Annotated in this window: 39 protein-coding genes and 8 pseudogenes; 16 read left to right on the plus strand and 31 right to left on the minus strand. The window is 37.7% G+C overall.

The window, feature by feature from the left end; translation table 11 throughout:
- Window positions 1–368 (plus strand): annotated as a pseudogene (locus AC2JBO_RS14060) (TetR/AcrR family transcriptional regulator); the annotation flags it as partial.
- Between the two features lie 74 nt (window positions 369–442).
- Here AC2JBO_RS14060 and AC2JBO_RS14065 read toward each other — a convergent pair.
- The 5 genes from AC2JBO_RS14065 to AC2JBO_RS14085 all read right to left on the minus strand — a co-directional run bounded on the left by AC2JBO_RS14065 (window position 443) and on the right by AC2JBO_RS14085 (window position 2928).
- Window positions 443–1024 carry a hypothetical protein gene (locus AC2JBO_RS14065; RefSeq protein WP_496954277.1) on the minus strand — a complete coding sequence of 194 codons (582 nt, stop codon included), beginning with the start codon at window positions 1022–1024 and terminating at the stop codon, window positions 443–445.
- A gap of 12 nt (window positions 1025–1036) precedes the next feature.
- Window positions 1037–1732 (minus strand): hypothetical protein, encoded by a 696-nt coding sequence (locus AC2JBO_RS14070; protein ID WP_496954278.1) that lies wholly within the window; start codon window positions 1730–1732, stop codon window positions 1037–1039.
- A 189-nt stretch (window positions 1733–1921) separates the two neighbouring features.
- Window positions 1922–2167 carry a ribbon-helix-helix domain-containing protein gene (locus AC2JBO_RS14075; protein WP_496954279.1) on the minus strand — a complete coding sequence of 82 codons (246 nt, stop codon included), beginning with the start codon at window positions 2165–2167 and terminating at the stop codon, window positions 1922–1924.
- A 260-nt stretch (window positions 2168–2427) separates the two neighbouring features.
- Window positions 2428–2637 (minus strand): hypothetical protein, encoded by a 210-nt coding sequence (locus tag AC2JBO_RS14080; RefSeq protein ID WP_496954280.1) that lies wholly within the window; start codon window positions 2635–2637, stop codon window positions 2428–2430.
- 6 nt (window positions 2638–2643) lie between these two features.
- A complete protein-coding gene (locus tag AC2JBO_RS14085; RefSeq protein ID WP_496954281.1) occupies window positions 2644–2928 on the minus strand; it encodes a hypothetical protein in 285 nt (94 codons plus the stop codon).
- A gap of 55 nt (window positions 2929–2983) precedes the next feature.
- Here AC2JBO_RS14085 and AC2JBO_RS14090 point away from each other — a divergent pair, with 55 nt between their 5' ends.
- Window positions 2984–3277, plus strand: coding sequence for an antitoxin family protein (locus AC2JBO_RS14090; RefSeq protein ID WP_496954282.1), 294 nt, complete (start codon window positions 2984–2986; stop codon window positions 3275–3277).
- Entirely contained in the window at window positions 3274–3738 is a 465-nt protein-coding gene (locus AC2JBO_RS14095) for a type II toxin-antitoxin system VapC family toxin (RefSeq protein ID WP_496954283.1), read from the plus strand. The genes AC2JBO_RS14090 and AC2JBO_RS14095 overlap by 4 nt, the downstream gene beginning before the upstream one ends.
- 23 nt (window positions 3739–3761) lie before the next feature.
- Here the strand turns inward: AC2JBO_RS14095 and AC2JBO_RS14100 are convergent, their stop codons facing one another.
- From AC2JBO_RS14100 to AC2JBO_RS14120, 5 genes are all read right to left on the minus strand, one after another.
- Entirely contained in the window at window positions 3762–4247 is a 486-nt protein-coding gene (locus tag AC2JBO_RS14100) for a GmrSD restriction endonuclease domain-containing protein (RefSeq protein WP_496954284.1), read from the minus strand.
- 132 nt (window positions 4248–4379) lie between these two features.
- The gene (locus tag AC2JBO_RS14105; protein ID WP_496954313.1) at window positions 4380–5321 is read right to left on the minus strand and encodes a GmrSD restriction endonuclease domain-containing protein; all 942 of its coding nucleotides are present in this window, start codon (window positions 5319–5321) and stop codon (window positions 4380–4382) included.
- A gap of 358 nt (window positions 5322–5679) precedes the next feature.
- Window positions 5680–6327, minus strand: coding sequence for an Imm5 family immunity protein (locus tag AC2JBO_RS14110; RefSeq protein WP_496954285.1), 648 nt, complete (start codon window positions 6325–6327; stop codon window positions 5680–5682).
- 23 nt (window positions 6328–6350) lie between these two features.
- The gene (locus AC2JBO_RS14115) at window positions 6351–6587 is read right to left on the minus strand and encodes a hypothetical protein (RefSeq protein ID WP_496954286.1); all 237 of its coding nucleotides are present in this window, start codon (window positions 6585–6587) and stop codon (window positions 6351–6353) included.
- Window positions 6588–6626: 39 nt separating this feature from the next.
- Complete coding sequence (locus AC2JBO_RS14120; RefSeq protein WP_496954287.1) at window positions 6627–6953, minus strand: hypothetical protein; 327 nt, start codon at window positions 6951–6953, stop codon at window positions 6627–6629.
- A gap of 663 nt (window positions 6954–7616) precedes the next feature.
- On the opposite strand from AC2JBO_RS14120, the pseudogene AC2JBO_RS14125 reads away from it, so the two are divergent.
- Both AC2JBO_RS14125 and AC2JBO_RS14130 read left to right on the plus strand, forming a co-directional pair.
- A pseudogene (locus AC2JBO_RS14125) lies at window positions 7617–8370 on the plus strand (IS1634 family transposase); the annotation flags it as partial.
- A gap of 181 nt (window positions 8371–8551) precedes the next feature.
- A pseudogene (locus AC2JBO_RS14130) lies at window positions 8552–8893 on the plus strand (IS1634 family transposase); the annotation flags it as partial.
- Between the two features lie 561 nt (window positions 8894–9454).
- Here the strand turns inward: AC2JBO_RS14130 and ileS are convergent.
- Window positions 9455–12322 (minus strand): isoleucine--tRNA ligase, encoded by a 2868-nt coding sequence (gene ileS / locus AC2JBO_RS14135; protein ID WP_496954288.1) that lies wholly within the window; start codon window positions 12320–12322, stop codon window positions 9455–9457.
- Between the two features lie 344 nt (window positions 12323–12666).
- Between ileS and AC2JBO_RS14140 the strand changes: the two genes are divergently transcribed.
- Entirely contained in the window at window positions 12667–12801 is a 135-nt protein-coding gene (locus AC2JBO_RS14140) for a hypothetical protein (protein WP_496954289.1), read from the plus strand.
- Window positions 12802–12831: 30 nt separating this feature from the next.
- Here the strand turns inward: AC2JBO_RS14140 and AC2JBO_RS14145 are convergent, their stop codons facing one another.
- The 7 genes and pseudogenes from AC2JBO_RS14145 to AC2JBO_RS14175 form a co-directional block, all read right to left on the minus strand.
- Entirely contained in the window at window positions 12832–13056 is a 225-nt protein-coding gene (locus tag AC2JBO_RS14145) for a DUF4926 domain-containing protein (RefSeq protein ID WP_019494681.1), read from the minus strand.
- A 5-nt stretch (window positions 13057–13061) separates the two neighbouring features.
- Window positions 13062–13400 carry a DUF6883 domain-containing protein gene (locus tag AC2JBO_RS14150; RefSeq protein ID WP_496954290.1) on the minus strand — a complete coding sequence of 113 codons (339 nt, stop codon included), beginning with the start codon at window positions 13398–13400 and terminating at the stop codon, window positions 13062–13064.
- Window positions 13401–13539: 139 nt separating this feature from the next.
- A complete protein-coding gene (locus AC2JBO_RS14155) occupies window positions 13540–13740 on the minus strand; it encodes a DUF2283 domain-containing protein (protein WP_496954291.1) in 201 nt (66 codons plus the stop codon).
- 200 nt (window positions 13741–13940) lie between these two features.
- On the minus strand, window positions 13941–14159 hold the full coding sequence (locus AC2JBO_RS14160) for a toxin-antitoxin system HicB family antitoxin (RefSeq protein ID WP_496954292.1): 219 nt from the start codon (window positions 14157–14159) through the stop codon (window positions 13941–13943).
- 7 nt (window positions 14160–14166) lie between these two features.
- Window positions 14167–14589, minus strand: a complete 423-nt coding sequence (locus AC2JBO_RS14165) for a putative toxin-antitoxin system toxin component, PIN family (protein ID WP_496954293.1) — start codon at window positions 14587–14589, stop codon at window positions 14167–14169.
- 304 nt (window positions 14590–14893) lie between these two features.
- A pseudogene (locus AC2JBO_RS14170) lies at window positions 14894–15039 on the minus strand (HNH endonuclease); the annotation flags it as partial.
- Between the two features lie 782 nt (window positions 15040–15821).
- A pseudogene (locus AC2JBO_RS14175) lies at window positions 15822–16385 on the minus strand (dynamin family protein); the annotation flags it as partial.
- 354 nt (window positions 16386–16739) lie between these two features.
- Between AC2JBO_RS14175 and AC2JBO_RS14180 the strand changes: the two are divergent.
- A pseudogene (locus tag AC2JBO_RS14180) lies at window positions 16740–17593 on the plus strand (transposase); the annotation flags it as partial.
- A 56-nt stretch (window positions 17594–17649) separates the two neighbouring features.
- On the opposite strand, the gene ltrA reads toward AC2JBO_RS14180, so the two are convergent.
- Window positions 17650–19377, minus strand: a complete 1728-nt coding sequence (ltrA, locus tag AC2JBO_RS14185; RefSeq protein ID WP_496954314.1) for a group II intron reverse transcriptase/maturase — start codon at window positions 19375–19377, stop codon at window positions 17650–17652.
- 542 nt (window positions 19378–19919) lie between these two features.
- On the opposite strand from ltrA, the gene AC2JBO_RS14190 reads away from it, so the two are divergent.
- Window positions 19920–20294, plus strand: coding sequence for a hypothetical protein (locus AC2JBO_RS14190; protein ID WP_496954294.1), 375 nt, complete (start codon window positions 19920–19922; stop codon window positions 20292–20294).
- 114 nt (window positions 20295–20408) lie between these two features.
- Here the strand turns inward: AC2JBO_RS14190 and AC2JBO_RS14195 are convergent, their stop codons facing one another.
- The 5 genes from AC2JBO_RS14195 to AC2JBO_RS14215 form a co-directional block, all read right to left on the minus strand.
- A complete protein-coding gene (locus AC2JBO_RS14195) occupies window positions 20409–21860 on the minus strand; it encodes an EH signature domain-containing protein (RefSeq protein WP_496954295.1) in 1452 nt (483 codons plus the stop codon).
- Between the two features lie 2 nt (window positions 21861–21862).
- Window positions 21863–22531 (minus strand): OmpA/MotB family protein, encoded by a 669-nt coding sequence (locus tag AC2JBO_RS14200; protein ID WP_496954296.1) that lies wholly within the window; start codon window positions 22529–22531, stop codon window positions 21863–21865.
- Window positions 22532–22533: 2 nt separating this feature from the next.
- Complete coding sequence (locus AC2JBO_RS14205; RefSeq protein ID WP_496954297.1) at window positions 22534–24498, minus strand: hypothetical protein; 1965 nt, start codon at window positions 24496–24498, stop codon at window positions 22534–22536.
- Window positions 24499–24507: 9 nt separating this feature from the next.
- Entirely contained in the window at window positions 24508–24843 is a 336-nt protein-coding gene (locus AC2JBO_RS14210) for a hypothetical protein (RefSeq protein WP_496954298.1), read from the minus strand.
- Window positions 24844–25025: 182 nt separating this feature from the next.
- Window positions 25026–25445, minus strand: coding sequence for a hypothetical protein (locus tag AC2JBO_RS14215; RefSeq protein WP_496954299.1), 420 nt, complete (start codon window positions 25443–25445; stop codon window positions 25026–25028).
- Window positions 25446–25877: 432 nt separating this feature from the next.
- Between AC2JBO_RS14215 and AC2JBO_RS14220 the strand changes: the two are divergent.
- From AC2JBO_RS14220 to AC2JBO_RS14250, 7 genes and pseudogenes are all read left to right on the plus strand, one after another.
- Window positions 25878–26051: pseudogene (locus AC2JBO_RS14220) on the plus strand (peptidoglycan-binding domain-containing protein); the annotation flags it as partial.
- A 112-nt stretch (window positions 26052–26163) separates the two neighbouring features.
- On the plus strand, window positions 26164–26718 hold the full coding sequence (locus AC2JBO_RS14225; protein WP_496954300.1) for a hypothetical protein: 555 nt from the start codon (window positions 26164–26166) through the stop codon (window positions 26716–26718).
- A 219-nt stretch (window positions 26719–26937) separates the two neighbouring features.
- Entirely contained in the window at window positions 26938–27477 is a 540-nt protein-coding gene (locus AC2JBO_RS14230; protein ID WP_496954301.1) for a hypothetical protein, read from the plus strand.
- A 210-nt stretch (window positions 27478–27687) separates the two neighbouring features.
- Window positions 27688–28116 carry a hypothetical protein gene (locus AC2JBO_RS14235; RefSeq protein WP_496954302.1) on the plus strand — a complete coding sequence of 143 codons (429 nt, stop codon included), beginning with the start codon at window positions 27688–27690 and terminating at the stop codon, window positions 28114–28116.
- Window positions 28117–28814: 698 nt separating this feature from the next.
- Window positions 28815–30083 (plus strand): MBOAT family O-acyltransferase, encoded by a 1269-nt coding sequence (locus AC2JBO_RS14240; protein ID WP_496954303.1) that lies wholly within the window; start codon window positions 28815–28817, stop codon window positions 30081–30083.
- A gap of 98 nt (window positions 30084–30181) precedes the next feature.
- Window positions 30182–31159, plus strand: coding sequence for a DUF459 domain-containing protein (locus tag AC2JBO_RS14245; RefSeq protein WP_496954304.1), 978 nt, complete (start codon window positions 30182–30184; stop codon window positions 31157–31159).
- Between the two features lie 58 nt (window positions 31160–31217).
- Window positions 31218–32138, plus strand: a complete 921-nt coding sequence (locus AC2JBO_RS14250; RefSeq protein WP_496954305.1) for an alpha/beta hydrolase fold domain-containing protein — start codon at window positions 31218–31220, stop codon at window positions 32136–32138.
- Here AC2JBO_RS14250 and AC2JBO_RS14255 read toward each other — a convergent pair whose 3' ends face one another.
- From AC2JBO_RS14255 to AC2JBO_RS14280, 6 genes are all read right to left on the minus strand, one after another.
- A complete protein-coding gene (locus AC2JBO_RS14255; RefSeq protein ID WP_496954306.1) occupies window positions 32139–34946 on the minus strand; it encodes an NB-ARC domain-containing protein in 2808 nt (935 codons plus the stop codon). It lies immediately after the preceding gene.
- Between the two features lie 84 nt (window positions 34947–35030).
- Window positions 35031–35243, minus strand: a complete 213-nt coding sequence (locus tag AC2JBO_RS14260; protein ID WP_496954307.1) for a hypothetical protein — start codon at window positions 35241–35243, stop codon at window positions 35031–35033.
- 165 nt (window positions 35244–35408) lie between these two features.
- Complete coding sequence (locus AC2JBO_RS14265; protein ID WP_496954308.1) at window positions 35409–37256, minus strand: hypothetical protein; 1848 nt, start codon at window positions 37254–37256, stop codon at window positions 35409–35411.
- A 68-nt stretch (window positions 37257–37324) separates the two neighbouring features.
- Window positions 37325–38335: an endonuclease/exonuclease/phosphatase family protein gene (locus tag AC2JBO_RS14270; RefSeq protein WP_496954309.1), complete on the minus strand. Its 1011-nt coding sequence runs from the start codon at window positions 38333–38335 to the stop codon at window positions 37325–37327.
- Window positions 38336–38438: 103 nt separating this feature from the next.
- Window positions 38439–39053: a hypothetical protein gene (locus AC2JBO_RS14275; RefSeq protein ID WP_496954310.1), complete on the minus strand. Its 615-nt coding sequence runs from the start codon at window positions 39051–39053 to the stop codon at window positions 38439–38441.
- Window positions 39054–39277: 224 nt separating this feature from the next.
- Window positions 39278–39961, minus strand: coding sequence for a Ycf66 family protein (locus AC2JBO_RS14280; protein WP_496954311.1), 684 nt, complete (start codon window positions 39959–39961; stop codon window positions 39278–39280).
- Window positions 39962–40353: 392 nt separating this feature from the next.
- On the opposite strand from AC2JBO_RS14280, the gene gnd reads away from it, so the two are divergent.
- Complete coding sequence (gene gnd / locus AC2JBO_RS14285) at window positions 40354–41784, plus strand: NADP-dependent phosphogluconate dehydrogenase (RefSeq protein ID WP_496954312.1); 1431 nt, start codon at window positions 40354–40356, stop codon at window positions 41782–41784.
- Between the two features lie 144 nt (window positions 41785–41928).
- On the opposite strand, the pseudogene AC2JBO_RS14290 reads toward gnd, so the two are convergent.
- Window positions 41929–42141: pseudogene (locus AC2JBO_RS14290) on the minus strand (hypothetical protein); the annotation flags it as partial.

A 42141-nucleotide genomic window follows, 5' to 3' on the forward strand; every position in this document is an offset into this window, starting at 1 on the left:
ACCCTGCTGAACGTTTAGCAATTGCCATTCGTCAATTTCTGCATCAAGCGATTCGGGATTCGACTTGGGGATGGGTGATTGTGAGAATTGGATTAGTCGCGGCGCCATTAAGTGAGACAATGGAAAGAGGAATGATGACAGACTTAGAGGCTGGTATAAGACTGAACCGTTTTCAAGTTGATAGTTTACAGGCAGTTTCTGATTTAGTTTTGGGAACTGGACTAATGGCAATCCACAGCATTCTCGAAGGACGTGCAGAGCCAGATTACCCGGAACAGATTGCTAAAATTATTCTCAAGACATTAGGGATCAACGATGCTGATGCTCATGCGATTGCTTTCAAATTTCTAGAACCACTGGATTTGTGACGGCATTGAGCGTACCTTATACGTATATGAATTATAAAAATATATCACCGTAGAGACGCGATTCAATCGCGTCTCTACAACGCGCGTAAATCGGAGGTTTTCCCGCAGGGATTTTTATTTGTGACTCTAATCAGAAAACGCAAGGCTTCGTTTACTGCTTGAGAGTTGGGAAACATTTCTGCAACATCTGCTTCTAAATGAACTGTCAATCCTTTAATATTACTTGGTTCACATTCAGCTTTTTGTATGTTATTTATTTCCAAAACTTGATGTAGCTGAAGTTTACCCTCACTTATAAGCTTTTGAGAAAATATTTCATTTACTTTATTAGCAAGAGATTCCCAACTAGTGGCTTTTAGTTTAAAGTTGTCTTTTGCTTCGCCTAATGTTTTAAACTGTTGCTTGAGAATCTCAACTGTATAAATATGACTTTTAGATGCTTGGGTTTGTTGTTCAAGGTCTTCTCTTACCATCTCAACTACCTCATCTATAAGTTGCTCGTGATTTGCGGATATTTGGGCAGCGGCGCCTAAAATACGCGAGGTTGCTTTTTTCTGTATCTCAGTCTCTTGTTTCAGTCTATCGGCAATATTACGGATTTGCTCTCCCAACTTCGGTTTGCCTTGAGTTCTTGTCGATGCGGATTTTTTGCTCATAAAAGTGCTTGTTTACTCCGAAAGTATTTCTTTAATAGCAAACCAAATACGTTGAAATTTTTGTACTAACCCGACAGGATTGCTTGTTGTGTCCTCTTCCACCGAATCAACCAAAGATTGAATTTTATCCATACGCTCTGCAACAACATAAAGATTATTTATTGCTTCATCCTTACTTGTTAAAGATTCGCGTAACAGAACAACCATCTCGGCAATTTCCCGTTTTAGCTTTTCGTTCTCAGCTTTACGACGAGTTTCCCATCCCTTAATACTAGCCTTAGAACGTCGCTCGAATTTTAGTTGTGTTTGTGCCTCATTATATAAAGTCAAATAATTATCTCGCTCAGAACTTACTTCTTCATATTTGGCAAGTAATTCATTTGCTCTAGCTTTTTCTTCATTGTAACGAGCTAAAGCTTCTTGATAATTTTTTTGCTCATCAAGATATATTTGATAATTTTTTGCCGCGCTTTCTTCTAATTCATTAACCTTAACTTGGTAAGTTTGCAAATCTAGCTGAACTTGAATAAGCTCATATGCGGCTTTTTGATTTTCTTCGGCGCGTTTTTGCAATTCATCACGTTGGGCAATTAACTCAGTTGCTTTTGCTTTTGCTTCATGGTAATCATGTAAAGCCTTCTGAGAATTTTTCTGTTCATCAAGATATTTTTGGTAATTTACTGCTGCGCGTTGTTTTAGCTCATTCATCTCAACTTGATAAGTTTCGACATCTTGCTTAACATGAACAAGTTGAGATTCATTTGTAACCGCGCGTTGTTGCCATTCATCACGCTGGACAACTAATTGAGTTGCTCTAGTTTTTTCTTCATTGTAGAGAACTAAAGTATGCTGATAATTTTTTTGTTCATTAAGATATATCTGATCGTCAATTTATAATTAGCCATTACTGTTCAGCTCTTTCTTAAATTCTGAAAGAATGGACTGGCGGTCAGGAGTGACAAAGCCGCTTTGCTCTGCATGAATTAGCCTTTTTTGGATTTCTTCAACTTCCTCTTGTTTGGCACGAGCCTTGCGTATCAGGTCATTTATCACATCGCTTTTGCTAGCGTACTCCTGACTCTCCACCTGTGCTTTTAACCAAGCATCATTTGGGGGTGTAAGTGAAATGCTTTGGCGGGTCATAATCTTTCTTTTAAACATCTGGTGCAATTATACACCATATTTACACCATATTTTTAGAAACGAAAATTTTGAAGCTAGAGGCGCGAAATTGATAATCACTGCTAATGTAACAGCTACGAAAATATACTGAGGCCTCGGTATGCAACTATCATCAATGATCATACTAGCGGGTTAATTGCTGGACGACATACCTATCGCCACTTGTGGGGCGAATAATTTCACCGCATTTTCCGTAAAGACCAAAATACACGTCGTAGAAACTAGTAACATGTACATAAATCTTGGTAGCAACGAGCAGTGTTTTGAGGACTACGCTGCATTAAATCTTCCCATTCCTTATTAACCCTTTTGTTTTTAGCAACAACTTTCCAGATTTTGTTTATATTAGATGATTTAGGCACCGTCAGTTCAATTTCTGATGGCTCTAAATTCTCTTCACTTATTTCTTTTTCATCGGGAATTTCAGACATAAAAATTTATTTCTCATTATCAACAGATGGTGGAGTTAATGGTACTTCATCAGTTTCATCATTAAAAGCAGTTAGCAGTTCAGGACTCGATATTGCAATAGCGCTTTCGTGCCATTCGTAAATAATAGATTCAATTAAATCCCATGCATTAACAGTTGAGCTTTCTATCATATTCAAAGCTCTATTTAATTCATCAATCAATACTTTGAATTTTTGGGGTAGTAAAGTTAAGTTTGAGGGTAGGGACATGCGTCTTCTGAGGCGCCGCTCCAGTTGGGTGACTTGCAGCAACTTTTCCCAAGGTACGCTAATTTAAATACAGGCAAAGTCTAAAAGTACGCCAACTATGTCAGAAATTATTACTGCTGTCTACTCTAACGGGATGCTGCACCCCCAAAATCCTTTGTCACTAACTGATGGGCAAACTGTGCGACTCTTCGTTTTAACAGAAGAAGCATCTTCATGTGCCGAAAAAATAATTCAGTCACTAGTGGCAGAGGGACTGGTAACACCTCCACAAAGAAGCAACGATGTTGAGCCAGTTTCAGAAGAAGCGTGGCGTGAACTAACCCAAAGACTGGAAGCGTCAGGAGGCAAACCGCTTTCCGAAATCATTATTGAAGAACGAGGTTTAATGTGACCGCTTACTTCGTAGATAGCAGCGCCCTTGTAAAACTGTATGTGCCGGAAACTGGTAGTGCCTGGATACAATCGCTCTGCGCTCCCCAAGAGAGCAACTTATTATTTATTGCTCGAATTACTTGGGTAGAAGTTTTGAGTGCGCTGGCGAGAAGAGAACGGGAAGGTACTTTGACCCCCACCGATAGAGCCTTGATTATTCAGAGGTTTCGCTTTGACCTAAATAATCAGTACCAAGTTATTGAACTCGATGCCAAACTAGTAGAAACTGCGGGTCAACTGGTTGGGCAGTATCCTTTGCGCGCTTATGATGCTGTACAGTTGGCATCAGTACTAAAAATTCAACCTGTTTTCTCGAAACAGCAATCCATCTCTTTGATTTTTCTCACATCTGATGACCGCCTTAGTAATATTGCTCAAGCTCTTGGGTTACTAACCGATAATCCAAATCATCATCCTTAAATGTCAATATTTTATTGTAGAATTTAGGTTACAGCTTGAATCATATCGCTAAATTTCTCTATGATTAGTTTTTGCCTAGCTTCAATAAATTTTGCATAGTTTTCTAACTTCCATAAATCGGGGTTGTTAGGAATAAGATGCAAATTTAAATAACTAACGTCTTTACTACTAAACCAATCTTCTGGGGGAATATCTCTCTTCGCTCCTGCACCATTTTCTTTGGCGGTTAACAACATACAGTTAGCAATCTGGTCACGGTCAAATTGTTTATATCTAAGAATATTTTTGTGACCATTAGATGGATTAATATCTTTGACTGTCCGCAGTAAAGATTGAGGAAATATATGGTCTATCTGCGGTAAATTAGCTTCGTAACTTGGATGATAACTAAAATCTTTATACCATAAATTAAAAAACAAATGAATTAACTTAGAAGTATAATCTTGACACAAAATAGTTTCTTGTGTAATTTCTAAGCTGCGTCCATCTGCTCGAATTACACCAAACATCTGTTGAACATCAAAAACTTCAATCTCTTTGATTTTCCTAGTTAATTTATCAATTAAATTATCTGGATTTCCACTAAAAGCTCCTGTAATAAATGTTTTTAATATATAGCTATCTAATTGCTTAATATTAGATCATTTTTTTGGATAGTGATAGCGAAAATAAATAATTGGAATTAAAGCTAAGTAAGAGGGAACAGCTTTATCATTGCGGAGAAAGGTTTGACCGAACAAAAAGTCTTTAACGTCTTTTATAGCGTTAGATATATTACCCCAGTTATTAATAATTTCTTCCCTGGTAACTCCGTCTCTAAACTTGTTAACTTCATAACGGGCGCCTTTATCCAGCAAAGTGATGCAGGTTTTTAAAATAAAGTCTCTGGTAAAATTATAACCACTTTTATTAAGTTCGTCTAGTAAGTCCTCAAGCCTTGCATCTGCATCTTCCCAACTCGTACTTAATAAAGAAAATAGTAAATCAGATTTACCTAATTGAGTACCACCAGAATTAGCTCTAATAAAAATTTCAACTACATCATCCTCTTTATATATTTCAGGATTATCAACACTGTCTAATTCCTGATACATTAAAAGCTCATTGGTACAAAAATGTCGGATAACACCATCAATATTTTTATGAATACGTCTTTTCTCATCCTTTGTTAACTCGACAAAACTATTTTCAATAATCCCTTCTGCAATATCCAAAATACTTTCATTTTTAAAAACAATATCTTTAAACTTAATCCAAGGAAATTTAGCATCAGTAGGCTTAAAAAAATTAAACTGATAACGAATATCTTCTGGCGCCGCTAAATCTCCACTAAGGACATGAAAAAATAATTCTTTTTGCTCGTAACTTCCTTTTAAACCTATAAAGAAACTCTGTAAACGCTGTTGTCCGTCAAGAACTAATAACTTGGCTTTCTCGTTTTCAGGAACGTAAAAGGTCGATAATTTCAGATTTTTTTGATAGTTGTCAATAAATTTGCGACATTTAATTTGAGCTTTAGTACGCCAAACTAAAAGTGTACTGATGGGATATTCGCGCATAATCGAATCAAATAAGCGCTCGATTTGTTCTTCTGTTCAAACAAAGGGACGTTGAATATTAGGCAACCAAAAACCACCGTCTTTGTCTTCATTATTTAGATAACTAACCATTTTACGAATAGTTTCTGTTTTACTTTTCATTGTTCCTGTTCCTTAATACACTTAAATCAAAGATTCAACCACACAGTTATAGCTGAGAAAGGTTGTGACACTTTTTCGCAGTTCTACTAACCGTTGTAAACTTTCTAACACATTAAAATCTTTAATGGAAAAGCGCAACTTACCCAAGAAACAACCAAAGCATAGTTAACGCAGAACAGGGTCAGATACAAATGATGATTTTCAGTCGTCCGAAATAAAACTTGCCAAAAAGGCAGGCGTGCTATGATGCCTCTTTTACTAAAACCAAATTAACATTTGAGTCATCTTCTACAGCAGACCAAGCAGCTTCCACAGCTTGTGTTAACCACCAGTCCCAAAATTCTAACCGTTTAGCAGGGTTTTGCTCTCCAGATACAGTTTTCCACACTGCTCCATCCGCATATGCACAAGCAGCAAAGAAGCTACTATCGTTACCTTCAGTATCTTCGTTATCTGTTAAATTCAAGTCAATGTCGAAGTAGTCAAAGTTCTCATCATCAATAGCTTTATCAAGGGCAGCGACCGCAGCGCATCCAACAGTAAAAGCCATACCATGACCACCATATCCCAACTGTTGCATTTCCCTCCATAGACGCTCGCTCTCAGTATTCGCAACTTCTGCACTAATAGTCCCAGCAAGCACCTTTTCTGCAAGATTAAGAATATATTCGGGTCTATCATCGTAAGGAAATTTTTTTTTCCAGATAGGAAGTACATGACGGACTGTTGTTAAAGCTAGCATGGCACGGCGCCTGTAACCATACTCATCATCCCCAAAAGCAGCCCAGATGGCATGACGATAACCAAGATTTAAATCGTGTGATGGGTGTGAGTGTACATTGGAAAGCGCATCTACAATTAATTTTTTTAACGTTGAAGGAATAGCCATATAGATTATACCTCTATTTACTTTTACATTTTATGATAAACAAATTTTACTTGGCCGTTACTGTAAAATAGATAGACACCGTTTGGGTCAGCAACGGCAATATATTGTTGTCTAATAATAGCTAAAGCACAAAGGTAAGGATAACAATCCTCTTCACATATACCCTTAGAAACACCAATAGAATTACAAGGTTTAATTACTGATATTTGTTTTTCTGCATGTGAACGATAGTGACGACCAGGTTCTAACTCTGAATCCAAATCCCATTTTTTTGTTTCATAACCATATCTCTTAAATTCTTATATATTATTTTGATAAAATTCTTTAATTAATGTTTCGTTTTGTAATAATAATATACCATTATTTTCAGCTATCAACACTGTCCATTTAGGGTTTAATGAATTCCAGCCACTAACTACACCAATGTTCTCGCTTACAGCAATTGTTTTTTTCTTGTCCATTTTGGGCTTTACTAATTGACCCTTTATAAGGATAGAATATATCGATAATGCTTTTTGTCGATAGTCAAGAGCATTTTCAATACACCCCATTATCAAAGCTGCGACTTCTGTTTGTAAGTTTAATATTAATTCTTCAAAATTTGCTACAACTTGTAAATCTGTCATAAAATATTAAGCGCTGACAGCAGAGTTTAAAGCCCAAGTTAATCAGTCTCTTTGTAACTTTACAGTTCGACTTCTTGAACAAACAAAAAACTAGTGAGTTTAGCATAACATACAGTTGACTTCACAGTTCTTACCCATTCACGAGTGGAATTTTTGGGGTAGTAAAGAGGCACGGCACCATCTGACGACCGCCTGAATAGTATTGCTCAGGTCAAGTGTGGGAGCGGGTTTCAAGTCTACACAGGCGCCTACACAGGCAAAAAACTAGATGTAGTGCAATTCGCGTTGGCGCCATCTCAAAATGTTATAACAGATATTATAACGTAATAGTAATATTGGGTATGACAAGTAAAAATTACCGAGTAACTCATGCAAAAGTTGGCAATCAGCATGGATTTCGCGGCTCTTCCGTACTTAGCGTGCTAAATTAATTAAAAATAAGCTTGAAATTATTACTAGGCTTTTATTACAGCCATTTTTGACTACAATACTGCGTTTTAAATAAAATGCACGACTATAAGCGCCTGTGAGCCTTGATTTTAAAGAAAAGTTACCGACTAAAATTAAAATTTAGCACGCTAATTCCGGAAGAACCATTTTTTCAAGATAAAGCTTCTCTTGCAAAGTTGGGCGGGACGGAAGCCGACACCGCCCACTTTGCGCTGTGAATATCTAATAGGAGAAGGAGTAAAACCTGAATATTTGAATGATGATAAATTAGGTAGAGTCATGGATAAATTGTTTATTAAAGGTTTGACAGAGGTGTTTTTCGCTATTAGTATAAGTGTGATGAAACAATTTAATATTACTTTAAAATCGTCACACTTAGATTCGACTTCAATGCATTTACATGGTGAGTATAGCACTAATTTACCAGACGTAATTTTTGAACATTCATCAGGTATTAAAATCAAGGCGCCACAAGCGATTGAGATAACCTATGGCTACTCTCGCGACCACAGACCTGATTTAAAGCAATTTATTATAGAATTAATATCGTCAGGAGATGGAGATATACCAATATTTTTAAAACCTGCATCTGGAAATCAAGCAGATTCTTCAAGCTTTGCTCAAATATTTTTAGAATATAGAGAACATCTGAAAAAAGAAAAAATAGAGCAAGCTTTATATGAGAATAATTTAATGGTAGCAGATGGAGCTATATATAACGCAAAAAATATTAATTTGTTATCTGAAGTAAGATGGTTATCTAGAGTACCAATGACTATAGGGCTGGCAAAATAACTAGTTTCAACATTATTATCAACTGATTTTATTAGTAGTTCTTTAACAGGATATTATTATTCTGTTGTTAAAAGTAATTATGGTGAGGTTGAACAGAGATGGCTAGTTGTAGAAAGTATTGAAAGACGAAAATCAGATTTACGTCAATTAGAGAAAAGAATATCTGGCTCTTCCGTACTTAACGTGCTAAATTTTAATTAAAATTGACAAATCTCCTTTATAACCAAGGCTTACAAGCACTTATAGTTGAAATTTAATGAATTTGATATTTATAAAGGTAATAATGGCTGTAAAATAAGCACAGCAAGAATTTAAACCTAATTTTTTAGCAGATTTAGCACGCTAAGTACGGAAGAGCCGGATTTCTTAAAGATGCTTTATTTTTCGCAGATAGTATTTTTCTAAAATCTCCGGAAAGGATTGAGGCTATGGCTATGATAATGGGATTATGCTTATTAGTATATACTTTGGCTCAAAGACAAATGAGAAAAGCTTTATCAGCAACTAAATCTACTATCAAAAATCAGCTTGGTAAATCTATAAATAATCCAACCATGAGATGGATATTTCAATGTTTTCAATCTATACACTTAGTTATATTTGATAGCGAAATATCTATATCAAATATAACTCCAGAAAGAAAATACATATTGAGTTTCCTGCCAGAAAACTGTCGTTATTATTATAATTGTTAATCTGATACCAAAAAATATTTTTTATAGAGACTATTAATTAAAATTTATAGTCACAGATTCTAGTAACTTCTAATTAATTTGGCATAAATTAAGTACAGGTTTTATATCAATAAGCATAAACTTTTATCTATTCAGTAAATATGAATATTTATTGAGAATCATTGAGAATATAAATATTATCTAGGTTAGGTAAAAAATACGGCTATACAGATGATAAAAGTATTATTTTACTCTTTATTTAGAGAAAATACTCAGTAAAAACACTTTTGTGACAATTAGAGGCGCCTGGGGGTGCGGAATGTGGGTTGTAATGATTCTTCTGTGAACTCTGTGCCTCTGTGGTAATAATATTTACTATTCAAGCAATTATATAGAACATTAGTGCTGTAAAGTATTAATTTTTATGACGTAGTTCTGTATTAGATAATTGATGCACCTAAGATAATTCATCCGTTACATCCGTTATATCCGTTGCCAGTTAACCCAGGCGCCTCAATATAAAAGGGCGAGCAAGGATGCCCACCCCACAAGATGTTTCATTCAATTTTTGGGAGTGTTTTGTTAAAAGTCTCCAGCTAATGCGCTAACACAGCGTTCACACAATAACGGGTCTTCTTTTGACTCTCCAACATGGGTAGAGTAATTCCAACAGCGGTCACATTTTTCCCCTTCTGCATCAACTACTCCAATACCCCAATTTTCAGATATTGAGTTATATTTCAACCCTTCAAGTTGTTGTGCTGAATCTAACACTGTTGCTTGCGAGGTGATAAACAAATATCTTAATTCATCGATGCCATTTGTATCTATTTCCAGTGCTTTTACTGCCGAACGTAGTTGTTCATCTGCTACGTACAGTAACACCTTTGCTTCCAAGGATGAACCGATTTGTTTATCAACGCGCGCTTGTTCCAGCACTTTATTAACATCATTGCGGATGTCGCGCATTTTTTCCCAGAATGTTGCTAGTTCTGGGTTTTCCCATTTACTATCTAATTTCACCCAACCAGCTTCAAATACTGATTTATAAGCTGTTTTGTAAGGGAGGAATTGCCAGATGTCTTCGGCAAGGTGACATAATACAGGTGCTATCGCGCGCGTCAAGTTATCCAATGCATAATACAATACTGTTTGACAGCTACGGCGCCTAAAACCATCGGGTGTACTGATATATAGTCTATCTTTGGCGATATCTATATAAAAGCTCGATAAATCAACAACGCAGAAGTTTTGCACTGTTTGGAAGAAACGGAAAAACTGGAAAGTATCAAATGCATCGGTTATTTCTTTGAATACTTCCGTCATGCGGTGCAACATGTAACGGTCAACTGCGGGTAGTTTGTCTAGGGGAACTAGATGTTTCTCTGGGTCAAAGTCATGCAAGTTACCCAATAATACCCGCGCGGTGTTACGGATTTTTCCGCGTATATCTCCCAATTGCTTGATGATATTTTTACCGTATCGTTGGTCAGAAGTGTAATCAACCGAGGATACCCATAATCTTAAAACATCGGCGCCATATGGTGGTTCTTCTTTCTGATTTTTTCCACCCTCAATAACAACACTTGGATCAAGCACGTTACCAAGCGATTTACTCATTTTGAAACCTTTTTCATCAAGAGTAAATCCGTGAGTTAACACTATTTTATATGGCGCCTGGTTATGTACGGCAACGCTGGTTAATAAACTCGACTGGAACCATCCTCGGTGTTGGTCGGAACCTTCTAAATACATTTCTACAGGATAATGTAACTCACTTCGCTGTTCGGCAACTGCTGCCCACGATGAACCAGAGTCGAACCATACATCCATCGTATCGGTTCCTTTGCGGTATCGGCGCCCGTTGTTGCGGTATTTTTCAGGTAATAATTCTTCAACCGACAACTCCCACCATACATCTGAACCTTTTTCTGCGATGATTTTTTGAACGTAGTTGATGGTTTCCTCGTTCAATAAAGGTTCGTTTGTCTCCTCATCGTAGAATACAGGGATAGGTACACCCCAATTACGCTGACGTGATATACACCAGTCCGAACGGTCGGCTACCATTGGTGTGATACGATTCTCACCTTGTGCAGGTATCCATCGTACTTCAGAGATAGCTTTGAGTGCTTCGTCACGAAACCCTTCTACCGATGCAAACCATTGTTCAGTTGCGCGGAATATTGTGGGTTTTTTAGTTCTCCAGTCGTAAGGGTATTTATGTTGATATGGTTCTTCTTTTAATAAAGAACCTGCTTGTGTTAAAGCATCGATAACTGCTTGGTTGCCATCACCAAGTACATTCAAACCAGCAAATTGTCCAGCCTCAGCAGTAAAATTACCACCATCATCGACTGGCGCCAAGATAGGTAAACCATAACGTTGCCCAACTATATAGTCTTCTTGACCATGGCCAGGCGCCGTATGTACTAATCCTGTACCAGATTCTGTAGTGATATAATCTCCTCCTATGATTACCGGACTCTCGCGGTCATATAAAGGATGTTTGTAAGTAGAATGTTCTAATTCTTTCCCTTTAACAGTGGTTTTTACTGTTAATTGTGTGCTGAGAGTCGTAGATAAACGTTCTACTAAATCATTTGCAACGATTATATATTTAAAATTGATACCTTCGACTGGCGCCTCAACTACTGCATAATCCAAATCTGGGTTTACAGCAACAGCCAAATTAGCAGGTATTGTCCAAGGTGTGGTCGTCCAGACAGCAACACCCAAATCAGGTAGATACTCGTTAAACTTATCTTTGACTGCATCCGATAAACTTGTCATTGGGAAAGCAGCATACAAAGACCGGGAAGTATGTCCCTCTGGATATTCCAACTCAGCTTCAGCCAAAGCAGTCCTCGAACTGGGACTCCAGTTTACAGGCTTTAACCCTCTATATATATATCCCTTTAATACCATCTGCCCAAATACACCGATTTGTGCAGCTTCGTATTCAGGCGCCATTGTCAAATACGGGTGTTCCCAATCACCCCATACACCGTAGCGCTTAAAACCTTCACGCTGCTCATTAACAGCTTGCATGGCAAAGTCTTTAGCCTTTTGCCGTAACTTTAAAGGTGTTAATTCCTGCCGTTCTGCTTGTTTCATATTTTGCAGAACCTTTAGTTCGATAGGCAACCCGTGGCAGTCCCAACCCGGTACATAACGAACTTTACGACCTTGCAATAGCTGATAGCGATTTATGATATCTTTGAGAATTTTATTTAAAGCGTGACCTATATGCAGCGAACCGTTTGCGTAGGGTGGTCCATCGTGCAGTATAAATAATTCGCCTGGGTTCTCTTCTGAGAGGCGCCCGTATATGTTGTTGTCTTCCCAAAACTTCTGGATTTCAGGCTCTCGCTTCACCGCATTCGCGCGCATGTCAAATTTCGTTTGCGGAAGATTTACTGTGTCTTTGTAACTTTTTGCTTCTGTCACTGTACTAATTGCTTGGATTTATATAGGGTCAGATTTTCACTATTATCGTTGGAAATGTGGGGTGTGGGTGATATTGTAATGGGAATAATAATGTCCATATGTTTGTACCTGTTTGCGAGTGTAGTATTATTGTAGCATAGTTTGGCAACGGATGCAACGGATGTAACGGATGGGTTATTCATGCTTGGGTTGTAGGTTGGGTGGAGGTGCCGAGGTTCCCAATGTTTTAAATATCATTTAACACGTAACAGACAGTTTATTTGTTTTAGGTTACGGCGCCTGATACCGTGTGTTAAATTGGGCAAACCTCCTAGCATTGGAACAAAATTGGTTAGTAATTATAAATGTTTCGATTGCATTCCAACTCGGATGATGTTGAAGAAATGCAGAGAATTATGGTGGCAACTATTAATAAGCTCAAAATTGGAATTGAAGTTTGGCGCCAACAGTTTTATTATCAGTTGAGGCGCCTCTGCTGAAAGTGTAAACTTAAGACTAGATTGCTCTGGTTACACCAATACCCGTGCGTGTGCAATTTCCCTGCTGCTTAGAGAACGTACTTGCTCTGCAAATAACGAAACTACTACTATAGTTTCTCCACTTAAAGTCACAAACTCGACCTCATAGCCTTTGCCACCTTGATGCACTAAAACTACTGTACCTATATCACCAGTTTCCAAACCGTAATCGGGTATGTTAGTTGTGAGGATAACTCTATCAAGTTCTGTAATCATTGTAATTATACCTTGAGCGGATAAGCAGTAACAAATTTAGGAATATCTTCGCCTGTTCCAATAAACCATACAGAGCGCAGAAAAGGATTCCTACCATCTGGGGAAATAATAGTTCCCTCTACAACATATCTGGTTCCGAACGGCGAATCTTCTACCTTTGTAACATCATTGTCTGCAACATGGCTGACTAATGCTGCTGCAAGTCTTTCCCATTCTTCTAAGGAAAAACCAAATGCTGTGAAAAATTTCTCCTTACCGCTTCCGTCGGGATGGGTAGGTGACAACAAATACGCTGTGATTTTCCTCTCAGGTACGACCGCCTGATAATAATTTGGCAGCTTCAAGTAAATCTCCTCAAGATACTCTTTATAAATAAAAATCTGTTTATTTTACTATAACTGCTAATAGCAATGGCCATTGTGGTTAGGCTTGTTACTTGTCAAGTTGGCACCGGAGGGCGTTACGGTCTAACGAATCAAATAATTAATGTGTGGGAATAAAATATTCTACAGAACGTGGATTATTCATTCTTTGGAAAGCATCTAATATTTCTAAGCCAACAATATTTCCATTTATGTCATAATCAAATATCACACCTTGTTTTTCTTCGTCACTTTCTTCTATTGGCGCCTGACTAAACACGATTCTCAAAACATCGACTTCTGGCGAGTAGGTAATTTTCATTCTTGCCTCTAGTTTTTTACTTTACCAGTTTTATAGACAGTAATGATAACTGCTGTGTCAATATCACTTGCGACCATAACTTGATTGAACTCAAGGCACAGAAATGTTTATTCGCTCCATTTCTTTTTGTACATGGAAAAAATTATGTATTTTCTTTAATTATTTATTTTTTATCACATAAACTACAAGTTCTCTTATCCTTATTCCATGAGAGTATCAAGTTTAGCCAATATTCTTAAGCCTTCTTCTGGATTGCCAGTTGCAGCCATTGCTTTAAATCTGGTGTGGGCATCAAATTCTGCTAAAGCGATGGTGGACAATTCTTCAATCAGCTTATTAACGCTTATGCCTTTAGATTGGGCAAGTTCTTTTAATCTATTATGTTTTTCGTCTGGTAAACGAATAGTTAAAGTAGCCATTACGTGTTTAACTCTTAATAATTTCTTCAGGTTTTAAGATGGATAGGTTAGGGAATAACAATTCGGGATTATGAAAATCTTTAGTATTATGAGTGGCAATAATTTGAGCATTACCAGCAACTGCTAATTCAATTAGGTGATTATCAGCTTCATCTTTTAAATTAGGTCTCCATAAGTAGTAAATAAACACACATTCACTAACGCTCATAAACGATGCGAGTAAGACAGAAATTTCTGCATTAGTCAAAGGACATTTGGTGAGAATTTCTTCTCGCGTCATGACTGACTCATATTCAGAAAATAGAGCGTTTCCCATTAGAGGCTGATATTCGCCTTTTAAGCAGCGTCGAATTAGTTCTCTACTGGAACCCGTAGAGCTAATAAGCGCACTTATAAAAACACTAGTATCAACCACAATTTTAATTGACATCTAGTTATGATAGCACATGTGCTGTCATTAGTTGCATTCTTCAATATAATTTTGCCAGTGCATAAGCCGTAAGTTGGCAACGCTTGTGGAAACCCAACATTCGCGAATACAGATTGAGCAAGGGATTGGACTAATAATTTATCGTAGATTGGATGCTCTCGGCGCCTAAATTAACTGTATAGGAACCAAGAGTTGATGCTGTACTTGTAGAAAGTGTTTATACGCAAAACTACTGTATAAATTATTTATTTAAAATAAAGAATAGGGAGTAAACTAGTAAACTGATATTGACCTATAGTTGTAGTTATTTGGTAAAGCGACGCTTAAATCGGTTATCAAGTTTGTCTTTTTTTTGTTGTTGCAAATGCGACATAGAGTTTGCAAGTTACTAATATCGTTTGAGCCGCCACGAGCAAGAGGGTTAATGTGGTCAATGGTTAGTTTAGCTTCTTGTTTTATATTTTCTAATTCATACTGTGTAACTTCTTCAACATTGGCAGGTAATTTTTTTTGTAGGCAGTATTCTTCTCGATAATTTTGGTAAATATCTTCACAAAGGTCATTAATGTCTTGAGCTAAAGCCATAAAGAGTTCTGGTCGCTTTTCTTCGGTCAGATAGCGCGTAATAGCATTTCTAAAATCTTGAATTCCGCTATCTTGATATAACTGGTCAATTATATCAGTACGATAAAGAACAAGAATTTTAACATATTGTTGATTTTTAGTTTCTTTTTTAGACCTTGCAATGTCTGAAAATTTATCAGAAGGTAATTTATCTGAGTCACAGTAGTCTAAAAACTCCAAGACAAATGGATGCGTATTTTCATTATGACTCGAATTTTTGGAAAGCTCTTCCTGAAAAATAGAATCAATTCCCCAACAGTCGCCTTCATTTGTGTTTTTGATTAGGCTTGCCCAGTAGCCTAGTAAAGCACTTGTCTCATATATCCCTCTTGAAGCATAACTAAAATTATTGCTAATCAGTTCATCTAATTTTTGTTTTAAAATTGAGCTACGCCAAGTTTTATCAATGCGGTTAAAGACGTAAAAAACGCGATCACGTATGCCTGAATTATCCCGCATTGCTTTTATCAACTTCTTTTCTGCGGTTTCTGTTTCTCCTTCCTGATCTGCTTTCATTACGCAAATAACAGCAGAAGTGTTTGCAATACTGCTCGGTTAAGAAAATTCGATAAACCCAAAACCTCGTAGAGACGCGATTAATCGCGTCTCTACATGCCCAAAATCACGAAAAAAATCGTTAACCGAGCAGTATTGGAAGTGTTTGTATCTGCAACCTTCCGATCTGTTAATTCTGCATCTCTTTGTACAGGAGCATCAATTCCTGGTAGATCAACTAAGACGTTACCATCCTCTAATAATGTGTGATGACAATAATATGTAATGCGCTGAAGAACAGCACTATTACTACCTCGACGCGCGTATTTATGTGCATCTTGTGGCGTAAGACCTAGCTCTTCCATTGCAAAAGTTTTATTATAATGCTCATCAATATATTTACGATTCTCTTTGAATCCATTTAATAACTCTTGTAATCCATTTGCTTCTTCTGCCCTTTCGGTGCTTTTTGAACCTCCCTCCTCTTCTATAATTTGCTGACATCTTTGGGATAGCTCTTCAATTTCTTTATCTTTATTAATGTCATATTTTTTCTTGATTTTAAGTGTTTGTGTTTGGCATCTATCATTAACCTCTTCCTGAATTTCTTTTGCACTTAGAAAAGTAAAATCGCATCGTTCTTCCTCTTGCGACTTGGCAAAGTCAATATAACACTCTAAACCCGTTGCATGACCAGTAGCGCTATAAAGTAAATCTTTTCCTAATAAAGCATTTACTCATATCTTGCACCTAACGTGAAAACCCGTATAAAGCCAATTAGAGACCGTAAAAGTATAACAACAATATAATTTTTTTATTTAAGTATTTAAAATACATTTTTTACAACTTAAGTCCATATTAATACGTAATTCACCTCTAAAATTTTGATTTGATAGTGGCACCGCTGATTTGGAAAAATAACATACAAATATACTGCTAGTAGTAAGTAGGAATGAATTTTATTTGCATTGTGGCACCAAAACATGAGAAAAAGGGCGTTGAAATATTACGTAAAAATTCAGCAAGAAAATATGGTTTCAATTCTTAGGCGCGGGACAAATCTAGTTTACACTTTGCTGTCATTGATGCCTTCTATCTACCAACAAGAAAATCTCGAAGCAATGTTGGGGATGTTCTTAGAAGCACAGGGTTATCCTTTACCTCAACACAGCAAAAGTAAATCAGCTAGCGCCTTAAGCAGATTTCTCAATATATACAATTGGTCAACTAGAGGCGTAATTCGCACTTCTCGTTACCGTATTATAAAGGAGATTTTATCTGAGCGTTCGCGCTTGGCGCCAACCATTTTTACAAGTTATTATTGACCTGACAACTTTGGAGAAATTCGGAAAATTTAAGGCGCTTGAAAACTTAATCAGTGTATACCACGGAAAACGAGGCTTACATTTGGTTGTAGTGTATCTGGTTGTTGGTCGCTGGCGAATACCTTGGAATTTCCGCGTTTGGAGAGGAAAAGGCGCCACTTCCCCGGCAAGGCTGGGATTAAAAATGGTTAAATCTTTACCAAAAAAATTAACCAAGCATTTTAAGGAGGTAATGGTTCTAGTAGATACAGGCTTCGGCAGTATCCAATTTATACATGGTGTTAGAGAGAAAAAATATCACATAATTGCGGGCATCGCTTGTACTCGCAAGGCGCGTTGATGGCCGCAGTGTCGCTCAATTACACAAGCGTGGACAACAGCTTTACCTTCAGGGTTTGAAGTTTCCTGTTTATATATCCTGGTATTATTTTAAACGCCATGATGGCAAGTATGAGAAACGATTTGTTATTTCAACAAAAGCTCTCAAAGCTAGCACTATTTCTTGGTGGGGAAAACGGAGATGGCAGATAGAGGGCTGGTTTAAAACTGCAAAACACCGTCGGGTAAGGGAGCTTGCATCGCTGCATCTCCCTCCCCTAAGAACCGGACAAGACTCTTACGAATCATCCGGCTCAAGCCTCGGCTTACCAGAACGTTTGCCGCTGTGTACGGCTAGGTGGCAGGCTTTATGGAGGTGTACGAGATTTTTGATATTATCGTTTCCTCCATCTTGAACCTTTGTAATATGGTGCGTATCGATTTCTTCTCCGTTGAACAAGTGTTCACCGCAGATTGGGCAAGTCCAGTTTTGTTGCTCGGCTACTTTATAAAGTTTTGAATCTTTAATCCAACGAGTTTTTCCGTACCGAGTGCCTCTGTCTTTCCAATATTCATGCAGTGTGGGGTCATCTGGCGACGCAAAGTTTTTTACTTTGACGTGGCGTTGAATGGGAATTTCGGACAGTTTAACGATTGAAATCGTTTTTGTTTTTCCTCTTCTGTCCTTGGTTTTAGCAAAGAATTTCCAACCATTCTTTTTGTTGAAATATTTCTTTGTTACCCATTTCTTTCTTCTTTTAGAATGTCTCCTTAGTGCCCATCTATAGAGCGCTTTCCATACTTGATGGTCGAAGTATGAGAAGACTTCTTTACTAACCCCAAATCTGTAGTAATTACCCCATCCTCTAATGATTGGGTTAAGTTTGGCTATTACGGCTTCAGGTGGCACATCTGGATTTCGCTTTAGCCATTCTCTAATTTCTTTGAGTTTGGCTAGAACTTTTTCCTTTTGGGGCTTAGTTAGACATTTACCTTTATTTTGTCTGATATTGAATCCGAGGAAATTAAACCCATCTTCAATATTGACAATTCTAGTTTTATCTTGATTAAGCTCCAGTCCCCTGTCTTTAAGCCAACCAGAGATGTAGGGTTTAATGTAGTCAATATCCTCTTTATTCCGGGCGGTAATTATGAAATCGTCGGCAAAACGGACGAAACCATATCTTTCCTTTGTTTGCGTTTTTATCACTTTTCCACGTTCATTGAATCTTCTTATCTTTACGACAAATTGTGATAAGAATTCTTCCATACCGTGTAGGGCGATATTTGCTAACAAAGGGCTAATAATGCCGCCTTGTGGCGTACCGCTTTCGGTTTGATGTAATTGACCCATTTCTACGTATCCTGCTTTTAGCCACTGTTTAATTAACTCTCTACCCGGTACAAGACCGATTGTTTTGAGCAAATATTCGTGGCTAATATTGTCAAATGCCCCTTTCACATCGGCATCGAGTATCCACTTATCGTGACCTACACCGAGTCTGTTGAAGACTTGTTCTATAGCGTCTAGGGTACTTCTGCCGGGGCGGAACCCATACGAGTTTGCCTCGAACCGGGCTTCCCAACTAGGTTCCAGGGCGGTTTTGACGATTGCCTGGGCTACTCTGTTGCGGATTGTGGGTATTCCTAATGGTCTCTTTTTTCCGTTGTTCTTAGGTATATATACCCTTAAGGTCGGGCGAACCTGCCATAAGGAATATTCTCCCATTTCTTTAACCAGTTCTACCCTTTGTTCGGGTGTAAGTACAACTTGTTTATCTACACCAGCCGTCTTCTTGCCCGCATTTTCCAGGGTAACTCTTCGCACAGACAGTAGCAGGTTAGAGAAGCTACGCAGCATCAATTTCATTAGGCTACGCACCTTGTTCCATTGTCCGTTCTGGGTTGCACGGTAAATTCTTTGTCTTAGGTTTCTAACACGCTTTTTTACTGCCTTCCAATCAATGGAAGACCAATCTTCAAGGTGTCCGTTGACTCCGATTCCTTTGTTGGCTCTATCTTTCATCAAAGTTTGAAACTTTTACTCAGTATTACCGTTTGAGACCAGTCAGAAGTCAGCCGTATTTTCAACGTAGAGTGATGTTTCAACTCTTATCCCCTGCATTACCAAGGGCATTCGCTTTTTCTAACCTCCTTTACCCCCCTAGTAGTTCCGTCTTCCTTGCGGTTGACCTACTTATGATTTCGACCTTACCATAAGAACCATTGGGGCTTACCGTGTTTCGTGCGTGTGACGTGCGTTTGGGTGGATTCCGTCAGTACCCCGATAGGAGCGTTGTCCTTCGCTGTCAAAGCCAAAACAATCTTTGACCCGTCCTATTTACCGTTTTGGTTAGAGTGTGGTCAGTACCTGTGTAGCAGGGTGCTACTTTCACTCATCTGCAAATGACGAGGCTTGTAACGGTTCGCTTATCGCTAATCCCTTACCAAACTTCCCTTTGCCCGACTTGTCAAGCGGTACTCTCTTAGAAGGGCTTCTGTGCCTTGCATTCTATCAGTTTCATTGGCTACAATCGTAGGTTCTTACTACTGATATAGGCGGGGTCGATGACCCTTTTACATAGGGACTGGAGGGAAGGAACCCCAGGAGAAGAAGGCTTCTCAGTCAAATGCGCTACTGCGCCTACGCACAACTTTCACGTCGCGCGTTTCGGGTTGCACCGCTTTGGGCAAGGAACCCTCTTAGGGGTTTATCGTTGGTTGGTATTATCGCTCATATCTTATGTTTTGGCACACTGGGCTTATTTATCGGCCAATGGCACCAACTTAGACTTACCTGACTGGGGTGAAGCTGCAGAAATTGCTTTTCAAGCTATATTTCCACATTTAGCAGTGTTACTTCTTTTACAAGATATTGAGCGACTTAGAGAACTTGCACTTAGTCAAGGAATTAACATTCAAATTTCCAGGTGCAAGATATGAGGTAAGGCGAAGTCGGCAGTAGTTAATCCTCTGGAGGGCGCCAGTCGCTTGCACGTAAGAACTGTGAATGCACTTCGGCATCCGGGTCATGGCTCAAATGTAAAGCTATAACTGTTACTCTACGCTTTTGTTACAATAGTCTCTAGCTTCCTGCTCTAGCTGAGAAATTATTTTACGCCATCCTTGTAGTTGAAAATCTCGCTCTCGCTGTTTGTCGAGTGAAGGTGTGACAAGTCCAGTAGTTGGGTTATACTTACCGTAATTTTCAGGTAAGCCTTTGAAGTAGCTTATACCTTCATTGGGTAAGATACTATTTTGTCTTAGCCATCTTTCACAATCCCATTGCCAACAAATTACATGGTCATGTGCCTCGCCAGGAATACTACGAATACGTTTAATAGAGATAGGTAAGGAACCAAAAAGTTTTCTTTCAACTTCATCACTTTTTTTGAGAAGCCTGGTTTCGCTACCTCGCCCGTGAAAAAATTCTATTAGCACAAAATTACCAAAATCAAAAACACAAACTTCCGTGCCATCACTGCCATCTTTTTGCAGAACGTGAACATCTTCATCTTGTCTAAATTTACTACCGATATCTATGAAATAATCTTCTGGTATAAGAATGCGAATACGCTCAAAACTGTTAGTATAGTTTGCCCAAAACTCTTTTCGCTTTTGTAGTTGCTCTTTTGCTCTACCCTCTAATCGGTGCCTTTCTAAAATCAAACTGACTAAATTTTGAAAATCATTATAGTTAATGGAACCAATCCATTCTCTAAGTCTATGCTTTGCCGTATCAGAAAGTAAATTCCATCCGGCGCCGTTACGGTAATTTCGTCGTAACCAGTCTACTAATTCTGGATGTTGACTTGCCAACTCTTTGGAAACATGAGTTAGTAAATGCTTGACTGCTTCTAGTTGCTGTTGTGCTGACATTTCATCCAAACAGTTTAACAGCCAGTTTGCTTGTTGTTGAGTTGGAGAAACAAGTGTACAAAAATAAGGCGAAACATATTTTAGAAAGTTAAGTTTTTCTATCCAAGTAGGTATGTGATACTGAATTTGATTTTGCAAACTAGTGTAATTCAAATTTTTTTGACAAGCTATTTTTGCCAATTCTAAACCTGGCTGTTGGTTACGGAGTGCTAAAATGACCTGTACTGGTAGTAGTTTATTAACCAAGGAAGAATTAACAAAGGTATCAAAGGCATCAGCAAAAGACTTAGCTAATACTTTTTCTCCTTGTTCGTTGTAATATAAAGCTAAACGCCACAAAAGTATTTTTTGTAACCATAAGTTGTTGATAGCTATTTGCCAGATAATCTTGGATGTCTGATAACGACTTAGAGAATTTTGTTTATCCCATTTTGCCTTGGCATAAATACAATAAATCCATTCTAAATTTGTAATTTTATCAATATGACCTGTTTGAATAGCTTGTAATATCTTGTCAACAGTTGGTAACGAGATTTGCGAAGCTGCTAGTTTGCTAGCAACTTCGATCAATTGGCTAGGAGTATAAGTTTTTAAGCTTTGTGATTCAGGTTTAGGAAAATAAAAATTCATTTTTAAGATGCTTGATTATTTGTGGAAGTATTTTTGCGAAGTTTATTTCCAATCTCTTCGCTACGAAATTGAAAACGAAAAACAACTTTACGGTCGGATGGTTTATCGTAGCGTTCTTCTGCTTCTATTTCGCCACGCCCTGCGGCTAAAATCTTTTTACTAAAAAGTTTTTGTTTAGGAAATTGCATTTCATAAAATATAAACCGAGTTACTGATGCAGAACGTTGTAAGCTCAGTTGCATATTATCTTTATAATCTCCTGCTGAACTTGTATGACCTTCAATAACAACACGACTAACTTCTTTATCAAATTCGGGTTTTGATAAAATTACCTCGCTGTATACAGGAATAAAGCTGCGGAGAAACGCTTTACCCTGCGGCTTTAATTCAGCACTACCTTTATCAAACAATATTGATTCTCTAATACTTATATCGCCATTCTCTTGGTTGACTTTTACGTCAATATTTTTGCTTTGCATCGCTTCCACTACGTTACCAATAACTATTCTCTTTGGTTTATCTCTTTCGGCAAGTTGAAGTAATGCAGTAATAAATAACAAAGCAAAAAACATTAGTAAACCAGACATTAAGTCACCGATAGAAAGATAAACACTACTATCATCTTCTTCGCTAGTATCTATGTCTAACCCACTAGTAGTAAAATCAGACATTCTTAATTACTCCCGTTAGTAATATTGTGGTTATCTTTAACAGCAACCAAGACCTCAACAGTTCCTACCAATCTGTCACAAACCTCAGCCATTGCATTGTCAGCTTTACTAAAAAATGTTTCTCGTGAAGTTGCAAAGTGGTTTTTCCAATCTTGTAGAGTTTCTCGAAAAGTGTAAGATAATTTATTATATGAATCATTAACGTTTTGTACTTGTGTACTTATATCTCTAGTTAGAAGTTTCATCTCTTCCCAGCGCTGTATATTAGTAAGTCCTGTCGCAATTGCTAGTTTACTAACCTCTTTCGCTGCTTCATGTACCTTTGTAAAAGATTGGTCTACTTCTTTTGTTAACTCACTGCGTCTGCTTGCTTCTTCTCTAAATGTTCTATCTAAATTTACTACAACTTCAGCTAATCCAGTGCGCTGCTTACCCAAAGTATTCTCAAGTAAATTATTTTGCTCTTCAAAGAAATTCTTAAGGTTTGTTTGATATTCCTCTCGAAATTTAGTTAAATCATCTTGTACTACTTTACGTGTAGCGGTTAATGTTGCTACTAAGTTATCTTTAGCGCCATTCATAAATTGGCTAGCTTCATTACCGACTTTTGTTAAAGTATTTGTCTGCTCGCGAAAAGCTGCATTTGCTTGTGCAAGAATCTCATTGATTTTTGTATGAGTTTCTTCCAGCATTGTTCTTTCAATTTCTGCTCTTTGTTGTAATGCGGTTTTAAGCTCTTCTCGAATACCTCTGAAAGTATTTGCAGCTTGTTTTGCGCTTGCTTCAAAGGCTGTACGTTGTAACTCCATTCCCTGAATGCTTTTTTCAACCGCGCGATTGATTTCTATCCCTGTTTGTTCTAAAACACCTTTTGTCTCGCTTTGAAACTTATTTAAAGTATTTTTTAAACCCTCAGCAAAGCTTTTCAACTCACCTAATGTTGTTTTTTGGAAATCCTGTATTGTATTAATAGAGCTTGCTAAACTTTGAGTAATACCCCCTAATTCTTGATGCAGTTTTTGTACTGCTTGAGAAGCTTCTTTTGTAAGATTTGCACTATCATCTAATTTTTGAGCTAGTGGTTCAATTAAATCTACTCGCAAATCTTGAATAAGCTGTTCTAAAACCCTTTGCCCTTGGTTTTGCTGTAATTCTCTAATTTGCTTCTGCTCGTTGTAAATAGCTTTTAACGCTGGTAAAACTATTTCCCCTAGTGCTTCACCAATAGCTTTAGGACTTAGCTCATGTAGTCCAGATAATTTCTCTGCCACACCTTTACCTACTGCCTCACCTATTGCTTCTGCACTTAGATTTTCTAACTTTTGTGCTACAAGGCTTAACTGTAATGCGACTTCTCGACTTTGATTTTCTGTTGGTATAATTGCAACGGCACTCAACTGCTTACGTAAGCTATCGCGGTACTTTTGCCGTAGCGACTCACTAAAGAACAAAACTAAAGTAAAAAAGCTTCCTGAGCCAAGCCCCATTAACGAAGTAGAAAATGCTGTTTTCATCCCTACTAATAATTCTTTACTTGAAGCCATTAATTGCTCGGAACTACTAGTATCTAAATTTATGCCTTGTAATCCTTCTTGTATTCCATAAAAAGTTCCTAAAACACCAATAGCTGTACACAAAGTAGTGACAAAACGTAGAGAACTTCGAGGAACTGGATGTGATAAAACCTCTGGATACTTTGCTAGTATATATTTATTATCTTGCTCGATAACGGCGCCTTCATTATTAGTTTGTACATGTTCTTGCTTACATCGGCGAATATTTTTATTTTCCCTTTGGTTGGGATTTTTCAAAGACTTAATAGCGGCGCCAGTAATTCCACAATCTGATTTACAATATTGCCACACTCCATACACTTCAACGGATACCGCAATAAATACTACAATTGCCGTCGCCCAGTGAAAAGGGCTATTATCCCAAACAATCCCCCAAATTTTCGCTAAACCCATATAGCACCCCTATACCCTTTTAAATTTTTCTACTTCTTTAGATGTCAACCATTGCTCGGCTATTCGCACTGGTAAATGGTCTGCATCCTTCCATTCCCCAATTGGTTTTGTTAAACGTAAGCCATATAATGGTTCCGAGGCTTCAGTTTTGGTGTCGAGAACCAAATAAACCTGCCCAGGTGCATAACTTAGTAATAAACGCACCTGCAAACAGCTTTTAAAATCGCGCGTTGAAGTAGATAGGGGTGAATCTTTCCCAAATAATTCACTTGTCGCTTTCCAAGCATGATTAAATGCTTTTATCTCCCGAACCAACTGTTCGAGAGAGGGATGCAGTAAATCCATGATTTCACTTATGGTTGATTTTTTAAATATTTTTTGTACTTATTTGTATAATTCCCATCAACCACCACGAACTAACAAAAATAAAAATAAATATTTTAATACATCTGGTATAACATTATGTAGTTGCTAGGCGCCATTTAATAACCTAGGCGCCACAGTTTTAGAATGAGTTAATATTTTTATTAATTGAGGTCTTGGGGATTAAAACCAAATCCTGACTTTTGTATAGCCATTTCAGTAAAACGTGAATATTTGACCGCATCGGTAGGGGGATAATCTGCCGATACCGCAATTAACCCAACTCTTATATCTTCAAAATAAATAAAACCGCCAATACGTCCTCCTGCTTGGAACGGTCCATGAAAGAACTTATGCTCTGGAATATAGATTGTAAGATCGTGATTAATTTTTACTTTCCTACCAAACATTTCCTGAGAAGTTTTACGGACAACTATATCTAGGTGTTTATTGTGGGCGCGTCTACCGTGTTCAAGGAATTCTGGAATATCCGCAAAATTATCCATGTAAAACAGCCAGATTTTAGAAAAGTCTGTTTCATCAGTCAGTTTTTGCTTGAGTTCCTGCAATTTGTCAAGTTTCATAGTGTCGGTAGTAGATACTTTGGAGATGGCAGAAGTCGATAATAGTGTTCTGGATTACTATTAATCTAGCATAGCAATCGCCAATCTTCTCAGGCTTAAATTTAAAGATTTGAAAACAAACTAGGTAATTATTTATACTATAAAATTACTTTTAAGTTTCATTGTTGTTATCAACTCAAGCAAAAATTAAGCCACGTTCTACCGCTGCTTTTAAGGCTCTTGCTTTGCGAACTAAACCACGTCGATACACCTGCATAAGTTCATCAAGCTGCTGAACTCTACTTGATTAAGCTGCCCTTCATTTTGGACTTTGGACAAAATAGTACGTTCGCGAATTAAGAAAGACGCAGTTTTCTTATCCCAGTTACGAGACTAACTGAGTAAAACAAGTATGTATATTTACAGGAAAACTACTGCGAAGGTGAAGCTGTTTACTACATACAGCAAGCTTTGCAAGCATATGGTTATTCGTTGAGTGCTGATGGTCAATTTGGTCCAATTACGGAAAATGCTGTCAGAAATTTTCAAGCAGCAAGGGGTCTTAGTTGTGATGGTATTGTTGGCCCATATACTTGGAATGCATTAGTATACCAAGCTGCTTGCTAAACAATTCATAATGCCAAATTAATTCTTCCTAATATTGAATTAATTTAGGTTTCAAGCCCGTAAATAACTTTAGGGGCTTGATAACTAAGCATATTAGTGGAGTATATAAAAAATGGTTCAAGTAAATGGACAAGCCCCAGTACAATCTACAGGAGCAAAATTACCATTAGATACAGCGCTTGATGTGTATGAGCAAGCGCTTTTGGCATTGGAAAATACTGTTTCTAACTCTACATTCGACCAAAAAGTTGCGGTTTTAGTCGCGCGGGATGGGGTAGAGAAAAAGAAGCAGATGGATCAAAACCCTCTAGGTGCAACTTATGCAAGATTGCTGAGTTTAGATGAACGCTTGAAAGCGCAAGCAAAAATTCTTAGTGAAGATGACGAATTAGCGCAATGGAAAGATAGTTTGAATGCGGCGCCAAATATGTGGTGGTGGCATTTAAAATATCCTTTAGCAATGTCACCAATGCAGGTTGCTAAACGCTATCAACAAGCTATTTCTGCATTGTCAGCAGCACTACCCCATGCTAATAAAGAGCAAGTTTTAGAAGTTTTACTGGCGCGCGATGCGATTGAAGCTTCCCGCGATAATCAATCCTTACCAGAACATGTAGCCAAAATTGTAATTGATTTAGACGAAAAGTTGCGTTACGCAAAGCTTTAACGCACCTTACGATTTAATTTATTATTTTTCTCAATCAGCTAGTTATATATTCAAACATGTTATTCCCTACAGCCTTTTTGGTATGGTAAATAGCACCTGTTCCATAATTTAAACTAATGTGTATTATACGGCGCCCAAACAAGAAGTTATCATAAAGCACAAACCAGATGAACATTCGCTCGGCTACATTAAATATAATGTCTAAATAATTGGTTGATTATGCGTAAATTGTTACTTGGTATATTCAGTAGTGTTGTAATCGCATTACCTCAATCTGTAATGGCTACAGTGGGATTTGCGGAATGGGAAGTGACAACAGCCAACGGTAATTTTATTACCCATAGTGACCCATACATTCAGGAGTGCGGCACCTGTTTAATGAGCAAGGAGCGCAAAACTTTAGCTTCCCAAGTTCAATGGTGGAGATATTATCGCTCTTCAGTTACGGGTCAAGCGGCTGAGGGTTACTTTTTGCTTGACGAGCGTACCCAAAGTATTCAATTTTGGGATAGTGAAGCAGAATTAGAGAAAGCTGTGGCACTTGCGAATATTGGTAAGCCTGTTTCGCAACGTATGACTAGGCAAGACGGTTGGAATGCAACATGGATTCCGATAATGCGGCAAATGTACTGTGATAAAAAGAATGTTGAGCGTGTACTGGCAGAAATCCCCAACCCAACGGAAAGGGAAGCTATGCGTAAAAAATATAAACAACAGTGCGAGCTTTTGAAGTCTCACCTTTTACCAAAAAATAAATAAAATCCCTTGGTGGCGCCTGTAAGTAATATTCAAGTACAAGCGCAGAAATAACTGCCTAAACGCTAATTCATCATGATGAAATATATCAAGCGACATCGGAAACGTTTTGAACTCATTGTTGAGGTTGTTTTTTTAATAGCCTTATTTGGATTTGGATTTCTCCTGGATTATCAGTTTGCTGTTTCCTTGTCCTGGCAGTTTTACTTGTTCATGGCTTTTTTATCCCTAATCTTACTCTTGCCAATATACTTAGAATCTCGGCGTAAACGAGAATTGTGGCTTTTCCTCGGTTTCAATATCAGTCTATTAGCTCTGCACTTTTTGACTCTCGCTCCTAACAAAACCTTCACAAGGTTTTATCTCGATATTAAAAATGGTATGACGATTCAGGAGGTGCAAAGCTTATTTAACCAGCGTTTTCCCAAAGGGGGAAAATTTCGTCAACCGGAATGGGAACTAAGAGATGAAACTATTGATGATGCTAAACGTCATAAACTTAACAGGATGACGTTTATAGCTACACCTAACCAGAATCTTAATTATATTCTTGACTTAACTGATGGTCGTTACAATGCGGAAACTATGACTGTTTACTTCAAGGATGGGAAGGTGGTAGGAACTAATTATTCGCCAGATTGATTTTGATTGACTCTCAAAAAAAACTTGATTTAGAATTTAATAGAATTTAATTGGACGTACATGGTATTGAGCCTTTTACGGGAAGTATAAAATATCTAACTTCTAACAAAACAATTGAGATTACATATGCCTGTACTATTGACAACATGGAAAGAATGGGTTAATTTGCCAGAAAAAGTTATACGGAAAGAAATATTGATTTATTCAACAAAATTAAGTATAACTACTGCTGCCATAAACTTTAATTTATTATCAAAATAGTAATTGTCTCAAGTCAGAATTGGGTTTTTAAGGACAAAGTAAGCAGAAAATCAAAATTTTCTTAATACTATACCCATAAAATAGTCACATACCATCTGCAACTTAGTAAATCTTAGATTGCAAGGTGTGTTAATGCTTTGCATAATGCATCATTATGTTTAATTTAATTTATTATTTCCCTCAATCAGACACTTACATATGCAGTTATGTTATTCCCTACATATAAATTTCTTATATTCTTTTTAATTACATTTACCTGCGGCATTCTTTTTAAAAAATATGTAATCGCTTACAAATATTTTTTACTTGCCACTAATATAATTTTTTATTCTTTCTTTGGAACACGTTTTTTAGAATTAATAATTATAAACGTTATTATTAATTATTTAATTATTGAAGGTATAAATATTAGCAAGAAAAAGCGTTTTTTTCTTGTCTTGGGATTAATTATTAATTTGAGCTATCTGGGATTTTTTAAATACTATAACTTTTTTATTGACTCTTTCCAAGAAGTATTAAATATACTGAAAATTTCTAGCGATATCCAAATATTACAAATCCTAGTTCCGGTAGGTGTTTCTTTTTACACTTTTAGAATTATTGCCCATCTTGTTGACACCTACAAAAAGAAAATTCCACATCCAACATTTTTGGATTACGCTATATATATTACTTATTTCCCTCAAATTGCTTCCGGTCCAATTGCCAGAGGTAAGGAATTTTATCAACAACTGAATAGCGATGAAAAATATAGTTATCAAATTGAAAGAGTTGTTATATTAATTATTTCAGGGCTTTTTAAAAAGTACGCATTATCCAGCTTCTTATTTAATTTTACCAAAGTTCCCTTTCAACTACCAGAGCAATATTCCAGCTTTGATTTAATATTAGCTGCACTAGCTTACTCTTGCTACATTTATGTTGATTTTAGTGGCTATTCCGATTTAGCAAACGCTATTTCCAGCTTATTTGGATTTGCTCCAGTTCAAAATTTTAATATGCCTTATTGCGCTCAAAGTTTGCAGGAGTTTTGGCGAAGATGGCATATTAGTTTATCTGAATGGTTGCGAGATTATTTGTATATTTCTTTGGGAGGTAGTCGTCAAGGAAAGTTGAGAAAGCATTTCAATTTGCTGCTGACAATGGTAATTGGTGGTTTTTGGCATGGCGCCGGTTTGAATTTTCTGATTTGGGGATTCTTACATGGCATTGGCTTAATTTTTAATCATTTCTGGAATGATATACTCAAAAAAATATTGCCACAAAACCAACTAAACCAAATAGTAGTTTTTTCAAGTGTCAAACAAGACAAAAAACTTACAAATTGGTTCCGATTTTATATTAAGCGAACTGTATATATATTTAGACCTGTATTTGCTTGTGGATTAACTTTTACTTATGTAACTATGTGTTGGGTATTCTTCAATACATCCAACTGGGAAACCTCTCTCAAGTTTTTCCAGCAGATGGTAAACTTTTCATCAAATACAGAGTTACAATCGCAATTTAATATTTGGCAGTTATATGTAACATTTAGCATCATATTTATCATGAATTTTTACGGAGATAAAGTTAGCACTTTATTAGAACAAATTCTTACTAAACGTAATCTTATATTCCAAACAATATTTATATCGACTCTGCTATATACGATTTTTAGATTAGGTCCAAATACAGTACCTCCATTTGTTTACTTTGGCTTTTAATTCTTTCTATACTTCATATTTGTATCAAAAAAATCATGCAAGACTTAAAGTTTTTAACTCTTTGTGGCTTAGTATTTTCTAGCATAATTATTGTTAATATGCCCCTTTTTATTAAGAGTTTAGGTTCTAGCGAAATTGCTACTTATGAAATTAAACAAGCTGCTCAAAAAATTAAAATAGAAGGATTAAGGAAAGTTGAATCTGATTTTTGGGACAGTATTAAAGAAATTGACCGTGAACCGCAAGTAATTGCACAAGCTATAGAACCAGAAGCCAAAACTCAAGCACAATCAACAAAACAATCCGTTATATACTCAGTTAACTTTGAAAATAAACAATTAGAAACCCCTCTCCAAAAGGAAAACACAAGTTCAACCACTTTTAATGAAGAAGCATTTATCAATTCACAAATACAGCAACAAGAGCCATACAAACGTTTTTTGTTAGTGGGAGATTCGATTATGTCTTTTCTTGGAGTTGCATTCGAGAATAATGTGAAAAAATCAGATTATGATTTTGAAAAGGTTAAGGTATTTTATAAAATTTCTACAGGATTAAACCGAATTGACTTTTATGATTGGTATGCGCGCACAAGAGAACTAATTCAACAAAATAATCCTGATGCAATGGTTGTTGTCTTTGGTGGTAACGACGACCAACATATTTTAGATGTTAACAAGAAACTACGAGCAGAGCTAACACCTGAATGGGAAAAAGCTTATGAAGAACGGGTAGAAAGATACGCAAAATTATTAGATGAATATCCCATTAGGAAAGTTTACTGGATAGGTCATCCCATGTCTAATGTTACCAGATATAATAAATTCTTTCCCATTTTTAATAGAATTTATAAGAAAGTCGCTGCATCCCATCCCAAAATAGAATTTGTTGATTATTGGGATACATTTGCTAAAGATGGTAAATTTGTTCCTATATCAGCCGATAGCACAGGTAGACGCGCGAGGGTTAGATACGATGACGGATTACATCCCAGCGAACATGGTGCAAAAATTATGATTGAAATTCTGAGAAAGAAAATGATAGAAGAAGGTATTTTACGACCAAAAGCAAAATAGGCAAACCAACTCAAAAAATAATCGCATCAAAAGTACTATTTCTAGATTAATCTTACTTATGAAACTAAAAAATATTTTACTTCGCAAATTTTATATCGTCCCTGCAATTCTCATATTAACTTTGACAATAGTGACTTGGGGACAAGTATTTGCAAAACCTATCACTCAAATTATTTATCGCCAAGTTTATGATGTAGAGCAAGACATTGTTTATCAAACAGTAAACGGCACTCAATTAAAGCTAGATATTTTTCAAAACAAAAAACCTGGTTTACATCCAACCTTGATGGTAATTCATGGTGGAGGTTGGATAAAAGGAGATAAAGAGGAAGAAAAGTATTTCTTTAATCCTTACTTAGATTGGGGCTTTTCTGTCGTAAATATTAATTACAGATTAGCAAAAACAGCTTTAGCACCAGCAGCAGTAGAAGATGCACTATGTGCTTTAAACTGGGTTAATAATAATGCATCAAAATATAATTTTGATACGAATAAAATTGTGTTAACTGGATTTTCTGCCGGTGGGCATCTTTCACTTACAACCGCGATGATGCCTGATATTAGTAAATTCAACCAAAATTGTCCAGACGCTAAACCTGCAAAAGTCGCTGCAATTATTAACTGGTCGGGAATTACCGATGTCAATGACTTACTTATTGGTAAAAATCAGAAATACTTCGCAGTCCAATGGTTTGGAAATAAGACTTCTGCACGAGAAATTGAAATTGCTAAAAGCGTTTCTCCAATTAATTTTGTACGCCCAAATTTACCACCAATTTTGACAGTACATGGTGAAAAGGATACTTTTGTTCCTTACAGTCATGCAACTCGACTACACCAAGCATTACGCCAAGCAGGAACTATTAATCAATTATATACAGTAAAAGGAGAAAAACACGGAGGTTTTAGTAAAGCGCAAAAACAACAAATATATGCGACTATTAAAGTTTTTTTAACTAAGCAAAGTGTAATAAAATAGTTATCGCCACCACCGTGAAACATCTTGGATAGCAGAAGCTGTATCTCTCAATGCTTGTTCGCCTCCTAAAGCATCTATAATCGGAGTTAATGCGTTTATATTACTAAGTAAACTTGGGCGAGTGTGAACAGATAAGATATGAAGAGTTTTTCCCCAGAGACAAAAAAGTCGATTTTTTTGTACTTGTAAAAGTTTATCAATCAAACTACTTAAGGCTTGGGCACGCCTATCCTCATCCTGAATCTCCCTAGCAGCAGCCAAAGCCTCTGGTAACAATTCTGGTAATTTATTAGCCAAACGACTTAGAATATCGGCGCGCTCGCTTTCAATTTCAAGCTCCCTGGCAGCAGCCACAGCCTCTGGTAACAATTCTGGTGGTAATTTATAAACCAAATTACTTAGAATATGCGCGCGATTAGCATACCGAATCGCCCTGGTAGCAGCCAAAGCCTCTGGTAATAATTCTGGCAATTTATCAGCCAAACGACTTAGAGCATCGGCGCGATTATACTCATCCTGACTCTCCCTAGCAACAGCCACAGCCTCTGGTAACAATTCTGGTGGTAATTTATCAGCCAAACTACTTAGCGCTAGGTTGCGATGCTCCTTATTTTCAATCTCCCTGGCAGCAGCTACCGCCTCTGGTAATAATTCTGGGAATTTATCAGCCAAACTTATTAGAACATAGGCGCGATAGTACTCATCCTCAGTCTCCCTGGCAGCAGCCACAGCCTCTGGTAATAATTCAGGTGGCAATTTATCAGCCAAACTTCTTAAGCTTTCGGCGCGACAATACTCATCCAGAATCTCCCTGGCAGCAGCCAGAGCTTCTGGTAGCACTTCTGGGAATTTATTAGCCAAATTACTTAGAGCATCGGAATGAAACGCATCATACTCAATCTCCCTAGCAGCAGCTACAGCCTCTGGTAACAATTCTGGCAACTGAACAGCCAAACTACCCAGAATAGAGGCGCGAAACTCTCCATATTCAATCTCCCTAGTAGCAGCCACAGCCTCTGGTAACAATTCTGGTGGCAGTTTATCAGCCAAACGTTTTAAGGCTTGGGCGCGATCCTCCTCATCCTGAATCTCTATGGCAGCAGCTAGAGCCTCTGGTAACACTTCTGGAAATTTATCAGCCAAATTACTCAAAGCATCGGCGCCATACTTCTCATCCTCAATCTCCCTAATAGCAGCCAAAGCTTGCGACAGCGCTAACTCCTTTAGCTTTGGCGGCAAATGATTGGCTAGCTGTGTAAGCGAGTTTACTTTCTGTGATGGATTCGAGTTTTGTAGCACATAACTAAGTCCTTGTTCAGGAGTCCACATATTTTTTTCAACTAACGCAACCAGCAGCCCTACTGGTAAATCAACTGTTAGACTATTAAGGGATGCAATAATTAAAGCATAGCGACACTGCAACCCAATAACTTGAGCCAAGGTTGTTTCAGTCCATGATTTTTCTGCCAATTGCCAAGCATGAACAACATCAGTTACAAAGTTGGCAGTTTGTGACAAGCGCGCGCAAGCTTCGTACCAACCGTTACCTCCTGTTTCTGCATCTTCTCGTAATAATTCGTGAATTTCTTCTACCTTTTGAGCCAATTCCAAATGCCAAACTAGATGTTGATGGATATACCCGTCATTGGGTAAGGTATGCCAAAGATTTTTAGAGGTTTTATTTCGGTAAGTCTCCAAAAAAGTAGCGTGAGCAGAGGCTAAAGTTATACCCAACCCTGATAGATTATCTTCATCCTCTGTTTTTGGTGGAGCAGTCAACAAATTACATGCCAGGTCATGAAATAAGTTATGTAAACGGTATGTTGGTGTCCCATCTGGCAAAGAAACTCCAGGCGATAAAACTGCTTTATTTTCTAAGTATTCCAATGTCTGAGCAGCATTATATACATCCATTTTCCATAGAGTCGCTGCCATCATCTTATTTATGGTGACATTTTTCGGTAATACCCCCAACCAAGAAAAATGCTCCTGCTTTTCTCTAGGCATTCTCTTGATACTCAAATTTAATGATGCTGTTAAGCAGAGGCGTTTTAAAATGGCTTCATCAGTAATTTCTTCTGCTTTTGGTCTGTCAAGATTTTTTAATCGCGCGACCTCTTGCTGAAAATCCTGTAATAATTGAGTCCAAGTTGTACCACTGGCTACTTCTGCCGCTACTAATTCCAACGCAAGAGGGAAATAACCAACGGATGAAGCTAAATCTTGCGCTGGCTCATGTTCTATAGCAGTAATCGAGCGTCCTAATTTTTTAGTCAGCAGTTCCATCGCTTGGTATGGCTGCATCACATCCAAAAAATAAGAGGAGTTGGTGCCGAGAACTTGAGCGATTTCTGCATCGTGGGTTGTTACAAAAACTTTACACTTAGCTCCGCCAACGTTAAATACTTGTGCATCCTCTATGTTCCAAACATCGTCTATTATTAGCAGCACAGCTTTCTCATACAACAATGTACGTAGTTGATTAGAGGTTGCTTCCACACTGATGGGTTGAAAATTATAGTCCCCCAATGCCATAACCCAGCCACTAAGCAGCGATAAAAGATTAGGCCGTTGACCTAAAGTTACCCATAGAATCCCGTCACAAAAATGAGCTTGCACCTCTTGGTCATGTGAAGCAGCCATTGCCAGGGTAGATTTACCAACCGAAGCCAAGCCATCAATAGCTGTCACAACCAAAGTACATACATCTGATGAATTTGTCAGCAGACGAGTTTTTAACTTTTGGCTATATTCGGGACGGTCTACATAATAATTTGGTAAAGATGGTGCGAGTAAGGTATCAATCATTTTGTATATAACTGGCTTTTACAGCTTTTGATTGACCATATTAGCTCACATTAGTCTGGACATACTCATGGTGGGCAATTATCATTATTTGGCTAGTTCTTGTTGCTCAGTTTCCATCTGCATGTCACATAAAGGCAAAACTTGTTCATCACGTAGTGACTCTACAGGTAGTTCTGTTATGGCACAGTCAATAAATTCGATTAATAAATCTTCCAACTGCTGATGATTAAGAGTGGCTATTTCTTTTGCTCTTTGCGCCAAGTGTGGAGGGAGTTGAAGGGTAACAATTTCAGGCATGTTTTAACAGCCTGCTTTTTATATTCTAATTATACGCATGAACAATGAAAAGCAGCAAAGGATAATTTCAAGCCAATTCTTTAATTTTCAAACTTTAATTTGGTGTAAATCTTGTGGGATGGGCATCCCTGCCCGTCCCAATATACAAGTTATAGCCATAACAGCTTAATATCCTTTACGGTTTCGCTCTTCTCCTAACATATCTACAACATACCGTTCCGGCGCCAAAAATACTTTAATTCCTTTGTCTTCGCATTTGTGCGAAAGAACTTGTAATAATTTAATCATTCCTTCTTTATGATTCTCTGAGGAAGTTGAAATTGTGTCGGTAGGAAGTTGAGCTTCGATTTTTGCCATTATCTCCTGATAATCAGGTTCGTCTTTCAAAGATAATAAAAACTCTTTGTATCCTAAGAAGGCTAACCGATAAAGCATTTTTCTGCTTAAATCACCCTGGAAGTATCCTCCGTGAACGTTTTTTTCAATTATGATGGAATCAAAAATCAGAATTAAGCAATCCCAAAAAGAAAGTACATTCTTGCATAATGCTCTAGTTAAAACACCTTCTGGTTTTTCACTATTCAGAATTGTTGTATCTCTGTAATCTGTGCAGTCAAAGTAGGTAAATAATCCGGCAATTGCGTTATTTTGAGTTACCTTACTATTGTTGGACAAAAGGTCTGATAATGTTTTCAGTGTATTGTCAGAAACAATACCTATTCGCGTCATTGCACTTCTATCATCGGGGTTTACACTACCGTCACTGTTTTGATTAATAATGCCATACTTCATTGGTACTGATGTTTGATTTGTAGGAATACTACAATCTACTACAACGTTACCTAATCTAAAACCTCGGTCATAAGTGTTTGCAGGGAAACTTATATAATTTGCTGCTGTTGATGCAACTCGCAGTATGACATCTCCCTGGTTACTAAATAAATAGGATTCTTCAAAACGACGTAACGAGGAGCGCAAAAAATTAGACCTTTCTGGCATTATTGTCTCGATAGGTATATCCGGTGAAGCTAAAACTAAACGACCTAATGAAAATACATTACCTATGTTTGGTGATGCTTCTAATTCAACATTCCCTTGACTTAATTTAGGTATTGAGTTTTCATCGAAGATATCAGAGAGGATACGAATTACGTTTGTGGTAACAAATGCGCCCATACTATGAGCAATAAAAGATAGTTTAATTCTCGGATTACCCTTCTGAGAAAAATTCCATTTCTTCTCTTCTCGTCTTTCTCCCGGCGCCTGCTCGACTATTGCATTATCTATTTGGCGAATAAATTCTACTAAATCTGGAACTCCATAGTTAACCGCTCGATAATTATCTCGAAAGTAAATTGATATTCTCAGCATGATGGCGCCTAAAACATAGCCAAATAAACAGGCGAAAAAGGCAATTCCTAACGTAAATAAGAAGAAGGCAAAACCGGAAAAATTGAATGAAAAATTATCATTGATACTTAAACCTGAAATAGCTAATATAAAGGCAAAAGCAGCTATTAATCCCCAACTTGAATAAGTATATATAGTTTTGAAAAAAATCGGTAGGCTTTTAATCGCTTTGCCAAGGTGACTAGTTACCAATTCATCTTGATTATCTGATTTAAAAGTAATATATTCTGAAGGCCAGTAATAACCAATAAAAGCAATTTTTTTGTGTTTAATTAATGCATCTGTGGTAATATACTGCTGTATCTCTTTTACCCAGTTCTCAAAATCTTTATTTCTTGTATTGTATCCATGAATGTGAATAACAACTTCGGCGCCGTTTTGATTATCCATTAAAAAATCGGCTATTTTCCTCATTTTAGCGCGCGTTACATCTGGACTATCATCAACATCTAACTTTTCATTGCTCCCATTAGTATGTTCATGATTAATTTCAACACTTTTTGGTGCATTACTCGCAACTAAGTAAGTGACAATATTCGGTGCATCTTGATTGTCAAGTATGATTTCTTTGATATCAAATGGATAATTTGGATAAGTTGCCATAAAATTTTGAGATTGAGACGAGTGTGTTCAGATTTATTTTAGATTTATACTGATTATACAAGCATTGGTTAACGCAGCCGAAATTCCATCATTATCGGTATATGGTCAGATGCTGTTTTTGCTTCTTTGAGAACTTGTGATTCTATCAACTCGATACGTTCGCTATTGTAAAAAATGTAATCGAGAGTGTAGGAAGGGTCGTTCGATGGATAAGTTGCAACATCTGAAGATTTTAGCTGCTCAAGACTAAAAGCTGATTTAAGCTTATCTGATTCTAACAGCAGTTGAATCGAAGGATTATTTTCTTGATCTCGATTTAAATAACTATTAAAATCACCAATGAGCAACAGAGGATATTTTGCTACATAGCTTAGAGCGAGTTCTTTAACTTTGATGGTGTGATTAATGCGAGTTACTTCGTCGAATGCTTCTAAATGAACATTAATAATAATTAACGGTTGACCATTCACATCGATTTGAGCAACTTGGGCAATACGGTCAAGGTAAAATGCCTTGTAGTAAAAAGGTTGACTTGCAACTTTATCTAAAACAATACGCTCGCTCTGTGTAATAGCAAAACGACTCAAAATAGCTTGTGCAGCAAGGGTACGTCCAAAGTGGGCAGATATTGGAAAAAATGGAAATGGGATATAATTTTTATCCCAGTTAATACCCACTAATGCTGTTGGCAAACTCAGATTTTTCGCAAGTTCTGTTACTTGGTTAACGTTGTAAGAGCGTTTGGAAGCAATATCAATTTCTTGAAATCCAATAAAATCAGGATTATATAATTTGATTGCAGTAACTGCGGTTTTTAAGTTATCATCGTAAAAATCTTTACTTGGTTGAGTGGCTGTATCTGAGGTTGCTGCATTGTCCAAACCCGATAGATAACCTATATTGTAGGTAATAATTGTAAAAGTATCTGAATTACTAGGTGGTGAGGTTTGATCAAAGTTAACTACTTCATTATATTTATCTAGAGGATAAGAGCCTGCACTTGCCCAAAAGTAAAATACCGCAAGCAAAACTAAAGGTACAAGAATAATTAAAATACTTATTTTCAACAGTAGTACCATTGCGACACACGCTTTGATTTAACATTTATACAAATGTTACTATTTTTACATTGAATATTTTCTGCTTAGGTCATATCTTCTTATATCTTAAAGAACAAATACACTAGGTTTCGTAATATAGCTTAAAGGGTTCAGCGAGAATACCTAATATTTTGTCTATTTGATTAATGAAATACTCGGTTAAATCGATTTTGACTAAATTACCTTCTAGCGTCAAGAACTTCCAGTTAGTGCCTGTTGATACTGCACCATAGATAACTTTCTGTTCTGCTCCTTTTCGAGCATTGAATATTTGGGCGCCAACCATTTGCGCGACACATTGCCCTAGTCCAATACTAATATCGTTATCTTTGGCTTCTACGAGAGTTAATACAGGTGCTGTAATCAATGATTGATTGTTTGATGCACTTAAAATGAAGTCACAGGCGCCTGTTAAACCTTTTGATACATCAATATTAAATGTGTTGCCCGAAAAATAACCAATTTTATTTTTGAAGCGGCGCCGTATTTCTAGCAAGATGGGTGTGATAATCAATTCTGAACGCGCTTTTTCGGTACTGATACTTGCTGCTAAATCTAAGGTTTCTTCAAGTGTTTCTTTTAATCGTTGTGAAGGTTCTATTAGTGGTATCTGACTAAATAAGTGAGGAATATCTTCTACTGTTAGGTCGAGAGCGGTAACTGCTTGCTCAATTTTTGTAAAGTCGCTGTAGGACATATGTTTTAAATCAAGTATATCTTATTTGATCCCCCTAGTCCCCCTTAATAAGACTACCGTGTACACTCTCTTTTTCTTATCTTTCTTATCTTTCTTTGTGTTCTTTGTGCCTTTGTGGTTCCATAAAGAGATAAACCACGAAGACACAAAGGGCACAAAGAGAAAAAAAGGCGGTTTATTTAAAGATGTGTGTACACGCCCTGCCGCGAGTTCGGGGGGATCAATTATGCGGGTGGTGTTTGTTCGGTTGGCGGTTCCTCAACAGTAGGAGTTGGCGCCTCTTCGGTTGATGCTTGTGCTGCTTCTACTAGCTCAGGTGATGGTGGGTTTGGTGGAATAGGTTTGGCTATTTTGGTTTCTGCTGTAGGCGTTGAAACAACTGTAGTATTAACAGGCGCCGATTTAATTTCAATCGTTGAATTTACTACATCTGGTGTTTTGGGAGCAGGCGCCTCCGGAGTAAACGCATCGATAATTTGTGCGGGTGAGGCAGTTGCGGAAGTTGTATCCTGCGGTTGAGCTTTTTTGATTGTTTGCTGTGCTTTGTTTTTTGCACCAGAGAAGGCGCCTGTAATACTTCTTTGTAACTGCCCAATACGTTGGGATAACGAAAGCTTACCATCTTCTGCACTGGATAGGGGAGTTTGCTGTGCAACTGGTACAAGTTGACGACGTAATGCAAAAGTTTGCCAGCCAAACCAATACAGTAGTGAGACACTGGCTATGTGACCCAGTAAAAGACCCCCGCTAATACGACGCGCGAATATCCATAATACTAATGCGTAGAAGAAACCCACGCCACTCCAAATAAAATCGTTCTTTTTGTGGATTTCAGGAAAAAAGAAAGCTGCTAGGTATAGCGCGATACTGCCGATTCCAATTGCTAGAGCTAGGACATATGCCAGCATTTTTATTTACTCCTATGAAAGTGATGAGTGCTGAGTGCTGAGTGCTGAGTAGTAAGTATAAAATTTTATGCTTTGATAATATTTACTTATTAGTTAAACAGTTTTTAGAGTGTCAAGTTGTAATTATAAGCGCATGAATACAAAATAAATATCTGTTATTACTCAACATCTCCTTACTCAGCACTCAGCACTCACTACTCAGCACTATATCTATATTCAATTTAGGGATTTTTGCAAGGGAAAGTCTACCTAGATACAAATTTAAATATTTTATGTGTGTTGGCAATGTATTTTTACTCTGCGCTATAACTCTTAATGTCTTCTTTAGGGGAGAAGCCAAATTCTCGGACTACCCTAAAGAATGAAAGGAACAGCAATTAGCCAATAGGATTATGACATTGCAAAGCTTTGGTGTGATTGGTCTAGCTGTTATGGGCGAGAATATCGCGCTTAACGTAGAACGTAACGGCTTCCCAATTGCGGTGTACAACCGTTCGAGAGAAAAAACTGATGCCTTCATGGCGAACCGCGCTGGAGGTCGGAACGTCAAAGCGGCTTTTGATTTGAAGGATTTTGTCGCTGCCCTGGAACGTCCCCGTCGTATTTTGGTAATGGTGCAAGCAGGTAAACCTGTTGATGCGGTAATTGAGCAACTCAAGCCCTTACTCGACGAAGGCGATATTATCATCGATGGTGGTAACTCCTGGTTTGAAGATACCGACCGACGCACCCGCGAATTAGAACCTACTGGTTTACGCTACATCGGTATGGGTGTGAGTGGTGGTGAAGAAGGCGCCCTCAATGGTCCTTCGTTAATGCCCGGAGGAACTGATAGTTCTTATCAATACTTGTCCCCTATCTTTACCAAAGTTGCGGCTCAAGTTGATGATGGTCCTTGTGTAACCTATATTGGCCCTGGTGGTTCGGGTCACTACGTCAAAATGGTTCACAACGGTATTGAGTATGGCGATATGCAGCTAATTGCTGAAGCATACGACTTGCTCAAAAACGTTGCTGGTTTAGACCACACTCAGCTTCATCAAGTCTTTACAGAGTGGAATACTACCGACGAACTCAATTCATTTTTAATTGAGATAACCTCGAACATTTTCCCGTACATTGACCCCGACACCAAGAAACCCCTCGTTGAGTTAATTGTTGACGCAGCAGGACAAAAGGGAACTGGACGTTGGACTGTGCAAACTGCATTGGAACTAGGTGTTGCTATCCCAACAATTGTTGCAGCAGTAAACGCGCGGATTATGTCATCTATTCGTGACGAACGTATTGCTGCATCGAAGCAACTTACTGGGCCTGCTGGTAAATATGGCGGTGATGTCAAAGCGTTCGTTAACAAAGTTCGTGATGCGCTGTACTGCTCAAAGATTTGTTCTTACGCGCAAGGTATGGCGTTATTAGGTACCGCTTCTAATACCTATAACTGGAATTTACAATTAGGCGAGTTAGCGCGAATTTGGAAAGGTGGTTGTATTATTCGTGCTGGCTTCTTAAATAAAATCAAACACGCATACGATGAAAATGCGTCTTTGGCAAACTTGTTGTTAGCACCAGAATTTAAACAAACCATTCTTGACAGACAAACAGCTTGGCGTGAAGTTATCATGACCGCTGCACAACTGGGTATTCCAGTTCCTGCGTTCAGCGCTTCGCTTGACTACTTCGATAGCTACCGTCGCGACAGACTGCCCCAAAACCTGACTCAGGCACAACGCGACTACTTCGGCGCCCACACTTATCAGCGTATTGACAAAGCTGGTACATTCCACACCGAATGGGTGCCTATCACCGAGTCTAAGAAATAACCTCCGAGAGCGACCTTGCTTTGAGATAGAGCTTGTAAAATACTTCTATCTCAAGGTTGGTCGCGAATCTTCGTTTACCTCTAGCAACAGTGTAAAGATTGCCCAAAATATATTTTATATTGTTCCGACTTTGCGAGCGGACGTTTATTTTTGTAATTGTTCAACTTCTTCCACGCTTAACCCCGTTGTCTGGCTAATCATTTGCACATCTAAAACACCAAGTAGTGAACGTGCGATAGAAAGTGCTTTTATGAGTCCCCCTGCACGCAAGCAATTGCTGCTGCTACATGCAAGCATCGCCGTCCACTCAATGTAAATGATGCTGACGCCGCTGGTGACAAGTAGAAAGCAGCATGT

The sequence above is a fragment of the Calothrix sp. CBUCES-K 9914 genome (assembly GCF_059640475.1).

Coding starts and splice junctions, on each gene's coding strand:
- AC2JBO_RS14065 (WP_496954277.1), bottom strand. CDS start 1,024: ATGAGCAAAAAATCCGCATCGACAAGAACTCAAGGCAAACCGAAGTTG.
- AC2JBO_RS14070 (WP_496954278.1), bottom strand. CDS start 1,732: ATGAATGAGCTAAAACAACGCGCAGCAGTAAATTACCAAAAATATCTT.
- AC2JBO_RS14075 (WP_496954279.1), bottom strand. CDS start 2,167: ATGACCCGCCAAAGCATTTCACTTACACCCCCAAATGATGCTTGGTTA.
- AC2JBO_RS14080 (WP_496954280.1), bottom strand. CDS start 2,637: ATGTCTGAAATTCCCGATGAAAAAGAAATAAGTGAAGAGAATTTAGAG.
- AC2JBO_RS14090 (WP_496954282.1), top strand. CDS start 2,984: ATGTCAGAAATTATTACTGCTGTCTACTCTAACGGGATGCTGCACCCC.
- AC2JBO_RS14100 (WP_496954284.1), bottom strand. CDS start 4,247: ATGTTTGGTGTAATTCGAGCAGATGGACGCAGCTTAGAAATTACACAA.
- AC2JBO_RS14110 (WP_496954285.1), bottom strand. CDS start 6,327: ATGGCTATTCCTTCAACGTTAAAAAAATTAATTGTAGATGCGCTTTCC.
- AC2JBO_RS14120 (WP_496954287.1), bottom strand. CDS start 6,953: ATGACAGATTTACAAGTTGTAGCAAATTTTGAAGAATTAATATTAAAC.
- AC2JBO_RS14140 (WP_496954289.1), top strand. CDS start 12,667: ATGTTTCGATTGCATTCCAACTCGGATGATGTTGAAGAAATGCAGAGA.
- AC2JBO_RS14145 (WP_019494681.1), bottom strand. CDS start 13,056: ATGATTACAGAACTTGATAGAGTTATCCTCACAACTAACATACCCGAT.
- AC2JBO_RS14155 (WP_496954291.1), bottom strand. CDS start 13,740: ATGAAAATTACCTACTCGCCAGAAGTCGATGTTTTGAGAATCGTGTTT.
- AC2JBO_RS14160 (WP_496954292.1), bottom strand. CDS start 14,159: ATGGCTACTTTAACTATTCGTTTACCAGACGAAAAACATAATAGATTA.
- AC2JBO_RS14165 (WP_496954293.1), bottom strand. CDS start 14,589: ATGTCAATTAAAATTGTGGTTGATACTAGTGTTTTTATAAGTGCGCTT.
- ltrA (WP_496954314.1), bottom strand. CDS start 19,377: ATGAAAGATAGAGCCAACAAAGGAATCGGAGTCAACGGACACCTTGAA.
- AC2JBO_RS14190 (WP_496954294.1), top strand. CDS start 19,920: ATGACCCTTTTACATAGGGACTGGAGGGAAGGAACCCCAGGAGAAGAA.
- AC2JBO_RS14195 (WP_496954295.1), bottom strand. CDS start 21,860: ATGAATTTTTATTTTCCTAAACCTGAATCACAAAGCTTAAAAACTTAT.
- AC2JBO_RS14200 (WP_496954296.1), bottom strand. CDS start 22,531: ATGTCTGATTTTACTACTAGTGGGTTAGACATAGATACTAGCGAAGAA.
- AC2JBO_RS14205 (WP_496954297.1), bottom strand. CDS start 24,498: ATGGGTTTAGCGAAAATTTGGGGGATTGTTTGGGATAATAGCCCTTTT.
- AC2JBO_RS14210 (WP_496954298.1), bottom strand. CDS start 24,843: ATGGATTTACTGCATCCCTCTCTCGAACAGTTGGTTCGGGAGATAAAA.
- AC2JBO_RS14215 (WP_496954299.1), bottom strand. CDS start 25,445: ATGAAACTTGACAAATTGCAGGAACTCAAGCAAAAACTGACTGATGAA.
- AC2JBO_RS14225 (WP_496954300.1), top strand. CDS start 26,164: ATGGTTCAAGTAAATGGACAAGCCCCAGTACAATCTACAGGAGCAAAA.
- AC2JBO_RS14230 (WP_496954301.1), top strand. CDS start 26,938: ATGCGTAAATTGTTACTTGGTATATTCAGTAGTGTTGTAATCGCATTA.
- AC2JBO_RS14235 (WP_496954302.1), top strand. CDS start 27,688: ATGGCTTTTTTATCCCTAATCTTACTCTTGCCAATATACTTAGAATCT.
- AC2JBO_RS14245 (WP_496954304.1), top strand. CDS start 30,182: ATGCCCCTTTTTATTAAGAGTTTAGGTTCTAGCGAAATTGCTACTTAT.
- AC2JBO_RS14250 (WP_496954305.1), top strand. CDS start 31,218: ATGAAACTAAAAAATATTTTACTTCGCAAATTTTATATCGTCCCTGCA.
- AC2JBO_RS14255 (WP_496954306.1), bottom strand. CDS start 34,946: ATGATTGATACCTTACTCGCACCATCTTTACCAAATTATTATGTAGAC.
- AC2JBO_RS14260 (WP_496954307.1), bottom strand. CDS start 35,243: ATGCCTGAAATTGTTACCCTTCAACTCCCTCCACACTTGGCGCAAAGA.
- AC2JBO_RS14265 (WP_496954308.1), bottom strand. CDS start 37,256: ATGGCAACTTATCCAAATTATCCATTTGATATCAAAGAAATCATACTT.
- AC2JBO_RS14270 (WP_496954309.1), bottom strand. CDS start 38,335: ATGGTACTACTGTTGAAAATAAGTATTTTAATTATTCTTGTACCTTTA.
- AC2JBO_RS14275 (WP_496954310.1), bottom strand. CDS start 39,053: ATGTCCTACAGCGACTTTACAAAAATTGAGCAAGCAGTTACCGCTCTC.
- AC2JBO_RS14280 (WP_496954311.1), bottom strand. CDS start 39,961: ATGCTGGCATATGTCCTAGCTCTAGCAATTGGAATCGGCAGTATCGCG.
- gnd (WP_496954312.1), top strand. CDS start 40,354: ATGACATTGCAAAGCTTTGGTGTGATTGGTCTAGCTGTTATGGGCGAG.